At 72.2% G+C, this 54,969-nt stretch carries 53 protein-coding genes and 5 pseudogenes (1 of these 58 cut by a window edge); 22 read left to right on the top strand and 36 right to left on the bottom strand.

Going from position 1 to position 54,969, the window contains the following annotated elements:
• Window positions 1–693: 693 nt before the first annotated feature.
• The gene (locus tag STRAU_RS09690; protein ID WP_037658407.1) at window positions 694–1,896 is read right to left on the bottom strand and encodes a geranylgeranyl reductase family protein; all 1,203 of its coding nucleotides are present in this window, start codon (window positions 1,894–1,896) and stop codon (window positions 694–696) included.
• 161 nt (window positions 1,897–2,057) lie between these two features.
• On the opposite strand from STRAU_RS09690, the gene STRAU_RS09685 reads away from it, so the two are divergent.
• Window positions 2,058–3,413 carry a dipeptidase gene (locus STRAU_RS09685; RefSeq protein WP_016640097.1) on the top strand — a complete coding sequence of 452 codons (1,356 nt, stop codon included), beginning with the start codon at window positions 2,058–2,060 and terminating at the stop codon, window positions 3,411–3,413.
• Between the two features lie 456 nt (window positions 3,414–3,869).
• On the opposite strand, the gene STRAU_RS09680 is transcribed toward STRAU_RS09685, so the two are convergent.
• Window positions 3,870–4,205: a hypothetical protein gene (locus STRAU_RS09680; RefSeq protein WP_016640096.1), complete on the bottom strand. Its 336-nt coding sequence runs from the start codon at window positions 4,203–4,205 to the stop codon at window positions 3,870–3,872.
• A 28-nt stretch (window positions 4,206–4,233) separates the two neighbouring features.
• Here STRAU_RS09680 and STRAU_RS09675 point away from each other — a divergent pair, with 28 nt between their 5' ends.
• Window positions 4,234–4,515, top strand: a complete 282-nt coding sequence (locus tag STRAU_RS09675) for a helix-turn-helix domain-containing protein (protein ID WP_016640095.1) — start codon at window positions 4,234–4,236, stop codon at window positions 4,513–4,515.
• 1 nt (window position 4,516) lies between these two features.
• Here the strand turns inward: STRAU_RS09675 and STRAU_RS09670 are convergent.
• A pseudogene (locus tag STRAU_RS09670) lies at window positions 4,517–5,577 on the bottom strand (NUDIX hydrolase).
• A gap of 362 nt (window positions 5,578–5,939) precedes the next feature.
• Between STRAU_RS09670 and STRAU_RS09665 the strand changes: the two are divergent.
• On the top strand, window positions 5,940–6,272 hold the full coding sequence (locus STRAU_RS09665; protein WP_158692053.1) for an STAS domain-containing protein: 333 nt from the start codon (window positions 5,940–5,942) through the stop codon (window positions 6,270–6,272).
• A 117-nt stretch (window positions 6,273–6,389) separates the two neighbouring features.
• Window positions 6,390–6,557, top strand: a complete 168-nt coding sequence (locus STRAU_RS44900) for a hypothetical protein (RefSeq protein ID WP_472980050.1) — start codon at window positions 6,390–6,392, stop codon at window positions 6,555–6,557.
• A gap of 103 nt (window positions 6,558–6,660) precedes the next feature.
• On the opposite strand, the gene STRAU_RS42905 is transcribed toward STRAU_RS44900, so the two are convergent.
• The 5 genes from STRAU_RS42905 to STRAU_RS09640 form a co-directional block, all read right to left on the bottom strand.
• Window positions 6,661–7,914, bottom strand: coding sequence for a nucleotidyl transferase AbiEii/AbiGii toxin family protein (locus tag STRAU_RS42905; protein ID WP_016640091.1), 1,254 nt, complete (start codon window positions 7,912–7,914; stop codon window positions 6,661–6,663).
• Window positions 7,915–8,054: 140 nt separating this feature from the next.
• Complete coding sequence (locus STRAU_RS09655) at window positions 8,055–8,735, bottom strand: hypothetical protein (RefSeq protein ID WP_259299871.1); 681 nt, start codon at window positions 8,733–8,735, stop codon at window positions 8,055–8,057.
• A 47-nt stretch (window positions 8,736–8,782) separates the two neighbouring features.
• Window positions 8,783–9,712 carry a carbohydrate ABC transporter permease gene (locus STRAU_RS09650; protein WP_016640089.1) on the bottom strand — a complete coding sequence of 310 codons (930 nt, stop codon included), beginning with the start codon at window positions 9,710–9,712 and terminating at the stop codon, window positions 8,783–8,785.
• Window positions 9,709–10,623 (bottom strand): carbohydrate ABC transporter permease, encoded by a 915-nt coding sequence (locus tag STRAU_RS09645; protein ID WP_037658401.1) that lies wholly within the window; start codon window positions 10,621–10,623, stop codon window positions 9,709–9,711. The genes STRAU_RS09650 and STRAU_RS09645 overlap by 4 nt, the downstream gene beginning before the upstream one ends.
• 48 nt (window positions 10,624–10,671) lie before the next feature.
• The gene (locus tag STRAU_RS09640; protein ID WP_016640087.1) at window positions 10,672–11,931 is read right to left on the bottom strand and encodes an ABC transporter substrate-binding protein; all 1,260 of its coding nucleotides are present in this window, start codon (window positions 11,929–11,931) and stop codon (window positions 10,672–10,674) included.
• Window positions 11,932–12,198: 267 nt separating this feature from the next.
• Between STRAU_RS09640 and STRAU_RS09635 the strand changes: the two genes are divergently transcribed.
• Complete coding sequence (locus STRAU_RS09635; RefSeq protein ID WP_203227373.1) at window positions 12,199–14,256, top strand: NPCBM/NEW2 domain-containing protein; 2,058 nt, start codon at window positions 12,199–12,201, stop codon at window positions 14,254–14,256.
• Window positions 14,257–14,370: 114 nt separating this feature from the next.
• Here the strand turns inward: STRAU_RS09635 and STRAU_RS09630 are convergent, their stop codons facing one another.
• Window positions 14,371–15,072, bottom strand: a complete 702-nt coding sequence (locus tag STRAU_RS09630; protein ID WP_016640085.1) for a GNAT family N-acetyltransferase — start codon at window positions 15,070–15,072, stop codon at window positions 14,371–14,373.
• A gap of 121 nt (window positions 15,073–15,193) precedes the next feature.
• Window positions 15,194–16,198 (bottom strand): ROK family protein, encoded by a 1,005-nt coding sequence (locus STRAU_RS09625; protein WP_016640084.1) that lies wholly within the window; start codon window positions 16,196–16,198, stop codon window positions 15,194–15,196.
• Window positions 16,199–16,654: 456 nt separating this feature from the next.
• Between STRAU_RS09625 and STRAU_RS09620 the strand changes: the two genes are divergently transcribed.
• Window positions 16,655–17,641: a LacI family DNA-binding transcriptional regulator gene (locus STRAU_RS09620; RefSeq protein WP_078621100.1), complete on the top strand. Its 987-nt coding sequence runs from the start codon at window positions 16,655–16,657 to the stop codon at window positions 17,639–17,641.
• 44 nt (window positions 17,642–17,685) lie between these two features.
• Here STRAU_RS09620 and STRAU_RS09615 read toward each other — a convergent pair whose 3' ends face one another.
• The 4 genes from STRAU_RS09615 to STRAU_RS09600 form a co-directional block, all read right to left on the bottom strand.
• A complete protein-coding gene (locus tag STRAU_RS09615; protein WP_158692052.1) occupies window positions 17,686–19,194 on the bottom strand; it encodes an alpha/beta hydrolase in 1,509 nt (502 codons plus the stop codon).
• Window positions 19,195–19,400: 206 nt separating this feature from the next.
• Window positions 19,401–20,456 carry a GNAT family N-acetyltransferase gene (locus STRAU_RS09610; protein ID WP_016640081.1) on the bottom strand — a complete coding sequence of 352 codons (1,056 nt, stop codon included), beginning with the start codon at window positions 20,454–20,456 and terminating at the stop codon, window positions 19,401–19,403.
• A 148-nt stretch (window positions 20,457–20,604) separates the two neighbouring features.
• Window positions 20,605–22,380: a serine/threonine-protein kinase gene (locus tag STRAU_RS09605; RefSeq protein WP_016640080.1), complete on the bottom strand. Its 1,776-nt coding sequence runs from the start codon at window positions 22,378–22,380 to the stop codon at window positions 20,605–20,607.
• An 89-nt stretch (window positions 22,381–22,469) separates the two neighbouring features.
• Entirely contained in the window at window positions 22,470–23,768 is a 1,299-nt protein-coding gene (locus STRAU_RS09600; protein ID WP_016640079.1) for a DUF6986 family protein, read from the bottom strand.
• 250 nt (window positions 23,769–24,018) lie between these two features.
• Here STRAU_RS09600 and STRAU_RS09595 point away from each other — a divergent pair, with 250 nt between their 5' ends.
• Entirely contained in the window at window positions 24,019–24,924 is a 906-nt protein-coding gene (locus STRAU_RS09595) for an endonuclease/exonuclease/phosphatase family protein (RefSeq protein WP_016640078.1), read from the top strand.
• 96 nt (window positions 24,925–25,020) lie between these two features.
• On the opposite strand, the gene STRAU_RS09590 is transcribed toward STRAU_RS09595, so the two are convergent.
• From STRAU_RS09590 to STRAU_RS09575, 4 genes are all read right to left on the bottom strand, one after another.
• Complete coding sequence (locus STRAU_RS09590; protein WP_016640077.1) at window positions 25,021–25,983, bottom strand: electron transfer flavoprotein subunit alpha/FixB family protein; 963 nt, start codon at window positions 25,981–25,983, stop codon at window positions 25,021–25,023.
• Window positions 25,984–26,052: 69 nt separating this feature from the next.
• Window positions 26,053–26,850 (bottom strand): electron transfer flavoprotein subunit beta/FixA family protein, encoded by a 798-nt coding sequence (locus STRAU_RS09585; RefSeq protein ID WP_037658398.1) that lies wholly within the window; start codon window positions 26,848–26,850, stop codon window positions 26,053–26,055.
• Between the two features lie 230 nt (window positions 26,851–27,080).
• A complete protein-coding gene (locus STRAU_RS09580) occupies window positions 27,081–27,587 on the bottom strand; it encodes a flavin reductase family protein (protein WP_016640075.1) in 507 nt (168 codons plus the stop codon).
• Between the two features lie 271 nt (window positions 27,588–27,858).
• Window positions 27,859–28,194 (bottom strand): TlpA family protein disulfide reductase, encoded by a 336-nt coding sequence (locus STRAU_RS09575; RefSeq protein ID WP_052029019.1) that lies wholly within the window; start codon window positions 28,192–28,194, stop codon window positions 27,859–27,861.
• Between the two features lie 263 nt (window positions 28,195–28,457).
• On the opposite strand from STRAU_RS09575, the gene STRAU_RS09570 reads away from it, so the two are divergent.
• On the top strand, window positions 28,458–29,186 hold the full coding sequence (locus tag STRAU_RS09570; protein ID WP_016640073.1) for a lysophospholipid acyltransferase family protein: 729 nt from the start codon (window positions 28,458–28,460) through the stop codon (window positions 29,184–29,186).
• Between the two features lie 76 nt (window positions 29,187–29,262).
• Here STRAU_RS09570 and STRAU_RS09565 read toward each other — a convergent pair whose 3' ends face one another.
• The 4 genes from STRAU_RS09565 to STRAU_RS09550 all read right to left on the bottom strand — a co-directional run bounded on the left by STRAU_RS09565 (window position 29,263) and on the right by STRAU_RS09550 (window position 33,520).
• Window positions 29,263–29,952, bottom strand: coding sequence for a B3/B4 domain-containing protein (locus tag STRAU_RS09565; protein ID WP_016640072.1), 690 nt, complete (start codon window positions 29,950–29,952; stop codon window positions 29,263–29,265).
• Window positions 29,953–30,083: 131 nt separating this feature from the next.
• The gene (locus tag STRAU_RS09560) at window positions 30,084–32,327 is read right to left on the bottom strand and encodes a glycosyl hydrolase family 95 catalytic domain-containing protein (RefSeq protein WP_016640071.1); all 2,244 of its coding nucleotides are present in this window, start codon (window positions 32,325–32,327) and stop codon (window positions 30,084–30,086) included.
• 214 nt (window positions 32,328–32,541) lie between these two features.
• Complete coding sequence (locus tag STRAU_RS09555; protein WP_016640070.1) at window positions 32,542–33,144, bottom strand: transglutaminase domain-containing protein; 603 nt, start codon at window positions 33,142–33,144, stop codon at window positions 32,542–32,544.
• A 61-nt stretch (window positions 33,145–33,205) separates the two neighbouring features.
• Window positions 33,206–33,520 carry an imine reductase family protein gene (locus STRAU_RS09550; RefSeq protein ID WP_016640069.1) on the bottom strand — a complete coding sequence of 105 codons (315 nt, stop codon included), beginning with the start codon at window positions 33,518–33,520 and terminating at the stop codon, window positions 33,206–33,208.
• Window positions 33,521–33,529: 9 nt separating this feature from the next.
• Here STRAU_RS09550 and STRAU_RS40080 point away from each other — a divergent pair.
• Window positions 33,530–33,652, top strand: a pseudogene (locus STRAU_RS40080) (winged helix-turn-helix transcriptional regulator); the annotation flags it as partial.
• A 213-nt stretch (window positions 33,653–33,865) separates the two neighbouring features.
• On the opposite strand, the gene STRAU_RS09545 reads toward STRAU_RS40080, so the two are convergent.
• The 5 genes from STRAU_RS09545 to STRAU_RS09525 form a co-directional block, all read right to left on the bottom strand.
• Complete coding sequence (locus tag STRAU_RS09545) at window positions 33,866–34,936, bottom strand: threonine aldolase family protein (protein ID WP_016640068.1); 1,071 nt, start codon at window positions 34,934–34,936, stop codon at window positions 33,866–33,868.
• Window positions 34,933–35,673, bottom strand: a complete 741-nt coding sequence (locus STRAU_RS09540; RefSeq protein WP_037658396.1) for an SDR family NAD(P)-dependent oxidoreductase — start codon at window positions 35,671–35,673, stop codon at window positions 34,933–34,935. Before STRAU_RS09540 ends, STRAU_RS09545 begins: the two co-directional genes overlap by 4 nt.
• 29 nt (window positions 35,674–35,702) lie before the next feature.
• A complete protein-coding gene (locus tag STRAU_RS09535; RefSeq protein ID WP_016640066.1) occupies window positions 35,703–37,106 on the bottom strand; it encodes a DUF6421 family protein in 1,404 nt (467 codons plus the stop codon).
• An 81-nt stretch (window positions 37,107–37,187) separates the two neighbouring features.
• Complete coding sequence (locus STRAU_RS09530; RefSeq protein ID WP_158692051.1) at window positions 37,188–38,504, bottom strand: alpha/beta hydrolase; 1,317 nt, start codon at window positions 38,502–38,504, stop codon at window positions 37,188–37,190.
• Window position 38,505: 1 nt separating this feature from the next.
• Window positions 38,506–39,642 carry an LLM class flavin-dependent oxidoreductase gene (locus tag STRAU_RS09525; RefSeq protein WP_016640063.1) on the bottom strand — a complete coding sequence of 379 codons (1,137 nt, stop codon included), beginning with the start codon at window positions 39,640–39,642 and terminating at the stop codon, window positions 38,506–38,508.
• Window positions 39,643–40,038: 396 nt separating this feature from the next.
• On the opposite strand from STRAU_RS09525, the gene STRAU_RS09520 reads away from it, so the two are divergent.
• The 4 genes from STRAU_RS09520 (at window position 40,039) to STRAU_RS09510 (ending at window position 42,451) form a co-directional block, all read left to right on the top strand.
• On the top strand, window positions 40,039–40,758 hold the full coding sequence (locus STRAU_RS09520; RefSeq protein ID WP_016640064.1) for a lysophospholipid acyltransferase family protein: 720 nt from the start codon (window positions 40,039–40,041) through the stop codon (window positions 40,756–40,758).
• A 75-nt stretch (window positions 40,759–40,833) separates the two neighbouring features.
• A complete protein-coding gene (locus STRAU_RS09515) occupies window positions 40,834–41,433 on the top strand; it encodes a PadR family transcriptional regulator (protein ID WP_203227372.1) in 600 nt (199 codons plus the stop codon).
• 131 nt (window positions 41,434–41,564) lie between these two features.
• Window positions 41,565–41,690 (top strand): hypothetical protein, encoded by a 126-nt coding sequence (locus STRAU_RS43540; protein ID WP_016640061.1) that lies wholly within the window; start codon window positions 41,565–41,567, stop codon window positions 41,688–41,690.
• A gap of 77 nt (window positions 41,691–41,767) precedes the next feature.
• Complete coding sequence (locus STRAU_RS09510) at window positions 41,768–42,451, top strand: glycerophosphodiester phosphodiesterase (RefSeq protein ID WP_016640060.1); 684 nt, start codon at window positions 41,768–41,770, stop codon at window positions 42,449–42,451.
• A 48-nt stretch (window positions 42,452–42,499) separates the two neighbouring features.
• On the opposite strand, the gene STRAU_RS09505 is transcribed toward STRAU_RS09510, so the two are convergent.
• Window positions 42,500–43,060, bottom strand: coding sequence for a GNAT family N-acetyltransferase (locus tag STRAU_RS09505; protein WP_016640058.1), 561 nt, complete (start codon window positions 43,058–43,060; stop codon window positions 42,500–42,502).
• Window positions 43,061–43,144: 84 nt separating this feature from the next.
• On the opposite strand from STRAU_RS09505, the gene STRAU_RS09500 reads away from it, so the two are divergent.
• The 5 genes and pseudogenes from STRAU_RS09500 (at window position 43,145) to STRAU_RS09485 (ending at window position 46,858) form a co-directional block, all read left to right on the top strand.
• A complete protein-coding gene (locus STRAU_RS09500) occupies window positions 43,145–43,531 on the top strand; it encodes a VOC family protein (RefSeq protein ID WP_016640059.1) in 387 nt (128 codons plus the stop codon).
• A 122-nt stretch (window positions 43,532–43,653) separates the two neighbouring features.
• Window positions 43,654–44,220, top strand: coding sequence for a DUF5134 domain-containing protein (locus tag STRAU_RS09495; protein ID WP_016640057.1), 567 nt, complete (start codon window positions 43,654–43,656; stop codon window positions 44,218–44,220).
• A 138-nt stretch (window positions 44,221–44,358) separates the two neighbouring features.
• A complete protein-coding gene (locus tag STRAU_RS09490) occupies window positions 44,359–45,291 on the top strand; it encodes a M56 family metallopeptidase (RefSeq protein ID WP_016640056.1) in 933 nt (310 codons plus the stop codon).
• Between the two features lie 33 nt (window positions 45,292–45,324).
• Window positions 45,325–45,981: pseudogene (locus tag STRAU_RS40075) on the top strand (phosphatase PAP2 family protein); the annotation flags it as partial.
• A gap of 166 nt (window positions 45,982–46,147) precedes the next feature.
• A complete protein-coding gene (locus tag STRAU_RS09485) occupies window positions 46,148–46,858 on the top strand; it encodes an HAD family hydrolase (RefSeq protein ID WP_016640055.1) in 711 nt (236 codons plus the stop codon).
• A 26-nt stretch (window positions 46,859–46,884) separates the two neighbouring features.
• On the opposite strand, the gene STRAU_RS09480 is transcribed toward STRAU_RS09485, so the two are convergent.
• Window positions 46,885–47,130, bottom strand: a complete 246-nt coding sequence (locus STRAU_RS09480) for a DUF2630 family protein (RefSeq protein ID WP_016640054.1) — start codon at window positions 47,128–47,130, stop codon at window positions 46,885–46,887.
• A 228-nt stretch (window positions 47,131–47,358) separates the two neighbouring features.
• On the opposite strand from STRAU_RS09480, the gene STRAU_RS09475 reads away from it, so the two are divergent.
• Both STRAU_RS09475 and STRAU_RS09470 read left to right on the top strand, forming a co-directional pair.
• On the top strand, window positions 47,359–47,976 hold the full coding sequence (locus STRAU_RS09475) for a TetR/AcrR family transcriptional regulator (protein ID WP_037658394.1): 618 nt from the start codon (window positions 47,359–47,361) through the stop codon (window positions 47,974–47,976).
• A 112-nt stretch (window positions 47,977–48,088) separates the two neighbouring features.
• The gene (locus STRAU_RS09470) at window positions 48,089–48,706 is read left to right on the top strand and encodes a hypothetical protein (RefSeq protein ID WP_016640052.1); all 618 of its coding nucleotides are present in this window, start codon (window positions 48,089–48,091) and stop codon (window positions 48,704–48,706) included.
• Window positions 48,707–48,733: 27 nt separating this feature from the next.
• Here the strand turns inward: STRAU_RS09470 and STRAU_RS09465 are convergent, their stop codons facing one another.
• From STRAU_RS09465 to STRAU_RS44430, 3 genes are all read right to left on the bottom strand, one after another.
• Window positions 48,734–49,702, bottom strand: a complete 969-nt coding sequence (locus tag STRAU_RS09465) for a threo-3-hydroxy-L-aspartate ammonia-lyase (protein WP_016640051.1) — start codon at window positions 49,700–49,702, stop codon at window positions 48,734–48,736.
• Window positions 49,699–50,436 (bottom strand): helix-turn-helix transcriptional regulator, encoded by a 738-nt coding sequence (locus STRAU_RS09460; RefSeq protein WP_016640050.1) that lies wholly within the window; start codon window positions 50,434–50,436, stop codon window positions 49,699–49,701. Before STRAU_RS09460 ends, STRAU_RS09465 begins: the two co-directional genes overlap by 4 nt.
• Window positions 50,437–50,622: 186 nt before the next feature.
• Complete coding sequence (locus tag STRAU_RS44430; protein ID WP_158692050.1) at window positions 50,623–51,282, bottom strand: hypothetical protein; 660 nt, start codon at window positions 51,280–51,282, stop codon at window positions 50,623–50,625.
• A 284-nt stretch (window positions 51,283–51,566) separates the two neighbouring features.
• On the opposite strand from STRAU_RS44430, the gene STRAU_RS09450 reads away from it, so the two are divergent.
• Together STRAU_RS09450 and STRAU_RS09445 are read left to right on the top strand one after the other, a co-directional pair.
• Window positions 51,567–52,268, top strand: coding sequence for a FadR/GntR family transcriptional regulator (locus STRAU_RS09450; RefSeq protein ID WP_016640048.1), 702 nt, complete (start codon window positions 51,567–51,569; stop codon window positions 52,266–52,268).
• A gap of 54 nt (window positions 52,269–52,322) precedes the next feature.
• Window positions 52,323–53,660, top strand: coding sequence for a CynX/NimT family MFS transporter (locus STRAU_RS09445; protein WP_259299870.1), 1,338 nt, complete (start codon window positions 52,323–52,325; stop codon window positions 53,658–53,660).
• On the opposite strand, the gene STRAU_RS42330 is transcribed toward STRAU_RS09445, so the two are convergent.
• The 4 genes and pseudogenes from STRAU_RS42330 to STRAU_RS09435 form a co-directional block, all read right to left on the bottom strand.
• Window positions 53,629–53,796, bottom strand: coding sequence for a hypothetical protein (locus STRAU_RS42330; protein ID WP_016640046.1), 168 nt, complete (start codon window positions 53,794–53,796; stop codon window positions 53,629–53,631). The two genes, STRAU_RS09445 and STRAU_RS42330, sit on opposite strands and share 32 nt — an antisense overlap.
• Window positions 53,797–53,923: 127 nt before the next feature.
• Window positions 53,924–54,205: pseudogene (locus tag STRAU_RS44640) on the bottom strand (polyprenyl synthetase family protein); the annotation flags it as partial.
• 71 nt (window positions 54,206–54,276) lie between these two features.
• A pseudogene (locus STRAU_RS44635) lies at window positions 54,277–54,534 on the bottom strand (polyprenyl synthetase family protein); the annotation flags it as partial.
• A 340-nt stretch (window positions 54,535–54,874) separates the two neighbouring features.
• Window positions 54,875–54,969, bottom strand: partial view of a branched-chain amino acid ABC transporter substrate-binding protein gene (locus STRAU_RS09435; RefSeq protein ID WP_016640044.1) — the 3' portion only. 1,459 nt of this gene lie beyond the right edge of the window; the window shows 95 of its 1,554 coding nt (coding positions 1,460–1,554); its start codon lies off the right edge, out of view; it ends in the stop codon at window positions 54,875–54,877.

Raw genomic sequence — 54,969 nt, 5'->3', positions numbered from 1 at the left:
CACGCTAGACCGCGGCCCCGGTGACGGGCGTCCGCCAGGCGTGGCGATCAGGCGTACTCCCGGTGGAGTACGGGGCCCTCCCCCCAGGGGCGGGGTGTCCCGGCGGGCAGGCGGCAGGACCGGGGCAGTCCCGAGGGCGGCAGGACCCGATCACCCCGCAGACGGCAGGGCCGGGCGGCCCGGGGGGGGCGGCAGCACCGGGTGCCCCGAGGGACGGCAAGGGCCGGACCGTCCCACGGACGGACGGATCCGGACCGCCGCGCGGACGGCAGAGCCGGGCGGCTCTAGGGGCGGCGACACCGGGTGCCCCGAGGAACGGCAAGGGCCGGACCACCCCCCGGACGGAGCCGAATCGCCGCGCGGACGGCAGGGCCGGGCAGCCCGGAGGGCGGCGACACCGGGTGACCCGACGGACGGCAAGGGCCGGGCCCCCGGGACGGACCGGACCACCCCCCGGGACGGAGTCGGCGCCCACGGACGGAGCCGGACCGCCGCGAGGGCGGCAGGGTTCGGCGGCTCGGAGAGCGGCAGCACCGGACCTCCCGCCCACAGCTGAAAGCCAGTGCCCCCTCGGCAGCGGGCGGCGGTGGCCGGAGCCAACCGCTCCGGCCACCGGCCCGGCCGGTTCAGCTTCCGGTCGACCCGGGTCAGGTGGCGGGCGGGCCAACCCCGGCGCCGCGCGAGCCGGTTCGGCTAGCGGTCGAGGCGGCTCAGTGCCCGGCCCGCCAGCGGATGCGTCCGCACCAGCTCGGCCAGCGTCGTCGAACCGCGGGTGATCTTCGCGAACGCGTTCCACGCGGGGCGGAAGCTCGTGATCGCCGTGTGCAGCAGGCCGGGGCGGCGCTCGAAGACGCCGAGCATGCGGCGGCCGACGCTCATCTCGACGCCCAGGCCCGCCTTGATGGCGAACGCGTAGTTCAGGGCCTGGCGGCGCGCGTCCACCGCATCGTGCGCCTCGGCGATCCGCACCGCCCACTCCCCCGCGAGCCGCCCGGAACGCAGCGCGAACGAGATGCCCTCACGAGTCCACGGCTCGAGCAGCCCCGCCGCGTCACCGCACACCAGGACGCGCCCGCGCGACAGCGGCGAGTCGTCGCTGCGGCAGCGCGTGAGGTGGCCGGAGGAGATGCTCGGCTCGAAGCCCGCGAGGCCGAGGCGGGCGATGAAGTCCTCCAAATACCGCTTGGTGGCGGCGCCTTCACCGCGCGCGGAGATCACGCCGACGGTGAGGGTGTCGCCCTTGGGGAACACCCAGCCGTAACTGCCCGGCATCGGCCCCCAGTCGATGAGGACGCGGCCCGCCCAGTCCTCGGCGACGGTCTCGGGCACCGGGATCTCCGCCTCCAGGCCGAGGTCCACCTGGTCGAGCTTCACGCCGACGTGCGCCCCTATGCGGCTCGCGCTGCCGTCGGCGCCGATGACGGCTCGGGCCAGGACGGTCTCGCCGCCCTGGAGGACGACGGCGACCGTGCGCCGGTCGGGCACCGCGGGGCCGTGCTGCTCGACGCGCGTGACCGTGGCGCCGGTGCGCAGCTCGGCGCCCGCCTTCTGCGCGTGCTCGACGAGCTGCTGGTCGAACTCGGGGCGGTTGATGAGCCCGAACAGCATGCTTCGTGAGCGGCGGGTGCGGGCGAACTTGCCGTCGAGGGAGAACGTGACGGCGTGCACCCGGTCCTGGAAGGGCAGCTCGAAGCCCGGCGGCAGCGCGTCGCGCGAGGGGCCGATGATGCCGCCGCCGCACGTCTTGTACCGCGGCAGTTCGGCTTTCTCCAGGATCAGTACGCTGCGCCCGGCCACGGCTGCCGCATAGGCGGCCGAAGCGCCCGCGGGGCCCGCGCCGGCCACGACGACGTCCCACACCTGGCGCGCGTCGTCCGCTGAGTTCTCGCTGCTCACGTTGGTCTTCCGCTCCCGCTCCCGCTCTGTGGCCGCGCTCGCCGCGCTCTCTCCAGGCATCCTACGGCGCACGCTGCCGCGCACCTCCTGCGGGAGGATCACGGCGGCGTGGGAGGATCACCTGCACCCCGTACAACGTCGCACCCACGAGGAGCGTGCCCATGTCCCCGCATCCGATCGCCGAAACCGTCGCCTCTCTCATGCCGAGGGCGAAGGCGGAACTCACCGAACTGGTGGCGTTCAAGTCGGTGGCGGACTTCGAGCAGTATCCGAAGAGCGAGAGCGAGGCCGCCGCGAACTGGGTCGCCGACGCCCTGCGCGCGGAGGGCTTCCAGGACGTCGCGCTGCTCGACACCCCGGACGGCACCCAGTCGGTGTACGGCTACCTGCCCGGCCCCGAGGGCGCCCCGACGGTGCTCCTGTACGCGCACTACGACGTGCAGCCGCCGCTCGACGAGGCCGGCTGGGCCACACCTCCCTTCGAGCTGACGGAGCGCGACGGCCGCTGGTACGGGCGCGGCAGCGCCGACTGCAAGGGCGGCATCGTCATGCACCTGCTCGCGCTGCGCGCCCTCAAGGCGAACGGCGGCGTCCCGGTGCACGTCAAGGTGATCGCGGAGGGCTCGGAGGAGCAGGGCACGGGCGGCCTTGAGCGGTACGCGGAGGAGCACCCCGAGCTGCTGCGCGCCGACACGATCGTCGTCGGTGACGCGGGCAACTTCCGCGTCGGCCTGCCGACGGTGACCGCGACGCTGCGCGGCATGACCCTCGTACGCGTCCGGATCGACACCCTCGAAGGCAACCTGCACTCCGGGCAGTTCGGCGGCGCCGCGCCCGACGCGCTGGCGGCGCTGGTGCGGGTCCTGGACTCGCTGCGCGCCGAGGACGGCTCGACGACGATCGACGGCCTGGACGCCGACGGCACCTGGGAGGGCCTGCAGTACACGGAGGCCGACTTCCGCAGGGACGCCAAGGTCCTCGACGGCGTGGGGCTCATCGGCGAGGGCACGGTCTCCGACCGCATCTGGGCCCGCCCGGCCGTCACGGTGCTCGGCATCGACTGCCCGCCGGTGATCGGCGCGACGCCGTCCGTGCAGGCGGCCGCGCGGGCGCTGATCAGCCTGCGGGTGCCGCCGGGCGTGGACGCGGCCGACGCGACCAAGCTGCTCCGGGCCCACCTGGAGGCGCACACGCCGTGGGGCGCGCGCGTCACCACGGAGCAGATCGGCCAGGGCCAGGCGTTCCGCGCGGACACCACGAGCCCCGCCTACGAGGCGATGGCCGCGGCGCTCAGCGACGCCTACGACGGCGAGCGGATGCAGGCCGCCGGCATGGGCGGCTCGATCCCCCTGTGCAACACGCTGGCCGCCCTCTACCCGGACGCGGAGATCCTGCTGATCGGCCTGAGCGAGCCCGAGGCGCAGATCCACGCGGTCAACGAGAGCGTGTCCCCCGAGGAGCTGGAACGCCTTTCGGTGGCGGAGGCGCTGTTCCTGCAGCGGTACGCGACGAGCTGACCCGGTCGGGCGGCCCCGGGCCGCGCCTCTGCGCACGGCGGGCGGGCGCCAACGGCCCGCCCGCCGCGGCTTGTCGGCGATGACCGCCTCGGCCCGTTTCAGCGCGGCCGCCTGAATGCACGTCAGTTCGGCGAGCACGGCGCGGTCCTTCTCCGAGAGCGACCGCACGAGGTCGCGCCGCGCCGCAATGGCGGACGACGGAAGTCGGCTTTTCAGCGCGCATTCGCCGTCATCTGCGGCGACGTCACGTTCAAGTGCGCGGAATTCCAAATTCTGCGCGCGCTTCTTTGGTTCAGCTTTCTCATACTCCTCACTCAGCTCCTTACGGGCCACTTCGGGCGACGAATAGGGGTGCCCGAGTTCCCTCATACAGGAGCGCCAGCGGCCCAGCGCGGCGACGTATCCGGACTGCCGGGGAACGGCCGCGTCCAGGCGGCCGTTGACCGCCTGCGGCGTTTAGTACATGCGCGCCCAGGCGACGACGTCACCGGCGAGCTTCCCCCGCGCCTGCGCGTCGCAGCCCCGCTGTCCCGCCCGCACCGTTCCGGAGCCCGTCGCGACCTCCGTCCGCGCCTCGGGCGGGCCGGAGAAGGCCAGGTCGAAGCGGCGGCGCCGGTCCGCGTCGAGTTCGGTGTAGTACGGCGCGGGCGGCTGCCCGGACGACGGTGGCCGAGACCCGATGCCGTAGCCGTGCCGGCGTCGGCCGGGCAGGTCGACCAGCGCCTCCGCGTCGTCGAGCGCGGTCGGCAGCGGCGCCTTCCGCGCCGGGTACACGAAGCCGGCCCGCCGCATGCACCGATGCGTCAGCTCGTTCAGGGCCGTGTCCAAGGTCTGCTGGACCGCGGGCCAGCGCCCGGACCTGGTCGCCCTGCTCGGCCGCGCCCGCGCCCTGCTCCTGGAGGCCGCGGCGGACGGCACGTTCACCACCACCGAGCCGGCCCGGCACACCGGCCCGACCCCGTCCAACGCCAGCCGTCACCTCACCGCGCTGCGCCAGGCCGCGCTCGTCTCCAGCCGCCGCCACCGCAACACCACGCTGCACGCGGTCACCGCGCTCGGCACCTCGCTCCTGAACGGGCGGCAGCCGCTGCTGCCCGCCTGACTCAGCCGCCGACCGGCTCCCCGGCCTCCAGGTACAGCGCCGCGCCCCGCTCCCGCGCGCGCAGCGCCCAGCGCAGGCGCTCGTAGCGCACGGGCGGCAGCAGGCGGGCGGCCTCCTCCTCGGTGACGAAGCGCCAGCCGCGCAGTTCGGGTCCGGGCAGCAGCAGCCGCTGCGCGACGGAGCTGTCGAGGCGGCCGCCGTCGAAGAGCAGGCGCATGCCGCCGTACCCGGGCGGAACGGGCGGCTCCCAGTCGGCGACAAGGAGGCGGGGCGTCGTGGTGAGCCGGATGCCGGTCTCCTCGGCGACCTCGCGGACGCCCGCGCTCGGGGGACGCCCGCGCTCGCGGGGGACTCGCCCGGCTCCACCACGCCGCCGGGGAACTCCCAGCCCGCCTTGTACGTCGGGTCGACGAGCAGCACACGGTCCTGTTCGTCGAAGAGCAGCACCCCGGCGGCGAGCGTCTCGGCGGTGGGCTCGGGGGTCTGCACGATGTCGCAGACGGCGGCGGCCCCGGTGCGTACGGCCTCTGCGATGTGCTCGGCCGTCTCGGACGGGCTCAGGTGGCTGTTGTCCACGCGGTGGGCGTCCGCGCCGAGCCAGGCGGCGAGCGCGGCGTAGTACGGCTCGATGTGGTCGAACGACCACTGGCGGACGCGCAGTTCGCCGTCGGGGACGTCCGGGGGGACCTCGCGGCCCGCGATGCGCGCACGCAGGATCGTTTCGTCCGGAGCGAGCAGAACGTGCCGCACGGGTATGCGGCGAGCGGCGAGGCCGCCGAATATCTCGTCGCGGTACTCCTGGCGCAGCAGCGTCATCGGCACCACCAGCACGCCGCCGACCTCGGCGAGCAGCCCGGCCGCCGTGTCGACCACCAGGCGCCGCCAGATCGGCAGGTCCTGGAAGTCGCTCACCTCGGCGAGGTGCTTGGCCGGCAGCAGGTGCGGCAGCGCGCCGCCGATGACCTCAGGGTCGAAGAGCGTGCTGTTCGGGATCAGCTCGATCAGTTCTTGTGCGGTGCTGGTCTTGCCCGCACCGAACGTGCCGTTGATCCAGACGATCACGGTTCCCCCTCTTCTGTTGGCCCCCAGTGGCTTGCCCGCAACACGGTGCCACGGAAACCAGCCGCTGATGAGGGCTGCCGCCCTCACGCCGGAAGGTGCCCCATTATGTCAAGAGCCTTGCGGTAACTTCCCTCCATCGAGTGGCAGGGGTCCCTTGCGAATCGTTCCCGCACTGCGGGGCGGAGCCTTGCCCGATACGGTGATCCGCCAGGCACCCCGGCCCCTGGTGACCTCCTCGTTCCGGTTGCTTCACGGCAGCCGCCCCCGGCCTCGCGCACCGGCCGGGGCCCGCTCTGGGGGGATTAGTGCATCAGGACGAACTGAGCGAATTCGCTTGTGAGATCCCGGAATTACCACCCCGGGTGTACGAGATCGGGGACAACACCGTCGTGGAACTGCACGGCGATGTGGACCTCGTGGCGTTCCAGCGTGCGATCCCCGTCCTCGACCCGGTGGCGGCGGGCACCGCCCGCACCGTCGTGGTCGACCTGACCCGTGCGACGTTCCTCGACTGCTCGGGCCTGTCCCTCCTGATGCGGGCCCAGCGCCGCGTCAGCGCCAGGGGCGCCCGGCTGCGGGTGGTGTGCACGGACCCGATGTCGCTGCGCGTCATGGGCATCACCGGTCTCAAGACGACGCTCTCGCCGGTGGCGTCCGTACGGGAGGCGCTGGCGCGGCCCGAGCCGCAGTCCTGACGGGACCGGCGCCCGGTCCGGCCGCGTCGCTACCGCGAACCGCCGGCCCGCAGGGTCGGCGGCCCCCGGGAGCCGGTCGGCCGACCGGCCGGGGCGAATCGCGAGCCCCTCGGCTGTATGAAAGGGTGGAAACGCGCCGAAACCCGGTGTTTACCGGTGTTCCGGCGCTGTTCCGCCCGTGACCCGACCGGTGAGAGGAGCGCGGCCATGTCCTCGAAGCGACGCCGCAAGAAGAAGGCCCGCCGCAAGCACGCGGCCAACCACGGCAAGCGTCCGCAGTCCTGAGTCGGGCCCGGCGCGACGGGACTCCCTCCCGCCGCGCCGGGCACGGCGTGCCGGACTGCGGGCGCAGCCGGGGGTTCAAAGACAGGGTTTCAAAGACAGGCTCTCAGCCCAACGACTGCTCGAGCACCGCCCTGGCCGACTCGGGGTTCTCGCGCCACAGCCGCCACGCGTCCGTCACGGCGAGGACCCGCGTCATCGCGTCGTCCACACTCAGCGACGCACGCCCCACCGTCTCCCGCAGCACCACCACCGCGGCCACGAAGCCCTCCCGGCCGCTGTCCGACAGGTACGTGAGAGCACGTTCCGGATCCGCCTCGGCCCGCGCCCCGGCCGACTCGACCAACGGCTCCAGCCACCGGGCCCACCGCTCGTAGGACGTCTCCCCGGGGCGTACGGCCTCGGCGACGAGTGGTTCCAAGGCCCGCTCCAGCCGCGCCTCGTACGGCTGGGAACGCGGCTCCACCCATGCGTACTCCGCCGCGAAGTGCTCCCACTCCACGTACTGGCACAGTTCCCCCGCCCAGCCCGGGCCAGGTGGCCGCAGCCCGTCCTCGCCCGCGTGCACGAAGGCAGCGCGGACCGTCTCGTAGTCCAGCGGGGTGTGCTCGGCCAGCAGCACCGCGTCGTAGAGGTCCTTGCCCTGCGGATGCGTGTCGTTGGTCAGCCACAGCAGCTTCCAGGCCAGGGACAGGCCCGGCGAGGCGGCGAGCACGGTGCTGCCGGGGCCGTCGCCGAGCGGGCGCAGCCGGGTGTGTTCGGCCGGTACCGGCATCGTCTCGTTGAAGACCAGGTCGAGCTGGACCGTGCCGCCCGCCGTGCCCGCCGCCGTCCAGGGCAGCAGCATGCGCCGGCCGGGCACGCGGTCGTACGTCCAGATGTCCTCCACGACCGTCCCCGCCGCGTGGATCCGGACCGGGCCTCCGGCGCTCGCCGCCGCCGCGTCCCGTGCGACGTCCCCGAACAGCGTGGCCACGCGGGGATCGTCCAGGGACAGGTCCCGCGGTACGACGACGAAGTCCAGGTCGCCCGGGTCGCGCGCCGCGTCCCCGCACCACGTGGCCATCAACACGCTGCCGCGCAGCACCAGATGACCGGCCCAGGGCCCGCCGGCGATCGCGGCGAGCACGGTGTCGAGCGCCGTGCGCCGGGCGCGGTGCCAGGCCCGTGCCGCATCCGGGTGGTGGAAGCGGGGCTCGCCCGCGCGGTAGGCGTTCGCGAACTGCTTGAGGGCGGGGTCGAACACGGCGGGGTGCTCGATGCCCGCGGGGGCGGGCAGCAGGGTGCTCGGCAGGCTTCTGCGCCGCCGCGTCTCCGGGCCGGGCTCGGCGTGGGGGACGAGGGTGCCGCGGACCCACATCCCGGCCCACGCGGTGTCGTGGTCCGGCTGCGGGGGCCCCGGGGGCGAGGAAGTCGGGGGTGCGGGGGGTGTTGGAGGCGTGGGAGGTGTCGGGGGTACGGGGGGTGTCGGGGACGAGGGTGGTGTCGGGGGTGTCTGGGTCACTGTGCGGGCTCCGGGTCCATCCAGCCGTCGTCCAGGCCGAGGTTGGTGTCGTACAGCACGAACTCCCGCTCCACCTCCAGGACGGGGAGCGACGCCGCACGCAGGTCGGCGAGGAGGGCGGACAGGCGGGCTTCGGCGGTGGCGCGGCCCACGCCGCGGCAGCGCTGGGTGACGAACCGTTCCTCGCGCCCGTCCGCGCGGGTGCGCCGCGCGTTCCAGGAGACGTGCGCCGCGTGCGGGGCGCCCAGCGCCTCGAGGCCGCCCCGGTCGTGGCCGGCCGCGAGCAGCAGCTTCACATGGTGCTCGAAGTGCTGCGCGGGCCCGAGGCCCACCGCCGCCCGGTCGTCCTGCGGCACGCCGTCGGCCCAGGGCGCGGCCTCCGTCTTGACCCGCACCGCCCGGAAGCCGTCCCGGGCGAGCTCGGCCACGACACCGTCGGCGGCGGCCAGTTGCCCCGCGGCACTCCCCTTGCCGCGCAGGCCGAGCATCGGCTGCGAAGGCGTCGCACCGCGGGCGAGGACGATGTGCGCGAAGCCGATCCCCCGCGCGGCCGCCCACCGCGCGAGCCGGTCGGTCTCCCTCGGGCAGTCCACGGTGATGTGGGTCTCCAGCTCGCCGTGGACGTCCGGTATGCGCGGAGCGGCCACGCCCCCGTACTGATGTCGCTGATCGTGCATGCGCACAGCCTCGCAGCCCGCGCACGCGCGCGACCAGGCGATATCGCTCAGCCCTTGCTCGACCCCAAGGTCAGTCCCGCGATGAAGTGCCGTTGCAGCAGCAGGAAGACGAGGATCGTCGGCAGGGCCACCAGGACCGAACCCGCGGCCAGCAAGTTGTAGTCCGTGAAGAACTGACCGCGCAGGTTGTTGAGCGACGAGGTGATGGGGAGCTTGTCGGGGTTGGAGATGAAGATCAGGGCCCAGAGGAAGTCGTTGTAGATCCAGGTGAATTCGAGCGTGGCGAGCGCCGCGACGGCAGGGCGGCACAGCGGCAGCGTGATGCGCCAGAACTGCGTCCAGACGCCGGCGCCGTCGACGATCGCGGCCTCCAGGATCTCCTTCGGCAGGGTGCGCATGAAATTGGCCAGGACGAAGACGCAGAAACCGACTTGGAAGCCGACGTTGACGATGATCACGGCCCAGTACGAGTCGTAGAGGGTCATCGAGTCGGACATCCACCAGGGCAGGTCGATGTTCAGGAAGAGGACGTAGAGGGGTGTGACGAGAACCTGCGGCGGGAGCAGATTGCCCGCGGTGAAGAACATCAGCAGGGCCAGGCTGCCGCGGATGTTGACGCGGGCGACGGCGAACGCGACGAAGGCGGCCAGGAACAGCGTGACGATCACCGCGGGGACGGCGATGATCAGCGTATTCATGAAGTACTTGCCCATACCGGATTCGGTGTAGGCCGCGCGGTAATAGTCGAAGGACAGCTTCTTCGGGAAGGAGAAGTAGCCGTGCTGCGCCGTCTCCTCGTACGGCCGCAGGCTGGCGTAGACGGCGAGCAGCAGCGGCGCGAGGAAGGCCAGGGACACCGCGGACAGGAAGATGTGGGCGCCGTAGCGGCCCCGGCGCGGACGCCGGGGCGGGCCGGATTGCCGTGCGGGCCGCGCGGATTCACCGGCGGGGGCCGTGACCCGGATGTCGGCGGTCATTTCTCGCGCGCTCCTCTCAGCTCCTGGACCAGGAACGTCACGATGAATCCCAGCGAGACACCCAGCAGGACCACGGCGATGGCCGAGCCGAATCCGATGCGGCTCGCCTCGCCGATGATGTTGTCGGTGATGAGCACGGAGAGCAGTTCGAGGCCGTTGCGGCCCTTGTTCACCGCGTACACGATGTCGAAGGCGCGCAGTGCCTCGATCACGGTGATGACGCCGACGATGACGTTCACCGGGCGCAGCGTCGGCAGGGTGACGCGGAAGAACGTCTGGCGTTCGTTGGCGCCGTCGATGGCCGCAGCCTCCTTCAGGGCGGGATCGACGGATTTCAGTCCGGCCAGATAGAGGATCATGACGTAGCCGGTGTGCCGCCAGCTCGCGGCCAGCATCATCATCCACAGGTTGATGTCGGAGTCGCCGAGCCAGTCCACGGGATCGTTGCGGTCGTCGAGGATCGTGTTGACGACGCCCTGGTCGGTGCCGAGCAGGAGCTGCGCCATGAAGCCGACGACGGCGAGGGACAGCACGACCGGCATGTACAGCACGGACTGGTAGAACCTGCTGAACCGGATGCCGCGGTCGACGAGGACGGCGAGGAAGAGCCCGAAAGGCGTCGCGACCAGGCCGAGGAAGGCGATCCAGAGCAGATTGTGGCGGACGGCCGGCCAGAACGCGGGGTAGTCCTGGACGAGGTTCTCGTAGTTGTCGCCGCCCACCCACTTGATGTCGCCGATGCCGTCCCAGGACGTGAAGGACAGTCCGACGGAGGCCAGGGCCGGGCCCCAGACGATGACGATGTCCAGCAGAATGGGGATGCCAAGAAGCACGCCGAGCACGGCGGTGTCGCGGCGTGTGAAGCGCCGCGTCGCCCGTCTTCCGGCGCGCCGCGCGGTTTTCTGCGGCACGGAGTGCGTTCCTCCCGACTCGGTTCTCGGACGCGGAGAACTCTCGGCTCACGCGGAGAAGATGTCCTTCTTCTGCCGTTCGATCCTGTTGACGAGCCCGTCGACGTCCTTCGGGTTGTCGATGAAGTCCTGCAGCGCCTTGATCATCACGGTCTGCGCGAAGTCGGGGCGCGTGTCGCGGTCGAGGAACTGCGAGATCTGCTTGGCCTTGGAGACCAGTTCGGCGGACTTCTTCTGCAGCGGGCTGTACTTGCTGGTGTCGGCGCCGTCGTTGACCGCGACATTGTTGGGGTCGCCCTTGAGGTAGACGTCCTCGGCCTTCGCGGTGCCGAGCCAGGCGAGCAGATCCTTGGCGCCTTCGACGTTGCGGGACTTCTTGGCGATGAGGAATCCGTCGATGGGGGCCTCCACGGCGTCCTGGCCGAACTGCGGATCGATCTCCGGGAACGCGAAGAAGTCGATGTCGTCGCGCTCGTCCGCCGGAAACTGCTGGCCGGGGTGCGGCATCCCGAAGACGGCCATGCCGGTCTTGCGCTGCTGCAGTCCCTGCCCGGCCTCCTCCCAGGTCCGGCCGAGCGCGCCCTTCTGGTAGTACGGCATGAGTTCGCGCCACAGGTCGAAGACCTTTTTGACCTTCTGGTCGGTCCACGCCTCCTCGCCCGCCATCAGGCTCTTGTGGAAGTCGTATCCGTTGAGCCGCAGATTGATGTAGTCGAAGGTGCCCATGGCCGGCCAGCCGTCCTTGTCGCAGAAGGCGACCGGGGTGCCGTCCTTGCGCATCCTCTTGGCCAGCGCGATGAACTGGTCCCAGTTCTTGGCCTGTTCATAGCCCCGCTTCCGGAAGAGGCTCTTCCGGTGGAAGACGGCCCACGGATAGTAGTAGTACGGCACGAAGTACTGCTTGCCGTCGTGCGTCGACTGGTCCTTCAGCGCCCCCGAGAAGCCCTTGAAGTCCTTCCAGACGTCACTGATCTCGACCAGCAGGCCCTTCTCGGCGAAATACTGCATGCGGTAACCGGCGAACCACATGAACGCGTTGTCCGGTGAACCCTGGAGATAGCGCGTGATGTTCTGCTGGAATTCGTTGTGCTCTGTGGTGTTGACCTCGACGGTCTTGTCGCTCTCCTTCTCGTACGCGTCGAAGGCCGCCGCGAACGCCTTCTTGGGCACGGCGTCCGACGCGTTGGAGCCCACCGTCACTTCGTTCTTGTTGCCGCCGGGCCCGTCACCGCAGGCCGTGAGCAGCGCCGGGAGGGTCACCGCCCCGGCACCGACGGCCGTACCGCGCAGGAGGCTGCGCCGGGACATCGGATGTCCGGAGCCGCCGCGCGGGGCTTCCGGTCCATTGAACGATGACTGTGCCATGTCCCCCTCCTCGGGGTGCAACCGAACACAACCGAACGCGAGGATTGGATCTCACTCCCACGAGCCCACCCCGTCAAGGGTTCTGACGCCAGGTGCCCGAACCGTTACCGCTCCTCTTCCAACAGACTTCAACACGGCCTACCGTAAGCGCGCACGCGTGACACGTACATGAAGACATCCCATCTTCTGTGAGTACGGAGGAACGTAACGATGCGTCACCTTCCCACCCCGCCAACTCGCCGTAGAGTGGTCGGGTCACTCGCCGCGGTGCTGCTCTGCGCGGCCGGTCTCGCGGCCCCCGCCGTCGCCCGCGACACCCAGGACCCGGACACCGCCCGGACCACGGCAGTCGACGGCCCCCGGCTGCCCGACGGTCTCGCGCTCACCCCGCCGATGGGCTTCAACAACTGGAACGCCACGCACTGCCGCGCCGACTTCGACGAGTCCATGGTCAAGGGCATCGCCGACATCTTCGTCGCGAAGGGCCTCAAGGGCGCGGGGTACGAGTACGTCAACCTCGACGACTGCTGGGCCCTGCCGCAGCGCGACGCGAACGGCAAGCTGGTGCCCGACCCCAAGCGGTTCCCGGGCGGCATCAAGGCGGTCGCCGACTACGTCCACTCCAAGGGGCTCAAGCTCGGCATCTACACCAGCGCCGGGACGAAGACCTGCAACACGGCGGGCTTCCCGGGCGCGCTCGGCCACGAGCGCAGCGACGCCCAGCAGTTCGCCGACTGGGGCGTCGACTACCTCAAGTACGACAACTGCAATAACCAGGGCGTGGACGCGAAGAAGCGCTACATCGCCATGCGCGACGCGTTGAAGGCGGCGTCACAGACGACGGGCCGACCGATCGTCTACAGCATCTGCGAGTGGGGCGAGAACAAGCCCTGGGAGTGGGCCGCCGACGTCGGCCACCTGTGGCGCACCACCGGCGACATCAGCGACAACTGGGGCTCCATGTTGTCGATCATGAAGAAGAACCTGCCGCTCGCCCAGCACGCCGGTCCGGGGCGCTGGAACGACCCGGACATGCTGGAGGTCGGCAACGGCGGCATGACCGACACCGAGTACCGCACGCACTTCTCCATGTGGTCGATCATGGCCGCGCCGCTGCTCATCGGCTCCGACCTGCGCAAGGTCAGCCCCCAGACGTTCGACATCCTCGGCAACAAGGAAGTCATCGCCGTCGACCAGGACCCGCTGGGCAAGCAGGGCCGCGTCGTCTCGGCCGAGAGCGGGCGCTGGGTCGTCGCCAAGGAGATGAAGGACGGCAGCCGCGCCGTCGCGCTGTTCAACGAGACCGGCAGCGCGAAGACCATCTCCACCACCACGCGGGCCGTGGGCCTGCCCGCCGCCGACGGCTACACCCTGCGCGACCTGTGGAAGCACGAGAGCTACAACGTCGCGGACACCATCTCGGCGACCGTCCCCGCGCACGGCACCGTCCTGGTGCGCGTGACAGCCGACGACACCTGGCAGGACAAGCCGCCCGCCGTCGACGTCGGCGCAGGCCACGACCCGCTGGTGGAGGCCGGCAAGGCCGAGAAGGTCCTCACCAAGGTCACCAACCGCGGCAGCACCGACGCCCGCGACGTCCGTGTCGCGCTCACCGGCCCCTCCGGCTGGCGGGTGAAGGCGACCTCCCCGACCCGCGCCCCCGCGCTCCGCACGGGCGGGATCCTCGGTACGTCATGGCAGGTGACGGCGCCGCGCGACGCCAAGCCCGGCACATACACCCTCGGTCTGAAGGCGAGTCACCGCGCCCCCGGCGGCGGCCGCGTCCAGCTCGAACTGCCGCTGACGGCACAGGTCGTGGTGGCCCCGCCCGCGGGTGAATCCGCGCTCAGCGGCCTGCCGTGGCTGTCCGCCACCAACGGCTGGGGCCCCGCCGAGAAGGACACCAGCAACGGCGAGAGCGACGCGGGCGACGGCAACCCGATCACCATCGGCGGCAAGGTGTACGCCAAGGGGCTCGGCGTGCACGCGGAGAGCGGCGTCGAGTACTACGCGGGCGGCGCCTGCGAGAAGCTGACCGCGCAGGTCGGCGTCGACGACGAGAAGCTCCTCCAGGGCACGGTCGCCTTCCAGGTGTGGGCCGACGGCAAACTGGCCGCCTCGACCGGTGTCCTCACCAACGCCGATCCCGCGCGGGCCCTGTCGGCCGACGTGAGCGGCGCCGAGGTGGTCCGGCTCGTCGTCACGGACGGCGGCGACGGGATCGACTCGGACCACGCGGACTGGGCGGAGCCGGTGCTCGGCTGCTGAGCCGCGAACGCGCGCGCCCGCTGGCGCCCGGGCGCACGCGGGGCCCGGCCCTGCCCCCCGGGGTTCGGCCCGGCCCGCACATGTCGGCGGGACACGTGCGTGGGCAGGAGGAGGTCACGGGGTGCGGAATCCACGGAAGGTCACGGGCTTGCGGCTCTCGAATCCGAGCCGCTCGTAGAGGGCGATGGCGCCGGTGTTCGCCTCGGCCACGTGCAGGAACGGCCGCTCGCCCCGGGACAGAACGCGTTCGGTCAACGCGCGCACCAGGCGGGCGGCGTGGCCCTGGCCGCGTGCCTCAGGGGCCGTGCACACGGCGCTGATCTCGGTCCAGCCCGGGGGCCGCAGCCGCTCGCCCGCCATCGCCACCAGTCGGCCTTGCGCACGGATCCCCAGATAGGTGCCGAGTTCACAGGTGCGCGGCCAGAACGGCCCCGGTTCGGCCCGCGTCACGAGGTCGAGCATCTCGGGCACGTCGTCCGGCCCCAGTTCCACGATCGCGACGTCGGCCGCAGGATGCGGATCACCGGGCCGGCGCCCGTCGGGCCAGAGCATCTGCCGCCCTTCGAGTACGAAGACCGGCTGCCAGTCCGGCGGCGGGAGCGCCGGGCTGCTGAACATGTCGGCGAAACCGCCGCGGCCGAGCAGCCGCGCCAGATCGGACCAGTCCGCCGCCTCGGGCTCGGACGGTACCGCGCAGAAAGTCGCGACATCCGACAGGTACGTGGCCGCCCGCCCGGAACGGCGGGCCAGATGGGCGTGCTGCCCGTGCAGCGACTCGGCCACGGGGTTGTCGAGGACGGCGGCGTTACTGTTCACCCGCCTGATCCTTGCATCCCGGCGTCCCTCGGCGGCACGGGGGTCGGCGGCACGGCTCGCCTCCCGTGTACGTCCCTCGGCCGCGGGCTCCGGCCGAGCGCCGACCGTCGGCCGACCCGGCTCAACGATTGACGGCGGGCCGCAAGCGCCCGACCGTCGCGTCGGGATACGCCCGCAGCGCGGCCGCGGCGGCGCCCACGAGCCCCGCGTCCGTGCCCATCAGGGCAGGCGCCACGGTCAGCCGGCTGACGAAGGACAGCGTGGCGTAGTCCCGCAGGGCGCGGCGCAGCGGCGCGAACAGGACCTCCCCGGCCATCGCCACCCCCCCGCCGATCACCGCCCCGGCCATCGCCCCCCCCCCGCCGATCACCGCGATGTCGATCTCGACGAGCGTCGCCGTGGCGGCGATGCCCGCCGCGAGCGCCTGCGCGGCGCGCTCGAACGACGCGATGGCGACGGGGTCGCCCGCGCGGGCCGCGAGCGCCACGGCGGCCGCGGACGTGTCCCCGTCGGGGCCGGGGAGCCAGCCGGCCTCCAGGGCGCGCCGGGCGATGTTCGGGCCGCTCGCTATCCGCTCGACACAGCCGCGCGCCCCGCACGGGCACGGGTCGCCGTCGAGGTCCACGCTGATGTGGCCGATGTGGCCCGCGTTGCCGGTGGGGCCCGGGTGCAGCGCGCCGTCCAGGATCAGGCCGCCGCCGACGCCGGTGGACACCACCATGCACAGCGCGTTGTCGTGGCCGCGCGCGGCGCCCTGCCAGTGCTCGGCCGCCGTCATCGCCACGCCGTCGCCCACCAGCTCGACCGGTCGGCCACCGGCGGCGGCGCGGACCCGCTCGACGAGGGGGTAGCCGCGCCAGCCGGGCACGTTGACCGGGCTGACCGTGCCCGCGGAGGCGTCCACCGGGCCCGCGCTGCCGATGCCGACCGCGCGGACCTCACCCCAGGGCTCACCCGCCGTGAGCTCGCCGATCACCTCTTCGACCGCCCGCATCACGGTGTCGCCGTCCTCGCGCGCGGGCGTCGGCCGCTGGGCGCGCAGCAGGATCCGGCCCTGGCCGTCCACCAGGGCTCCGGCGATCTTGGTGCCGCCGATGTCGAGTGCGGCGACGAGGTCCGTGGGCATCAGTGTCAGATCTCCTGGTGAAAGGGCAGGCCGGAGAGTGCGGTGCACAGTCTCTCGTGCATCTGACAACGTTGTCCAGGCTCTATGCTCGACGCCACATGCCTGCGGCCGCGGTCTTCTGTCCGCTTGCCTGGTGGACGTCGGCTCAGTCCCGTACGGAGGGAGTCCTCGTACGGAGGGAGCCCCCGTACAGAGGGAGCCCCTCGTACGGAGGGAGTCTCCCGTACAGAGTTGGACGTTGGAAATATGAACTTCCTGGCCCCAACCGGCGTTCATTACGCAGACTGAGACCCGCAGACGCACAGCCCCGCAGATGGACCCGCCCCCAGTGGACGACAGACAGGACAGCGCACCGTGGCAGAGACCGCCCGCACCCCCGTCTCCCGCCCCCGCGCCGACGGGAGCCCTTCGGACGGCGCCGCGGACGCCAAGAGCCGTTACGGCAACCGGCCGACCATGAAGGACGTCGCCGCGCGTGCGGGCGTCGGCCTCAAGACGGTCTCGCGCGTGGTGAACGGCGAGCCCGGCGTCACGCCCGACACCGAGCGCCGCGTCCAGGAGGCCATCGACGCGCTGGGCTTCCGGCGCAACGACAGCGCGCGGGTGCTGCGCAAGGGCCGTACGGCGAGCATCGGCCTCGTCCTCGAGGATCTCGCCGACCCCTTCTACGGGCCGCTGAGCCGGGCCGTGGAGGAGGTGGCCCGCGCGCACGGGGCGCTGCTCATCAACGGTTCGAGCGCCGAGGATCCGGACCGCGAGCAGGAGTTGGTGCTCGCCCTGTGCGCGCGCCGGGTCGACGGTCTGGTGGTGATCCCCGCGGGCGACGACCACCGCTATCTGGAGCCCGAGATCGCCGCCGGTGTCGCCACGGTGTTCGTGGACCGGCCGCCGGGGCGGATCGACGCCGACGTGGTGCTCTCCGACAGTTTCGGAGGCGCGCGGGACGGCGTCGCACACCTCATCGCCCACGGTCACCGCCGCATCGGCTTCATCGGCGACCAGCCGCGGATCCACACCGCGATAGAGCGGCTGCGCGGCTATCGGGCGGCCATGGCCGAGGCGGACATAGACGTCGACGAGTCGTGGGTGTCGCTCGGCCCCACGGGCCCCGAACGGGTCCGCCACGCGACCGAGGCGATGCTGACCGGCCCCGCGCCGGTCACCGCCGTCTTCGCCGGCAACAACCGCGTGACGGTGACCGTGGTACGCGTCCTCGCCGCCCTCCCCCGCCCCGTCGCCCTCGTCGGCTTCGACGACATCGAACTGGCCGACCTGCTGAGCCCCGGCGTTACCGTGGTCGCGCAGGATGCGGCCCAGTTGGGCCGCACGGCGGCGGAGCGCCTGTTCCGCCAGCTCGACGGCGCCTCGGACGCGCCGGAACGCATCGAGCTGCCGACGCGGTTGATCACTCGGGGGTCGGGGGAGCTGGCGCCGGCGGACTGAGGGCGTCGGCCCCTGCGTGAGCTGCCGCTGGCTGCGTGACCACCTCACCCGGTCGGCTCGACTGCCGGGCAACTCGCGCCGCGGGCCGGGACCTTCAACGAGATCAGGTAGTCGTCGACGGTCTTCTGCGCGCAGGGACTGCTGGAGTACGTGCCGTGGCCCCAGCCCTGGTACGTGTGCAGGACCGCGTTGCGGCCGAGTTGGCCGGCGACATTGGTGGCCCAGTCGTAGCCAGTTGCCGGGTCGTGGAGCGAGTTGGTGAGCAGGATGGGCCGGCTGTTCCGCACCTTCAGCCGATGCTGCGGGTTGTCGGGCGCCGGGGCGCCCAGGCAGGCCGAGAGGGACATCAGGGCTCGGGGGTACTTCATGTCCGGCGCGATCTTGGCGACGCGGCGCAACTCCCGTGCGTAGTCCTCGTAGTCGCGGACCGGCAGGCTCCAGTCCTGGCAGAAGATCTCAAAGGGATTGGCCCCGAGGGCGGGCTCAGGCTTGCCCCCATCGCCCTCCGCGACCACCCGCTCCGTCCCGGCTTTGCTCTCGCTCAACTCCTGGAGGAACTTCGCCAGCCTCGCCCACTCGGGGTCGTACAGCCGCTTCATCACCAGGACGTTGAGGTCGAACGGGGCCAGCACCGTGCCGTTGTGCCACAGCTCCCCGCGCTCGGCCCGGTCCAACAGGTTCGCCCAGAGGGCCCGCACGTCCGAGCCGTGCAGGGCACAGCTCTTGGTCCGCCCGCACCACGCCACGAACTCGTCGAAGGAGTCCTGCAGCGTGGCGGCACTGGTGGCGAGGAACTTTCTCGTGCCCAGGCTGTGGTCCACCACTGACTCCAGAGCCAGGGCGCGGATCCGCTTCGGATACCGCTCCGCGTACTGCTCGCCGAGCAGCGTGCCGTACGAACTTCCGTGGAAGGTGAGGGACCGCTCGCCGAGTGCTGCCCTGATGGCGTCGAGGTCCTTCACCATGCTGAGGGTGTCGACGTGATCGAAGAGTCCTTTCTCGGTGTTCCTCCTGCAGTCCTCGCGCAGGTCCCGGTTGTACTTCACGGTGGCGTCGAACGCGGCCTGGCTCTTGATGACCGTCGGCGGGCGCCGGCCGAGTCGCTCTTGCGTGCAGCGGATCGGATTGCTGATTCCCACGCCGCGCGGGTCGAAGCTGACGATGTCGAACCGGCTGCGGAGGTTGTCGCTGAACCGGCGCATGTTGCCCTTGCCCACGATCCGCTCCACGCCCGAGTCCCCGGGCCCGCCCGGCCCGAACACCATGGCGCCGACGCGCGCACCGGGGTCGGTGGCCTTGCGCCGGGCGAGCCGGAGGTCGAATCTCTCCCCGTCCGGCTTGCCCCAGTCCACCGGCACCGAGAGCCCACCGCACTCCGCTGAGGCATCCTCCTCGCACGGCTTCCAGGCAATGTGCGAGCCCGCCCCCACGGGTCCCGGCGCCCGCGCCTCGCCCGCCTCTCCGCTCCCCCGTCCGCCCGGCGCCCCGGTCGCGGCCTCCGCGCCCGCGAAGCTGACCATCACGGCGAGCGAGGCACTCCAGGCGAGAGGCAACCGCCCTCCCCAACGGCGGCCGCGCCGCTGAACCGATCCATGAACGTCCACCACAGTGCCTGCCCCTTCGGCTTGTCCGAGGTCTCGATCTTCGCCTGCCGCAGGCACCACCCGACATCCGGCAAGACCCTGAATCACCCCGTAGGGGTTTGACCCCAACCAGCCCTGAACTCCCCTGAGTTGAGCAGCCGCATCAGGTTCGGGCCTCACCCGCCGCGGCCCGGCACCTCCTGCTTTCCGGGGGCGGGCAGGATGATCTCCCAGGTGTCCGCCGCGAAGTACGGCGCGAAGCCGTGGGAGGTGTACAGGCGCAGGGCGCCCGTCTCGTTCTCCGTGTCGACGCCGAGGCCGATGGTGTCGCGGCCCCGGGCGGCGTACACGGCGAAGGCGTGGCGCAGCAGGTGGCCCGCGATGCCCCGGCCGCGGAACCGCTCGCGGACGCCGAGGTTGCGGATCCAGGCCATGGCCTCGCGGTCGTCGCGGGTCAGTACGACGGCGACGTCGCCCTCGTCGGGCAGGGCGGCGATCCAGACGAGCGACCAGTCCACGCCCTGGCCCAGGTCGGCCAGCCACTGCTCGTGGCCGCGCCGCTGGTGGTCGTGGTGGGCGGCGAAGGTCTCCTCGACCAGGGCGTGGGCGCGCCGCCGGTCGGCCTCCGGCGCGCAGCCGCGCAGGGTCAGGCCGGGTGGCGGGGCGGGGGCGGGGTCGGCCGCCGGAGACAGCGGTCGGGTCAGGACGTTGTAGCGGCGGACGGCGTGCCAGCCGCGGCGGGCGAGGGTCGTCCTGTCCAGCGTCGGGCGGCTGTTGAGGGTGAGGTGGACGACGGCGCGCGTCACGCCGTTCTCGGCGGCGCGTTCGGCGGCGCGCCGCTCGATCGCGGCGAGCAGGCGTTCCCCGGCGTCCTGGTGGCCGGGCAGGACGTAGTGGTCGGCGTCGATACGCTCGCCGCCGGAGTCGTCCCAGAGCAGGCCGTACGCGACCAGCTGTCCGTGCCGGAACGCCAGCCACGAGTTGCGGCCGAGGTCGGCCTCGGGGTGCACCAGGTCGGTCTCGACGGTGCTCAAGTCGGTCTCGGGGTGCCCCACTTCCGCGATGTCGACCGCGTTGAGCAGACGGAAGATCTCGTCGGCGTCGGCGGGGGTCGCGGGGCGTACGGTCAGTTCGGGCGGAGGGGTGGCTTCGGGAGGAGCGGTCACTTCGTGCGGCGCGGTGGGTTCGGACGGCGCGGGCCGCTCGGCCGACTCGGTCGTCAACTCGTCCATCCGGACAGAGTCCGCGCCACGCCGCGAGCCGCGCAACCGGATTGTTCGCGGCGGCTCGGCGCCCCGCCACCGCGCTCAGCGGACCGGCATGCTCAACGCACGCCCAACGGACCTGCTCGCGCAGCACACTCTCAGCGGACCGGCACGCTCAGCACACCGGCAGCCCCGGCAGCGGCTTGTCGTTGTCCCCGCCCCGGATGTACACGTCGCTCACGAACACATTCGTGTTGCCGCTGTCGTCGTCCGTCTTGGCCCACCAGACGTTCGTCCACTCGCCGTGCGTCTCGCGGCGGCCCAGGTTCTGTTGGCAGAAGAAATAGTTGGTGCCGGCGTTGAGGACGCCCGCCTCGGCGCCCGCCGCCGTGTACGACTTGGCGGTCCGCCACACCGAGCAGTTGTACTTGCCGCCGCCCGCCGGGTGGCACACGGGCTCCTGGTCGTCGCCGGAGGAACCGCCGCCGGACGTACCGCCCTTGGGTGGCTTGGACGACTCCTTGGGGCGATCCGCGGACTCGTCCGAAGAGTCGGAGCCGGATCCTTCACCCTTGTCCGGCGCCCCGTCCCGCTCGGCACCCTTGTCGCCCTCGCCCTCGCTGCCCGCCTTGTCCGGCCGGGCGGCGTCCTTGGATGCCCTCGGCTTCTTGTCGCCCTGCTTCGAGGGCTTCGAGCCGTCCGAGGTGTCCATCGCGCCCCGGCTCGCGTCGGAGCCGGGCTCGGCCGTGCTCCCGGCCTCCCGCGCGTCCTTCGCCTGGTCCTTCTTGTCGTCCCCGCCGGACAGCGCGGCCACGGTCACGCCCGTCACCGCGAGGACCACGGCCACGGCCGCGGCGGCGAGCAGGGCCTTGCCCTTGCGCGATCGGCCTGCCGGGGCGGCGCGGCGACCGGAGGGTTCCGGTGCGGGCGTCGGTATGGGCTCCCCGGACGCGGGCGGCGGCCCGAACCCGGGCTCACGCTGCCCGCCCCCGCCGCCTGACGGAGGTGACTCCTCGTACCCGACAGGCCCGGTCGGCGCCCCGGCCCCGGCACCCGCACCAGCGCCTACGCCCGGCGGCACCGCCGACACGGCTTCCCCCGAAGCCACCTGCTCCAGCAGCCGCCGCGCCTCCTCCGCGTCCGGCCGGCCCCGCGGATCCTTCTCCATGAGCAGACGCAGGACGGGCATCAGCGGCCCCGCGCGGAGCGGCACCGGCAGGGGCTCGACCACGATGGCCGTGAGCGTGGACCACGTCGACGTGCGCCGGAACGGCGAGGCGCCCTCCACGGCCGCGTACAGCGTGGCGCCGAGCGCCCAGACGTCCGAGGCGGGTCCGGGCTCCTGGCCCTGGGCGCGCTCGGGCGCCAAGTAGTCCAGCGAGCCGACGAGTTCGCCGCTGCGCGTGAGGTGCGTGGCGGAGCCGTCGCCGGGGTCCTCCATGGTGGCGATGCCGAAGTCGGTGAGGACGACGCGGCCAGAGGTCTCAAGCAGGATGTTGCCGGGTTTCACGTCGCGGTGCAGGACGCCGGCGCGGTGGGCGGCGGCGAGGGCCTCCATGACCTTGCCGCCGACGGCGGCGGCCTCGCGCGGATCGAGGGTGCCGCGCTCGCGCAGCACGTCGTCCAGGGAGGGGCCGTCGACCAGCTCCATGACGATCAGCGGCCGGCCGTCGACCTCCGCCACGTCGTGCACGGCGACGACTCCGGGATGGCGCACGCGGGCGGCGGCGCGCGCCTCGCGCTGCATCCGCAGCCGCAGGTCTTCCAGCTCGGGACCACCGGCGTCCGTGTAGGTGCGCAGTTCCTTGACCGCGACCTCGCGGTGCAGCACCTCGTCGACCGCGCGCCACACGACGCCCATGCCGCCGCGCCCGAGCTGCGCGCGGACGCGGTAGCGCCCGGCGAGGAGCCTGCCGACCCCGTCCGGCTGTTCCTGTTCCCCCGAAGACACCGCTGCCCCGTCCCTGTGACGCCGTATTGCTAGAGCTGTGGCGTACAGAGTACGGGGCAGGAGTGACAGGCGGTGCGGGCCAGTACGGGCTACTTCGCCGACGGCGTGAGGTCCCCGCGGCGCGGACCCGCGTACACCTGGAGCCCGGCGAGCGTCAGCCCGGTCAGCCGGGTGACCTCCGCCGTGTCGAGCGCCCCGCAGTCGAGGCCGCGCAGCAGGTACCCGGCGAGCGCCTTCGCGGTGGCGGGCTCGTCCGCGATGTCGCCGCCGGTCCGGTTGGCGTAGGCGGCGAGGCGGGCGGCGGCCTGCTCGAAGCCTTCGCGGTAGAAGGCGAAGACGGCGGCGTAGCGCGTGGGGATGTGGCCGGGGTGCATGTCCCAGCCCTGGTAGTAGGCACGGGCCAGGGCGCGCCGGGTGAGGCCGTAGTGCAGCCGCCAGGCGTCGTGGACCTTCGCGGTGGGGCCGACGGGCAGCACGTTCGTGGAGCCGTCGGACACGCGCACGCCGGTGCCCGCGGCGGCGACCTGCATGACGGCCTTGGCGTGGTCGGCGGCGGGGTGGTCGCTGGCCTGGTAGGCGGCGGACACGCCGAGGCAGGCGCTGTAGTCGAAGGTGCCGTAGTGCAGGCCGGTCGCGCGGCCCTCGGCGGCGTCGATCATGCGGGCCACGGCGGCGGTGCCGTCGGCGGCGAGGATGGACTGGCTGGTCTCGATCTGGATCTCGAAGCCGATCCGGCCGGGGGCGAGGCCGCGGGCCTTCTCGAACTCCTCCAGGAGCCGCGCCATCGCGGTGACCTGCTCCGCGTACGTCACCTTGGGCAGCGTCAGGACGAGGCCGTCGGGCAGCCCGCCCGCCTCCATCAGGCCGGACAGGAAGACGTCGAGGGTGCGGATGCCGCGGTCGCGTACCGCCGCCTCCATGCACTTCATGCGGATGCCCATGTACGGGGCGGCCGTGCCGTTCGCGTACGCCTCGGCGATCAGGCGGGCCGCGCGGGCGGCGTGGGTGTCCTCGTCGGCGTCGGTGCGGCCGCCGTAGCCGTCCTCGAAGTCGACGCGCATGTCCTCCACGGGCTCGCGCTCCAGCTTGGCGCGCACGCGCGCGTAGACGGGCTCCGCGAGCTCGTCGGCGAGGCCGAGGACGGCGGCGAAGGAGGCGGCGTCGGGCGCGTGCTCGTCGAGCGCGGCGAGCGCCTGGGCGCCCCAGGTACGGATGGTGTCGGCGGCGAACAGCTCGCCGGGCACGTACACGGTGTGCACGGGCTGGCGGGTGCCGGGGTCTCCGGGGTAGCGGCGCTCCAGTTCCGCGTCGACCGGTGCGAGCGAGGCGCTGATGCCTTCGCTGACCGCACCTGCGAGGCTGGTCGCCACGTTCTCCTGCTGACCCATCCGTGCACCCTCCACTGTCGTCGTGAAGCCTTGCTCCCGTGGCGTTTCCGCTTACCGGAATCAAGAATCCGTATGGTGAAGTTATCCGTGTACCTTCCCGCTGGTCAACACCCTCTCGTATGCCGGTTTCCGCGTGTTCACGCGTGTCTCAGATGGTGCTTCCACACTCCGGTGGACGCACTCCAACCTGACCCGAGGCCCGTCCCGAGGCCGGATCGAGTCCTGACCGCGACCGATTGAAGGAGCCCGCGTGCCCACCGACCCCGAAGTGACCCGCCGCTCCGGCCTGCGGACGGCGGCGGCCACGGCCGCCGCCCTCACGGTGCCGCTGCTCGCGACCGCGATGGCCGCCTCCCCCGCCCGCGCGGTGGAGCGTCCGGGCCGCCGCCTGGAGGTGATGTCCTTCAACCTCCGCTACGCGAGCGCGACCCCGCCGAACACCTGGGCCGACCGGCGCCCGGTGACGCGGGAGCTGCTGCGGCGCGCGCGGCCGCACCTCGTGGGCACCCAGGAAGGGCTCTACCAGCAGGTCCAGGACATCGCCGAGGACCTGGGGCAGCACTACGCCTGGATCGGCACGGGCCGCGCCGGCGGCAGTCGCGACGAGTTCATGACGGTCTACTACGACACCCGCAGGCTGCTGCCCGTCGCGTACGACCACTTCTGGCTCTCGGACACGCCGGACGTGATCGCCTCCAACACCTGGGGCGGCGGCTCGATCCGCATGGTGACCTGGGTCCGCTTCCTGGACCGCCGCACGGACCGCGAGCTGTACTTCCTCAACACCCATCTGGACAACGCCAGTCAGTACGCGCGCACCCGCGCCGCGCACCTGATCTCCGACCGCGTCGCAGCCTTGGACCGGTCACTGCCGCTGCTCGTCACAGGTGACTTCAACGTCGCGGCGCACAAGAACCCGGTGTACGAGACGATGCTGAAGGCCGGACTCGTGGACACCTGGGACGCGGCGGACGAGCGCAGCAAGCAGTACGCGACCTTCCACGGCTACAAGCCGCTGGTGCCGGACGGCGACCGCATCGACTGGATCCTGGCGACGCCGGGCGCCCGGGTGCACACGGCGGCGATCAACACGTTCTCGCTCGGCGGGCAGTTCCCGAGCGACCATCTGCCGGTGCAGGCGAGCCTGACGCTGTGACGGCGGGCCCGGGCCGGGCGCGGTGACACGACGAGGCCCCCGTCTCCGCACGCGGCGGAATCGGGGGCCTCGGCCACTGAACGGGCTCCGCCGGGGTCAGCCCTTGCGGGACTTGACCTCTTCGGTGAGCTGCGGGACGACCTCGAAGAGGTCGCCGACCACGCCGTAGTCGACGAGGTCGAAGATCGGGGCCTCGGCGTCCTTGTTGATGGCCACGATGGTCTTCGAGGTCTGCATGCCGGCGCGGTGCTGGATCGCGCCGGAGATGCCGGAGGCGATGTAGAGCTGCGGCGACACGGACTTGCCGGTCTGGCCGACCTGGTTGGAGTGCGGGTACCAGCCGGCGTCGACGGCGGCGCGGGAGGCGCCGACCGCGGCACCGAGCGAGTCGGCGAGGCCCTCGATGATCGCGAAGTTCTCGGCACCGTTGACGCCGCGGCCGCCGGAGACCACGATCGCGGCCTCGGTCAGCTCGGGGCGGCCGGTCGACTCGCGCGGGGTGCGCGAGGTGACCTTGGTGCCGGTGGCCTGCGCGGAGAACGACACGGACAGGGCCTCGACCGCGCCCGCGGCCGGGGCGGCCTCGACCGGCGCCGAGTTGGGCTTCACGGTGATGACCGGGGTGCCCTTGGAGATGCGGGACTTGGTGGTGAACGCGGCCGCGAACACGGACTGCGTGGCCACCGGACCCTCGTCGCCGGCCTCCAGGTCGACGGCGTCGGTGATGATGCCGGACTCGATGCGGACCGCCAGGCGGGCCGCGATCTCCTTGCCCTCGGCGGACGACGGCACCAGGACGGCGGCCGGGGAGACGGCGTCGTACGCGGCCTGGAGGGCGTCCACCTTCGGTACGACCAGGTAGTCGGCGAACTCGGGGGCGTCGGCGGTGAGCACCTTCACCGCGCCGTGCTCGGCGAGCGTGGCGGCGGTGGCCTCGGCGCCGGAGCCGAGCGCGACGGCGACGGGCTCACCGATGCGGCGGGCCAGCGTGAGCAGCTCCAGGGTGGGCTTGCGGACGGCGCCGTCGACGTGGTCGACGTAGACGAGAACTTCAGCCATGGGACTTCAATCTCCTGCGATTACGAAGGAACGCCAATGAAGAGCGTGTGGTTGAGGGATGGCTGAAGCTCAGATGAACTTCTGGCCGGCGAGGAACTCGGCGAGCTGCTTGCCGCCCTCGCCCTCGTCCTTGACGATCGTGCCCGCGGTGCGCGCGGGACGCTCGGTGGCGGAGTCGACCTTCGTCCAGGCGCCCTCGAGGCCGACGGTCTCGGCGTCGATGTCCAGGTCGTCCAGGTCCAGCGACTGCACCGGCTTCTTCTTGGCGGCCATGATGCCCTTGAAGGACGGGTAGCGCGCCTCGCCCGACTGGTCCGTCACGGACACGACGGCCGGCAGGGACGCCTCCAGCTGCTCCGACGCGGTGTCGCCGTCACGGCGGCCCTTGACGACACCGCCCGCGCCGCCCTCGACGGAGACCTCGGACAGCAGCGTCACCTGCGGCACGCCCAGGCGCTCGGCGAGGATCGCGGGCAGCACGCCCATGGTGCCGTCGGTGGAGGCCATACCGGCGATGACGAGGTCGTAACCGGTCTCCTCGACGGCCTTGGCCAGGACCAGCGAGGTGCCCATGACGTCGGTGCCGTGCAGGTCGTCGTCCTCGACGTGGACGGCCTTGTCGGCGCCCATCGAAAGAGCCTTGCGCAGCGCGTCCTTGGCGTCCTCGGGGCCGACGGTGAGGACCGTGATCTCGGCGTCGTCGTCCGCCGCTTCCTTGATCTGCAGGGCCTGCTCGACCGCGTACTCGTCGAGCTCCGAGAGCAGACCGTCCACGTCGTCGCGGTCGACGGTCAGGTCCTCGGCGAAGTGCCGGTCGCCGGTGGCGTCGGGCACGTACTTCACACAGACAACGATCCTCAAGCTCACGCCGGCTCTCCTACACATCGTCATTACTGGGCTGCTGCCCCGGCATCGGGCCACTGCCTTCTTGCAGGCAGCATAGGCGCCTGAAGCGGCGGGTCCCGGTTGGGGCTGACCCCGCTCCAACCGGAATATTACTCATGAGTACACCCAGTACATTCCCTCTAAGCAAGCGCTTTGAACTGTGACCTTTGCAACGCTCCGTAATCGCGCGCACCACGCGTCATCGGGAACTCTCAGTCACGCAGCGCGTTGAAGCGTCCCTGGTGGTACAGCAGCGGGCGGCCCGCCCCCTCGGAGTCACCGGCGAGCACCTCGGCGAGCACCACCCGGTGGTCACCGGCGGGCACCCGCGCCACGATCCGGCACACCAGCCACGCGAGCACGCCGTCGAGCACGGGCACGCCGTGCGGCCCCTTGGACCAGCGCGTGGGCGCGCCGAAGCGGTCGGCGCCGCTGCGCGCGAAGGTGGTGGCGAGTTCGTGCTGGTGCTCGCCGAGGATGTGGACGCCGACGTGTTCGGCCCGGGAGATCACGGGCCAGCTGGAGGCCCCGGTGCCGATGCCGAAGGAGATCATCGGCGGTTCGGCGGAGACCGAGGTGAGCGAGGTGGCGGTGAAGCCGACGGGGTCCGCGTCCCGGGCGGTGATCACGGCGACTCCGGCGGCGTGTCGCCGGAAGACGGAGCGCAGCAGGTCGGGGCCGGCGAGCCGGGGAGCGGAGAGGTCGGGCGTGGCCGTCATGGAGTTGTGTCCTTCTGCCGGGGGTACGAGCGGGTCCGTGGCTGCTCAGCGGGACCGACAGCGCGCACTGGCATGGCGCGCGAGGTCCACGTGGACACGCTCGAAGAGAAGGAGCTCCGGAGGCATGTCAGCAGGCTGACGACAGGTGCCACGTACAGTCAAGTCCGTTCCGGGATATGAAAGATCCATCACGCCCTCATGGTCATGTCGGCCTTGGTCACGCCCTCAGCCGCGTCGCCCATGGTCACGCCCGCAGCCGTGTCGCCCATGGTCATATCGCCGCCCCCAGCGCCGCGATCACATCCGCCTTGCGCGGCTGTCCCGCCGCGCGGCGCACCTCGCGGCCCTCGGTGTCGAGGACGAGCACCGTCGGTGTCCTGTCGATGCGCAGGGCGCGTACGAGATCGAGGGCCCCCTCGGCGTCGATCTCCACGTGCGCCACACCGGGGACCAGGGCGGCGACGTCGGCGAGCACCCTGCGCGTGGCCCGGCACGGCTGGCAGAACGCGCTGGAGAACTGGACGAGCGTGGCCCTGTCGCCCAGCTCCGTGCCGAGTTCCGCCGCGCCGAGCCGCCCACCGGCCTCGCCCGAGCGCACTCCTGTCACGCGTGCCTCCCACCTTTCCCCGCCCCCACCGGAGGCTTCCTTCGCCCTCGTACCAAGGGCATCGCATACGTCTTTTCCTAGAGCACGCGCTCTTGCGGAAAGATTCCGACGTGACGAGAATCTCGCGCGATACGGGCACCATCGCTGGCCAGTCGCTCGTTCTTGGGGCACGATCTGGCGGAGCCGTAGACCCTACGGATCCGTAACTTAGCTTTCCGCCGAGGGCCCTCTCCCCCGGCAGAGACGAAGGGCCCTCCCCACCCATGGCAGAACTCGTCTACCGACCGGTCATCGGCGCCGCCAAGACCCTCTTCAAGGCGCTGGATCTGAAGATCGACTGCAAGGGGTCCGAGAACATTCCGCGCACGGGCGGGGCGGTCCTGGTGAGCAACCACATCAGCTACCTGGACTTCATCTTCGACGGCCTCGCGGCGCTGCCCCAGAAGCGCCTGGTGCGCTTCATGGCCAAGGAGTCGGTGTTCCGTCACAAGATCTCCGGCCCGCTGATGCGCGGCATGAAGCACATCCCGGTGGACCGCAACCAGGGCGAGACGGCCTACGCCCACGCGCTGGACTCGCTCCGCTCCGGAGAGATCATCGGCGTCTTCCCCGAGGCGACGATCTCGCAGTCGTTCACGCTGAAGTCGTTCAAGTCGGGCGCCGCGCGCATGGCGCAGGAGGCCGGCGTCCCGCTGATCCCGATGGCGCTGTGGGGCACGCAGCGGCTGTGGACGAAGGGCCACCCGCGCAACTTCAAGCGGCAGCACATCCCGATCACGATCCGCGTCGGCGAGCGCGTGGAGGCCCCCAAGGACCAGTACGCGGGCGCGATCACGCGGCGCCTGCGCGAGCGCTGCCAGGAGCTCCTGGAGGCCGCGCAGCGCGCCTACCCCGTGCGCCCCAAGGGCCCGGAGGACACCTGGTGGATGCCGGCCCACCTCGGGGGCACGGCCCCGACGCCGGCCGAGGTCCGCGCCGCCGAAGCGCTCTGACGCACCAAGGCCGCCCGGGGTTCGCCCGGGGCCGCCCCGGCTGTGCGGCCCCGGTGAGCCGGTGCCGGTCGGCCCGTCAGCCCGTCGGCCCGTGCACGGTGATCCGCGCCCCGGGGCTGACCTTCTCCAGGAGTTCGGCGAGTTCGGCGCCCGCCGCCGCCAGGCCCGCGTCCGGCCCCATGCCCTCGAGCAGGAAGATCGCGTTCACGGTCTCCTCCGTGAGGCGGGTGCGGGGGCCCTGCCGCCAGTTCCAGCGGCGGCAGGTGACGCCCTCCTCGTCCCGCCAGACGACCTCGCCCGGCTCCGGGTGCTCGACGACCGGCTCGCCCGCCGCCATCGTCACGAAGTCCTCGTCACCGGTGGCCCGCACCAGCCGCATGTCGCCCTTGATGCGGTCCAGGTCCTCGCCGCCGACGGGGATCAGGTGGGCCACGCTGATCGCGTTGTAGACGTCGACCAGCGCGTTGATCCTCGGCAGCCCGCCGTCCGCGAGCGCCCGCTTGGCCAGCGCCTCGGCGGAGTTGCGGGTGCGCGAGGGCTTGGCGCCGAAGGCCGTGTACGCGGCGCGCCAAGCCACCATGTGCGGGTCCTCGTGCGGGGCACGCCCGTCGAGGCGCGCGGCCAGGCGGCGGGCGGCGTCGTCGAGCAGGGCCGACGTGCCGTCGGTGCTGGGGCCGCCGGCGAGGTCGTACGCCTCGATGGCGACGTGGGTGAAGCCGGGCGCGAGCGTGCGCACCTCGTCGGACACGGTGAGGGTGAGCGTCATGGTCTGCCTTGGTTCGCGGGGATCGACGGAAGTACAGCATAGAGCACCGCCTAGTGCACCGTGCTGGACTTTCCCGGCTCTCCGTAGCGGCCCCGAGCTCCGGGCCCGAGCCCGCCCCGTACGGAGAACCCCTACGGCAGCCCCCACGCCGGTTCCGTGCCATTCGCCGGTACGTCGCGCGGGTGCGGCGACGGCCGGGATCCCTTGGGCGTGACCACTACAGCCTGCCCGCGCCGCAGCGGCACGCTGATGACGTCCCGTCCCGAGTACGGCAGCGGCCGTCCGCGTTCGTCGCGCACGTCGATCGCGCCCGCGATGCCGTGCCGCAGCCGCAGCGGTTCCCCGGCCTCGCTCTCCACCCGGATCCACTCCGTGCGCCCGCCGCGCCGCGAGGCGTCGACCAGGAACGCGCCCTGCGTGCGCACCCGCTGCAGACTGGCGTCCCGCCACGTCCCGGACACCGCGGGAAAGACCTTCACGACTCCCCCGTGGCTCTGCGTCAGCATGTCGAAGAGCGACTGCCCGGCGCTGATCGAGCTCTCCAGGGCGAAGTTCGAGCCCTCCCGGTACATGGTGTTGGGCGTCATCGCGCACTTGTCCGTGACGTTGCCGTCCAGGAAGAAACGCAGGTGGCGCAGCGCCTGTTCGGGCTTGCCGAAGAGCGTCTCCATGGAGGAGGCCGCCGCGTAGCTGTAGCCGTGCCAGCGCTCCTGCCTGCTCGTCCAGTGGTCGAAGGTGCGCCGGTCGAGCTTCTCCTGGAGCGGATAGAGCCACAGCAGATGCGAGAAGTGGCGGTGCGAGTCGGCGAGCGGCACTCCGGCGCCGATCATGACGCCGTCCTCGTTCTCGTGGTACGGCACGAGCCGGTCTCGGATGTCGCGCCACTGCTTCTCGTGCGGATCGCCGCTGCGCAGCCTGCGTACGGAGTCGAGCAGTGCGCCCACGCCCCACCGCAGGAGGGAGAGGTCGTAGGTGCAGTCGGCGGCGTTCGCGTACTCCGGCGAACGGGTCTCGGGCAGGTGGAGGCGGCCGTCCGAGCCCTCGGCGAGGTGGCGGGCGTAGTAGTTGACGGCCTTGGTGAGGACGGGGCGGATGACGTGCCGCAGGACGTCGTCGTCCATGTGGTGGCGGTAGGTGACCCAGGCGTTGTGCAGCGCCCAAGTGAGGTTGCCGGTGTGGTCGTTGGGGCTCAGGCCCGGGACGCCGACGTAGCGGGGCCCGGAGCGCAGTTTCCAGTCGCCGGGGTGGCACAGGGCGTAGGTCTCGCCGTCACGCAGCTCCGGCCGGACGTTGGACTCCAGGTTCTGGTGGAACTTCGCGAACGCCGGCGTGACGGCGTCGAGTTCACGGTGGTTGGAGCCGTTGGCGACCGGATACGTCACCTGGACGTTGGTGTTCCACCAGATGCTGGTCCAGTTGTTGCCGCTCTCCGGGAACCACGGCCCGAACACCGGGGTGACCGGCCCGTGGCTGCGCGTCGCGCAGGCCAGCTTGTAGAGCTGGATCCAGTAGAACCGCTGCACCTTCTTGTCGGGCACGGACACGAAGCTGCGCCGGTAGAAGGCGTGCCACCAGTCCCGGTGCCGGGCGATGGCCCGCGCGGGCGAGCCGTCGAGGGCGCGCCGCACCGTGCGTACGGCCTGCTCGCGCCCCGTGGACTCCGGGTGTCCGTACGCGATGGTGGCGGCGAGCAGCCGTTTCGTACCGGAGCGGACCTCGCGCCAGGCGGTGGTGTAGCCGCCACCCGCGTGCAGGGGCTGCTCGACGAAGCCAGGGCCGGTGGTGGGGTCCGGGTTAGCGGTGTAGTCGGGCGGGACGCGGGTGGTGCGGGTGGTGTGCGAGGGCAGCGCGGCGAAGCCCCAGGCGGCCGTCTCCTCACCGGCGCTCGGCCCCAACGAGGCGAGGAGCACGTCCTCGTGACTGAGGATCAGGACCGTGAACCGGGCACTTCCGCGCGCCGTGGTGACGGTCCCGGTCAGCTCGGCGTTGTCGAGGTCGAGCCGCCAGTCGACGCCGGTGATGGTGCCCGCGAAGGTCAGCGTCAAGTAGCCGACGCCCAGGCGGGAGTAGCCGATCGCGGCCTCCCACTGGCCGCGCTGGTCCTGTACGTGCGAATGGTTGATCATGACCCGCAGTACGTTGCCCTCGCCGGGCTTCGCGTACAGGTGCGCGGCGAGGAAGCCGTTACCGAGGAACGGCCCCTCCTGCCAACTGCCGGGCAGGCGCTTCCACACCATCGCGGCGTCGCGCAGCAGCGCGCCGTGCACGTCGTCCGGGGCCACGGCCGCCGGTCTGCCCCACGCGACGGCAGAGCCCGCCGCGACCAGGGCTCCTGAGGTGCTTGCGACGAACGCGCGCCGCGAGATCGGTGTCATGACGTCGGCCTTTCCAACGGGTGCGTGGGCAGGGCGAGTTGGGGCACGCCGCTGGCAGCATCCGGGGCGAGCCGGGGGCACGTCAAGGAATCGGACGAGAATAGGTCCGATGACTCGGCAATCCACTGACGTACCAGAGGGCTTGAGGGTGCAGAAGCCAGCCCTGCACCCTCACCACATCCGATGAATCGCCTACGCGGGCAGCCCTTCAGCCCTACCCCTCGGGCAGTTCGTCAGGCAGCGTCTTCCACAGATACGGCCGGTCCGGGGCCCGCCTGAAGACGTCCAGCAGCGCGGGGCTCGGCGCCGCGAACAGCGTCGGGTAGTCGACCTCACCGGCCGCCGTGTCCACGGGGAACGCCAGGCGCTCCCCGTCGAGGGAGAACCGCGCGTCCACGCCCGGCTTGTTGCCGCGGCAGTCCTGCCGGTGCCAGGCGCCGTCGAACCGGACGGCGACCAGGCCGTGGAGGACGAATCCGCTGCCGTCGTCGTGCACCAGCCGCTGATAGCAGAGCGCCGTGGGGATGTCCTCGGCGCGCAGCAGCGCGGCGAGCGCGTGCGCCTTGGCGTGACAGACGCCGGTGCCCTGCTCCAGGACGTCGGAGGCACGCCAGGTCACGCGCGTGTCGCCGGAGTCCGCCGAGTGCGGAATGGTGTCGCGGACGAACTCGAAGGCCGCGCGAGCGTATACGTATGAATCGGTGGCAGTCCTGGCCAGGCGGGCAGCAGTGTCCCGGACCAGCGGATGCGTGTGATCGATGGCTTCGTCAGCGGCAAGATAGGCTGAGAGATCTGAGGTGTTCTGGATCAGCTCCATGAGCGGCGAGCATAAGAAGGCGGCCGACTGACCGTCAATGACTTTTCGGTCGCACGCATATCTATGCGCCATCGCCATGGCGGAGGAGTTCGGCGACGTGCGCGTAGGAGTCGTCCGCGTACCCGGCCGCCATGCCCCGGAGGGCGATGTCGTGGGAGGCGTCGAGGACGTGGGACATGATGGCCGCCGCCGAGCGGAGGTTGGAGCCCTGGGCGAGGTAGCTGCCGGCGTCGACCTGCTCGGCGAAGGCGTCGATCACGTCGGGCAGGAGAGCGGCGACACCCTTGGCGTAGGGGGCCAGATCGGCGGCGGTGACACCCTCGGCCCTGGCGGGGGTACGGGGGACTCCGAGGTCGTGACGGTGACCGATCCGCACACGTGCGGGATGGGCGTGGCCGTCGGGGTGTTCGAAGGCAAGTGGAAGTCGTTCGCCATGTGGGCCCTCGCCGAGGGTCCGCGCCGTTTCGGCGAGACCAGGCGACTGGTCACCGGCATCAGCGAGAAGGTGCTGACCCAGCAGCCACCTGGCCGCGAGGCCGGGGGCGGTAACGGACAAGGGACTTGGCGCGCCTCCACCAGACTCCCCGGACGCCGGTTCTTGATCAAGTACGTACCTTCAGGTACGTGCCACGTCCCGGAGCGCCGTTCGCGGCGGCCCCGGAACGGCAAGACGCCCCGACGCCGTGGGGCGTCGGGGCGTCGGGGCGTCAGGGCGTCGGGGCTAGCGGGCCATCTCTTCCTTGAGCGCCGCCACGAAGGCGTCCACGTCGTCCTCGGTGGTGTCGAAGGCGCACATCCAGCGGACGTCGCCGGCGGCCTCGTCCCAGAAGTAGAACCGGAAGCGCTTCTGCAGGCGTTCGCTGACGTCGTGCGGAAGCCGCGCGAAGACGGCGTTGGCCTGCACGGGGTAGAGGATCTCCACGCCGTGCACCGCGCGGACGCCCTCGGCCAGGCGCTGCGCCATCTCGTTGGCGTGCCGGGCGTTGCGCAGCCACAGGTCCTTGGCGAGCAGCGCCTCCAACTGCACGGAGACGAACCGCATCTTCGAGGCGAGCTGCATGGACAGCTTGCGCAGATGCTTCATGTGCCGCACCGCGTCGTGGTTCAGGACGACCACGGCCTCGCCGAACAGCGCGCCGTTCTTGGTGCCGCCGAACGAGAGGATGTCGATGCCGACCGCGTTGGTGAACGTCCGCATCGGGACGTCCAGGGACGCGGCGGCGTTGGCTATCCGCGCGCCGTCGAGGTGCACCAGCATGCCGTGGCCGTGGGCGTGTTCGACGATGGCGCGGATCTCGTCCGGGGTGTAGACGGTGCCGAGTTCGGTGTTCTGGGCGAGCGAGACGACCTGCGGCATCGCGCGGTGCTCGTCCTCCCAGCCGAACGCCTGCCGGTCGATCAGCTCGGGCGTGAGCTTGCCGTCCGGCGTCGGCACGGTCAGCAGCTTGATGCCCGCCATCTTCTCGGGGGCACCGCCCTCGTCGACGTTGATGTGCGCGCTCTCCGCGCAGATCACCGCGCCCCAGCGGTCGGTGACCGCCTGCAGGGCGACGACGTTGGCGCCGGTGCCGTTGAAGACCGGGAATGCCTCCGCGCCCGCGCCGAAGTGGCCGCGGACCACCTGCTGGAGGTGTTCGGTGTACTCGTCCTCGCCGTAGGCGACCTGGTGGCCGCCGTTGGCGAGGGCGAGGGCGGCGAGGACCTCCGGGTGGGCGCCGGCGTAGTTGTCGCTGGCGAAGCCGCGGGTGTCCGGGTCGTGGAGCCGGCGCGCGTCGGTCTTGGGTGGGTTCACGGCTTCTCGGTCAGCCACAGACGGTTTCCGTTCACTTCCGGGGCGGGCCGCTCCCAGACTCCGGCGATGGCCTCGGCCAGCTCCTTGACATCGGTGAAGCCCGCGAACTTCGCGCTCGGCCGCTCCGCCCGCATCGCGTCGTGCACCAGCGCCTTCACCACCAGGATGGCAGCCGCCGAGCTCGGGCCTTCCTCGCCCCCGGCCTTGCGGAAGGCGTCGGCGAGCGCGAGCGTCCAGGCTTCGGCGGCGGCCTTGGCGGCCGCGTACGCCGCGTTGCCCGCCGTCGGCTTCGACGCGCCGGCGGCGCTGATCAGCAGATAGCGGCCGCGGTCGCTGCGCTGCAGTCCCTCCTGGAACGCCAGCGAGGTGTGCTGGACGGTGCGGATCAGGAGGTCTTCCAGTACGTCCCAGTCGCCGAGGTCGGTCTTGGCGAAGGAGGCGCTGCCGCGCCAGCCGCCGACGAGGTGCACCAGGCCGTCGATCCGGCCGAACTCCTTCTCCGTGCGGTCGGCCCAGGCGCGGGCCGCGTCCAGGTCGAGCAGGTCGACGGTGTCGCCGGTGACCGTGGCACCGCCGTGCGCGTACCGCGCCGCGTCCACCGCCTCCGCGAGGCGCGCGGCGTCGGCGTCGGACGCCACCACCGTGGCCCCGGCCTCCGCCAGCCTCAGCAGCGTCGCGCGGCCCGCGGGACCCGCGGCTCCGGCGACCGCGACTACGGCTCCGTCGAGTGCGGACATGGTCCTCGCCTCCTTGGTGGGGCCGCCGCTCACGCGGCGACCTTCTCGGCTCCCGAGCCCGCGGTGATCCCCTGAGTGGAGGCGATCACAGCCTTCAGCTTCTTGGAGAGCGCCTCATAGAACATGCTGAGCGGAAACTCGTCCGGAAGCACGTCGTCGACCAGTTTCCGCGGCGGCAGCGACGTGTCCAGGGCTTCGGGACCCTTGGCCCAGCGGGAGCCGGGGTGCGGGGAGAGATAGGTCGAGACGAGCTCGTACCCGGCGAGCCAGTGCACGAGCTTCGGGCGGTCGATGCCGTCCCGGTAGAGCTTCTCAATCTCGGCGCAGAGCTGGTTGGTGACCTGGGGCGCGCGCTCCCAGTCGATCTTCAGCTTGTTGTCGGTCCAGCGGACCACGTCGTGCTTGTGCAGATAGGCGAAGAGCAACTGGCCGCCCAGGCCGTCGTAGTTGCGGACGCGCTCACCGGTCACGGGGAAGCGGAACATCCGGTCGAAGAGCACCGCGTACTGCACGTCGCGGGCCTGCGCCACGCCGTCGGCCTCCAGCTTCACGGCCTCCTTGAAGGCCGTGAGGTCGCAGCGCAGCTCCTCCAGGCCGTACATCCAGAACGGCTGCCGCTGCTTGATCATGAAGGGGTCGAACGGCAGGTCGCCGTGGCTGTGGGTGCGGTCGTGGACCATGTCCCACAGGACGAATGCCTCCTGGCAGCGGTCCTGGTCGTCGAGCATGTCGCGGACGTCGGCGGGCAGCGCGATGCCCAGGATGTCGACGGCGGCCTCGGTGACGCGGCGGAAGCGGGCCGCCTCGCGGTCGCAGAAGATGCCGCCCCAGGTGAAGCGCTCGGGGGCCTCGCGCACGGCGATGGTCTCGGGGAACAGCACCGCCGAGTTGGTGTCGTAACCGGCGGTGAAGTCCTCGAAGGTGATGCCGCAGAACAGCGGGTTGTCGTAGCGCGTGCGCTCCAGTTCGGCGAGCCACTCGGGCCACACCATGCGCAGGACGACCGCTTCGAAGTTGCGGTCCGGGTTGCCGTTCTGCGTGTACATCGGGAAGACCACGAGGTGCTGCAGGCCGTCCTCGCGGCGGGACGCCGGGTGGAAGGCGAGCAGCGCGTCCAGGAAGTCCGGCACCCCGAAGCCGCCGTCCGCCCAGCGGCGCAGGTCGGCCACCAGGGCCTTGTGATACGCCTCGTCGTGCGGGAGCAGCGGGCTGAGCGCCTCGACGCCGGATATGACGCGGCCGACGGCCTGCTCGGCGGCGGCCCGCGTCGGGGCGCCCTCGCGCTCGAAGTCGATCGAGCCGTCCTTGGACTGCCAGGGCCTGATCTGCTCGACGGCACTCTTGAGTTCCGGCCAGGCAGGGTGGTCCACCACTCGTCCGTCACGGAAGGCGTCCATGCCTTCCCTCACCGGCTGCACAAGAATTTCCGTCATGACCCATCCTCCACGGGAGAACCTCGCGTATGGACACCGTATGTGTGCGGGGTTCTCCGTCACAAGAGGAGATCCGGGAAATTATCCTGCCCCACCCCCTGCCGGGCCGCTGTTTTTCCTGCCGTCCATCGTCGAGGCGATCGCTTCTATCACGGATTCCTGTGCGGTACGGGCGTCCGCGAGGAGCGGCGGGAAGCCGAGGAACCCGTGGAACATGGCCGGGAAGTGGCGTTCGGTGACGGCGACCCCGGCGTCCCGCAGCCGCGCCGCGTAGGCCCGCCCCTCGTCGCGCAGGGGGTCGAAGCCCGCGGTGACGACGTGGGCGGGCGGTAGCCCGGCGAGGTCGGCCAGGAGCGGGGATACGCGCGGGTCCGCGGGGTCGCCACCGGCCCGCAGATACGCGCCCAGGTACTGCTCGCGGAACCAGCGGCAGTGGGCGGCCGTGAGGAAGCTGTCGCGGGGCTCGGCGCCCGTGGGGTCGTCGGCGTCGACGTCCTCACCGCCCGTGCGGCGGGTGCGCTCGCGGGCGTCCACCGACGGATAGATCAGCACCTGCAGGGCGATGTCCGGGCCGTCGTGGTCACGCGCCCGGAGCGCGGACACGGTCGCGAGGTTCCCGCCCGCGCTGTCGCCCGCTACTACCAACGGCCCCTGTGCGCCGCCGAGTTCCGCGCGATGGCCGGCCGCCCAGGCGACGGCCGCGTACGCGTCCTCGACGGCTGCCGGGAAGGGGTGCTCCGGGGCGAGCCGGTAGTCGACGGAGACCACGGCGGCCCGCGCCCCGCGGCACAGGCCGCGCGCGGTCGCGTCGTACGTGTCCAGGTCGCAGAGGCTCCAGCCGCCGCCGTGGAAGAAGACGACGGTGGGCCGGGGCCCGGGCGGAGGCCCCGCCTCCGGCTCGCCCGCGGCCTCGGGCAGATAGACCCGCACCGGCAGCTCCGGCGCCCCCGCGGGCCCCGGGATCACCCGGTCCACGACCGAGCCGACCTGCGGCACCGCAAACGGCGAGGCGGGCGCGGCGGCCAGCACGCGGCGCGCCTCGGCGGCGTCGGTGACGGCACCCCCGATGTCGGGGAAGAACGCGGCGAGCGCGTCGAGGAGGGGACGAGCCTCGGGGGCGAGCCCGGGGGCGGTTTCCGCGCGGCCGGGGCCTTGCGGGGCGGGGCGCGGGTCGGCGCGTGGGGCGGAGCTTGGGCCGGTGCCCTGCCCGGAGCCTGGGCCGGTGTCCGGGTCGGAGCCCGGGCCGGTGCCCGGGCGGGCGCGTGGGGCGGTGCCCGGCTCGGAGCGTGAGGCGGCGCCCGGATCGCAGCGTGGGCCAGTGTCCGGGGCAGAGCCCGGGCCCGTGTCCGGGTCGGAGCCCGGGCCAGTTCGTGGGCCCGTGTGCGGGTCGGAGTGCATCTCAGGCCGCCTCCCTGCCCCGCGGGCGGAAGTGCGGGATGACCTTCTCGCCCCACTGCCGCAGCGTCTCCAGGCACGCCTCCTGCGGCACCGTGCCCATCTGGACGAGGCACATGACCTCGTCGGCCCCTGCGGCCCGCAGCCGCTCGGCGTAGGCGATGGCGTCGTCCGCCGTGCCGTACGCGTGGTCGGCGTGGAACACCGCCGTGGACGCCGGGCGCACCGGGATGTCCTGCTCGCTCAAACGCGCCACCACCTGCTCGGCGGCGGTGCGCAGCTCGGCCGCCTCGTCCGCGCCCTCGACCACCGCTTCGTCGGGCAGACCGGCACCGCCGTACCAGTGCGCGATGGACTGCGCGAAGAACCGCTGGCCGCGCAGGCCCACGCGCCGCGCGGCCTCCCGGTCGTCGAGGACGATGGTCGGGCACAGCACGGAGAAGTGGTCGTTGACGACGCTGGAGACGAAGCGGTCCGGCGTCCGCGCGGCGATGGCCTCGTCGTACGCCCGCCGCATCCCGGCGATCGACTCGGGCCCGGCGAAGCCCATCACCAGGGCGCCGACGCCCAGTTGCGCTGCCTGCGTCAGCGTCTCGGTCCTGCTGCACGCCAGGAACAGCGGCGGGTGCGGGGCCTGGGCGGGGCGCGGCAGGATCGGGTGCGGGCCGATGTCGAGCAGCTCGCCGTGGTGTTCCAGCTCGTCCCGCTCCCAGGCTCTGCCGACGATGCGCAGGGCCTCCTCGACCTCCTGCGCCGTACGGTCCCGGTCGACACCGCACAGCGAGGTCTCCTGCGCCGTGCCGCCGCGCCCCGCCCCCAGGTCCAGCCGGCCGCCGGAGAGCAGGTCGAGCATCGCGGCCCGCTCGGCGACCCGCGCCCGGTGGTTGAACCGGAACGGCATGCAGACGACGCCGTGCCCGACGCGGATGGTGCGGGTGCGCGCGGCCACCCAGGTGAGGAAGACCTCCGGCGCGCTCATGTGCGCGTACCACTTCAGGGAGTGGTGCTCGACCGCCCAGACACGGTCGAACCCCATCTCCTCGGCCAGGACGGCCTGTTCGACGCAGTCGTGGATGAGCTGATGCTCGCGGTCCACCGTGGGGTCGGCGAGCTGGGCCTCGAAGATGACGGAGAACTGCATGTTGCCTCCAGGAAGTTGAACAGGGGGCGGTACCTCCGGGACGTTCAGGTTGTTTCAAACAGTCATGTGACTAGCCGTCAGATCTTGAAGAGGCAAGAGGTGTGCGGAGGCGCGACGCACGGGGTACAGGAACAGCCACCGCGAAGTGCCCCCACACCGGCGGATCACGCCAGGCGCGGCGAGGGCGCCGTATACAGAACCGGCCGGGTCGCGGACAACGCCGCGCGCGAGGGCAGGACTTCACGCCCGACCGATGACCACCCCGACACAACTCCCCTCAATTCAAGCCTCCTTCTCATAGGGCGCACCCTGGCCGATTACGCGTTCTCCCTAGCGCTCCGGAAGGGCATTAGCGTTCCCCGACGCGGGGGGCCGTCAAGGAGGGGACTCACAGGCATGTTCTACCGCTTGTTCAAGTGCGTCGTGCTGGTCCCGCTGCTGCGGTGGCTGTTCCGGCCGCGCATCGAGGGGCTCCAGCATGTGCCGGACACGGGCGCGGCGATCATCGCGGGCAACCACCAGTCGTTCTGCGACCAGTTCCTGCTGGGCGTGACGCTGCGGCGACGCATCCGCTTCCTCGCCAAGGCCGAGTACTTCACCGGCAAAGGGCTCCGGGGGCGCCTGGCAGCGGCGTTCTTCCGGGGCATCGGCGCCATCCCCGTGGACCGGTCGGGCAACGGGGCCGGTCAGGCCGGGGTCGAGTCGGGCCTGGCGGTCCTGGACGGGGGCGGTCTGCTCGGGATCTTCCCGGAGGGGACGCGTTCGCACGACGGCCGGCTCTACAAGGGCAAGGTGGGCGTCGCGGCGATGGCGCTGCGCTCGGGCGCGCCCGTGATCCCGTGCGCGATGATCGGCACGTTCGAGGCGCAGCCCGCGGGGCGCAGGGTACCGAGCCTGGTGCCGATCACGCTGCGCTTCGGCAAGCCGCTGGACTTCTCCCGCTACGCGGACATGCGGGACCAGCGCGCCGCGCTGCGGGCCGTCACCGACGAGATCATGTACGCGATCCTGACGCTGTCCGGCCAGGAGTACGTGGACCAGTACGCCATGGACGCGAAGGCGGAGGCACGGACGAAGGCACTCTCGGAGCGCGCGACGGCCCCGCAGACGCGGTGACCCGGCGGCGGCGTCCGCAGCCGCCCGCGGGCGGAGTCTTGCGCGTACACCGGCCCGTTCACTTCAATGCGGCACATGGCAGCCCCGCTCCCCGTCCCGTCGCCCGAGCCCGCACCGCTGCCGCCGACCGCGTGGGCCGTGCTCGGGCTGCTGTCCTTCCCGGGTGAGCGGACCGGGTACGAGCTGAAGAAGTGGGCCAGTTCCTCGCTGCGCCACTTCTACTGGTCCCCCGCCATCAGCCAGATCTACGCCGAGCTGCGCCGCCTGGAGACCCTGGGCTACGCCACTTCGCGCCGCTCGGGCCCGGAGGAACCGCGTACGCGACGGGCGTACGCCATCACCGACACGGGCCGGACGGCGCTCGCGGCCTGGGCGGCGGGCGGCCACGACGCGGGCCCGCCGGTGCTCAAGCATCCGCTGCTGCTTCGGGTCTGGCTCGGCCACCTCACCGAACCGGCCCGGCTGCGGGCCCTGGTGGCCGAGCACATCGCGCACACCAGGGGCGAGTTGGCCGAGGTCGCCGCCGCGCTCGAGCACGCGGAGGGCGTCGAGGCATGGGCCCATCCGCAGATCGCGCTGCGCTGGAGCGCCCGGCACCTGGAGGCGGAGCTGGAGCTGGCCGAGGCGCTGCTCGCGGATCTGGCGCGGCTGGACGCCCGCCCGGAGGAGCCGTAGGAGGCGGGCGCGGGCCCTGGTCAACACCAGGACGACGCGCCCACCCACGGGTGAGACCACTCGCGATCACGGGCTCCGCGGCGGTAGGACGGGCCGGGTCAGCCCGCTCCGCCGAGAGAGGCCGCGAACCCGTGAGCACCCGTGCCGTACTTGTCGCCGCCCTCATCACCGGACTCGTCCTGGGCATCGTCGGCACCAGATCGGACGACTCCATTCCGTCGCGCAGGGACGGTCCCATCGCGGAGGCGGGCGATTAGGCTGCGACCTTGCCGCGTGGGTCCTGAGCCGCCGAACCGCGCGGAGCCGAGCCGCCGTCGACGGAAGCGAGTGAACCTTGAACTTCCTCACCATCGGTCATCGCGGTGTCATGGGTGTCGAACCCGAGAACACCCTGCGTTCGTTCGTCGCCGCCCAGGCCGCGGGCCTGGACATCATCGAACTCGACCTGCACCTCAGCAAGGACGGCGCCCTCGTCGTCATGCACGACGCCGATGTCGGCCGCACCACCGACGGCCGGGGACCCATCGCCGAGAAGACGCTGGCCGAGCTGCGCGAACTCGACGCGGGCAAGGGCGAGCGCATCCCCGTCTTCGAAGAGGTCGTGGACGCCGTGAAGGCGCCGCTGCAGGCCGAGATCAAGGATGTGGCGGCCGCCCGGGCGCTCGCCGAGGTGATGATCGCGCGTGACCTGACCGGCCGGGTGGAGGTCCTCTCCTTCCACGACGAGGCGATCGCGGAGATCGCCCGCCTGGTGCCGGGCGTACGCACCGCGCTCGTCGCCAGCCGCTACGGCACGGACGTCGTGCAGCGCGCCACCGCCGTGGGCGCCACCACCCTCGTACTGAGCATCCGGCGCCTGACGCTGGAGATCGTGGAGCACGCGCGCAAGGCCGACCTGCGGATCATCGGCTGGGTCGTGAACACCCAGGACGATCTGCGCCTGGTGCGCGCGCTGCAGTTGGACGGCGCGACGACGGACTACCCGGAGATCAAGCGCACGGGCCGCTTCACCGCCTGAGGCCCCGCGTCGCCGCCGACCGAGATGCCGTGCCCGGGCATGCGCCGGTCAGGCGGTCCCGATCTCCTTGACCAGGAGCTCGAACTGCAGGTCGTCGCGCTGCGGAATGCCGAAGCGCTCGTCGCCGTACGGGAAGGGGGTCATCTTTCCCGTACGGCGGTAGCCGCGCCGCTCGTACCAGGCGATGAGTTCCTCACGTACGGAGATCACGGTCATGTGCATCTCGCGCACGCCCCACGCCTCGTGCGCGGTCCGCTCCGCCTCCGTCATGATGACCTTGCCGAGGCCCGCGCCCTGGAGCGCCGGGCTGACGGCGAACATCCCGAAGTAGGCGTGCTCGCCCCGGTGTTCCAGCTGGCAGCAGGCGACCACGGCCCCCTCCCGCTCGACGGCGAGCAGCTTGCTCGCGGGCGACGCGATGACCGCCACGACGCCTTCGGGGTCGGTCCGCTGCCCCTCGAGGATGTCCGCCTCGGTGGTCCACCCGGCACGGCTGTCGTCACCGCGGTACGCCGACTCGATGAGCGCGACGAGCGCGTCGACGTCGGCCTCGGTGGCGTCCCGGAAGGTCAGGTCGCCGTGGGTGCTGGGGCGCGGGGCGGTGTGCATGGGCGCGGGTCTCCGATCTCCGGGGCTGCGACGGGTGCGGCGGGCGCACCCGCCGAGGGTAACCCGGCACTAAGGTGCGGCCGCATGGTGCACGTACTGAGCAGCAGAATCCTCCTCCGCCCCACGGACCCCGAGCGTTCCCGCGCGTTCTACGGCCGCGATCTGGGTCTGGCCGTGTACCGCGAGTTCGGCACGGGCCCCGAACGCGGCACCGTCTACTTCCTCGGCGGCGGCTTCCTGGAGGTCTCCGGCCGCGCCGAGGCGCCGCCGTCCCCCGCGGTGCGGCTGTGGCTCCAGGTCGCGGACGTGGCGGCCGCCCACGAGGAACTGGCGGGCCGGGGCGTCGAGATCCTGCGTCCGCCGGTCAAGGAGCCGTGGGGCCTGGTCGAGATGTGGATCGCGGACCCGGACGGCACCCGCATCGCGGTGGTGGAGGTACCGGCGGACCATCCGCTGCGGTATCGCCCCTGAGGCGCCGGGCACCGCCCCGCACCTCCGGTACGCGCCTGCCGTACCTCTGTGCGCTCCCGTACGCCGCCCCGCCGCCGGGCATCGACCCGTCGACGGTGTGGCGTCGGTCGAGGAGGTGCTCGGTGCACGGACCGGGGTCGGCGAGTTGGCTGCTGGTGGCGCTCTGCGCGGGGAGCGGGGCGTACTGCCTGCTGCGGATGCGCAGCGGGGTCGAGGAGCAGCGGCGTACGGCGGGGGGCGAGGCGCTGATGGGGTTCGGGATGGCGGTGATGGCCCTGCCTGCCGCGGTGCTCGACCCGCCGCGCGGCGCGTGGCTGGGGTACGCGGCGGTGTTCGCCGCGGCCGGGTTGCGGGTGGCCTGGGCGGCGCGGCGCGGGCAGCGTCATCTGCACCATGTCGTGGGCGCGCTGGCCATGGTGTACATGTCGGTGGCGATGGTCGCGGCGCCGGGCGGGCACGGGGCGCACGGCGGTGCGGGGGTGCCGGTGGTGACGGGGGTGCTGTTGCTGTACTTCGCCGGGCACGTGCTGCTGTCGGGCGCGCGGCTTGCGCCGGTGGGCGCGGTGGCGGGCGCGGGCGACGTCGCGTCCGTGAACGGAGTCGCGGGGTGGGCCGACCGGCCGGAGCTGGCGCTGGTGTGCCGGCTCTCGATGAGCATGGGGATGCTGGCGATGCTGCTCGCGCTGTGACGCCCGGGGCACCGGTGAACCCCGGAGACGCCGGGAGACGCCGAGAGGTCCCGGATGCCCACGGAATCCGTCGTGGCGTACATCACTTGCGGCGGCTGCCCATATCGCCGCGTGACGCGCCCCTCATAGGGTTGACCCATGATGGTCCCCGTCGCGCTGATGCTGCTGGGCGCGCTGACCGCCGTCGTCGCCCCCAGGATGCTCGCGAGGGCCGACTGGGTGGAGCGCGAACCGGTGGTCGCGCTGTGGGCCTGGCAGTGCGTGGTGGCCGGAGTCCTGCTGTGCTGCGCGCTGTCGATGACGTTCAGCGCGGCGTCCGCCTGGCAGGCGGTGCGCGGACACCTCTTCGCGCCCGCGCCCCGCGACGTCGTGGAGGCGTACGCTCTCGGCCCCACCCCGTGGGCCACCGTGACGGCGGTGGCGCTCGCGTGCGGCGGCGCCTGGACCGCCGCGATGCTCACCCGCGAGATCGCCCGCGCCCGTACCAGGCGCGCCAAGCGCCGCGCCGAACTCGTCGTACGGGCACCGCTGTTGCCCGGTGAGGAGCCCGGCGCCGACCGGCTCGTCGTCCTGGAGGGCGAGCGGCCCGACGCCTGGTGGCTGCCCGGCGCCGCACCCCAACTGGTCATCACCACCGCTGCGTTGCGCCGCCTGAAGGGACGTCAGCTCGATGCGGTGCTCGCCCACGAGCAGGGCCACGCGCAGGCCCGGCACGACTGGCTGCTGCACTGCTCGGGCGCGCTCGCCGCGGGTTTCCCGCAGGTCCCGGTGTTCGCCGCGTTCCGCGCCGAGATGCACCGGCTCGTGGAGCTGGCCGCCGACGACGTGGCCTCGCGCCGCTTCGGGCGGCTCACCATCGCGCTCGCCCTCGTGGAACTCAACGAGCACCGGGGCGTGTTCGGGCCCTGCCCGAGCACGCACGCGCATGTCCCGCAGCGCGTGCACCGGCTCCTGTCGGCCCGCCCGCGGCTCACCGCCGGGCGCCGGCTGCGGCTGACGGCGGCCGCGGCGCTCGTGCCGGTGGTGCCGCTGCTCATCGCGTTCGTACCGGCACTCCGCGCGCTCGGTTAGGTGCCGTCGCCCTCCATCGGTCAGGATCACCGCATGGATTCCGCACCGCCCCGAGCAACCCCCCGCACTCCCGGCTCCGCGCGTACTGCCCTCTTCCTCGCCGTCCCGACCGTGCTGCTGATCGTCCTCGTCGCCGCCGAGTGGCGACCGCTGCTCGATGTGGACGGCGACCTCGCACGGACCACGCACCGCTGGGCGGTGGCACACGCGGATCTGACGCAGACCGCCCGCATCCTGACGGACTGGGTGTGGGACCCGTGGACGATGCGGGCGCTGTGCACCGTCGTCGTGCTGTGGCTGGTGGCCCGGCGCGCGTGGTGGCTCGCGGGCTGGCTCGCGGCCACGTGTCTGGTGGGCACGCTGGTGCAGCAGGGGCTCAAGGCCGCGGTGGGGCGGGAGCGGCCGGCGTGGCCGGACCCGGTGGACTCCGCGCACTACGCGGCGTTCCCTTCGGGGCACGCGATGACGGCGGCCGTGGTGTGCGGGCTGCTGCTGTGGCTGCTGCGGGTGTACGGCGTGGGGGGCCTGGCGTGGCGGGCAGGGCTCGCCGTGGCCGCGGTGTCCGTGCTCGGCGTGGGCTTCACCCGGGTGTGGCTCGGGGTGCACTGGTCGTCGGACGTCGTCGGGGGCTGGCTGCTTGGCGCGCTGACGGTGGCACTGGCCGTGGCGGCGTACGAGCGTTTCGTGCCCGAGGAGCAGCGGCCGGGTGGCTCCGGCGGCGGAGAGCAGCGGCGGGGCGACTCCGGCGGAGCCCGGCGACTCCGGCGGAGCCCGCGAGCCACGTCCGGGCGACTCGGCCCGTCGCCGACCCGGGCCTTCTTGACCCCCGCTCGCCCGGTCCCGGAGGATCGCACGCATGGCGATCAAGGGCGTGCTCTTCGATTTCTCCGGGACGCTGTTCCGCGTCGAGTCCACCGCTTCCTGGCTGCGCGGCACGCTCGCCGCGAGCGGGCTCACCCTGCCGGCGGACGAGGCGGCGCGGCTCGCGGACGCGCTGGACCGTGCGGGTGCGCTGCCGGGCGGCTCACCGACGGTCGACGTGCCGGACCATCTCACCGAACTGTGGGGGCAGCGCGACGAGAGCGCGGAACTCCACCGGGCGGCCTACACGGGTCTCGCCCGTACGGTGCCGCTGCCCGAACCGCGGCTCTACGACGCGCTGTACGAGCGCCACAAGGCTCCTGAGGCGTGGCGGCCGTACGACGACGCGCCGGAGGTGCTGCGGGAGCTGCGGGTGCTCGGCGTACGCGTGGGGGTCGTCAGCAACATCGGCTGGGACCTGCGGCCGGTCTTCCGCTTCCACGGCCTGGACCCTTATGTCGACGTGTACGCCCTGTCGTACGAGCACGCCGTGCAGAAGCCGGACGCACGGCTCTTCGCGCACGCCTGTGACGGGCTCGGGGTCGCGCCGCAGGACACGCTGATGGTGGGCGACGACCGGCGGGCGGACGGGGGCGCGGCGGCGTTGGGCTGCGCGGTGCACTTCGTGGACCATCTGCCGGTGGAGCGGCGGCCCGAGGCTCTGCGGGCCGTGCTGGGGCTCGTCGGCGGTGCGGGGGCGCCCTGAGCGTCCGGGGCACCGCCCTGAGGACCTCAGGACTGATAGCCCTCGACCTGTGCCGCCGGCCGTGCCCTCACCGTGTCGGGGTCGCCGCCGAACTCGGCCTTCGCGCGCCGCCTGCGCAGCAGGTCCCAGCACTGGTCGAGTTCGCGTTCCAGGACGCCGAGGCGGGCCCGTTCCGTCGCCTCGTCGATCGCTCCGGACGCGAGCGATTCCCGCAGGGTCTTCTCGGCGTCGACCATCTCACTGATCCGCGCCAGAATCTGCTGTTGGTCCATGTCCAAGCGCCTCCTCGGCCCCCGGCCCACTCTAGGGCGTGTCCGGTGGGTCGGCGCGGCGTCGCGTCCACGGCCGCCCCAGGGCGTGTCCGACCCATCGGACACGCCCAAGGGCAGGCAACACTCCCCCGCGGTGTTGCCTGCCCGAGGCGGCACCGGCCCATGACGGCCAGGGCCGGGACACCCTGAGTATATTGGCTCTGAGCCAGTCAACGCAGGAGTTACAGGATGTCCCCGCGTAGCCCATCGGTCAATGAAGAGTTGCGCCGACGTTCCCGCGAGCGGCTGCTGCAGGCGACGGTGGACCTGGTGGGCGAGCGCGGTTACGAGGCGACGACGCTCGCGGACATCGCCGACCGGGCGGGCTCCGCCCGCGGCCTCGTGTCGTACTACTTCCCGGGAAAGCGCCAGCTCCTGCAGTCGGCGGTGCACCGCCTGATGCACATGACGCTGCAGGCCGCGCTGGAGCGGGAGCCGCGCACGGAGGACGGCGAAGAGCTGCTCGCCCGCGCCATCGACGCGATCCTGGGCCTGGCGCGCGACCGGCCCGTGCTGATGCGCACGCACATGGCGGGCATCCTGCAGGCCGAGGGGTTCGTGCAGTGCCCGGAGCAGCAGCGGCTGGCCTTCCTGCTGCGCGAGTCGGTGGCCCGGCACGGGTCGCCGGAGGCCGAGACGGACTACCGGATGCTGCGCGCCCTGCTGATGGGCGCGGTCTTCGCGCTGCTCATCCCGGGCGCGCCGATGCCGTTCGACGTGCTGCGGGCCGAGCTCTTCCAGCGGTACGACCTGGACTGGAAGCTCGGCGTCCCGCCGAGCGCGGAGCCGCCCGAAGGGCCGTTCTAGAGAGAGCGTCCGTTCTGGAAACTGGAAAGGGGTGCGGGTGAACCGCGTACGGACGATTCAGGAGCCACGACCAGGGGTGGGGCCGGGAGACGGTTCCGGGTCGGAGCCCGGGGTGCCCGACCTTGTCTGGTACGCCGCCTACGGCTCCAACACGCTCCTGGGCCGCCTCATGCACTACATCGCGGGCGGGCGGCCGCCCGGCGCGGCGCGGGGCTGCCCGGGCTGCCGGGACCGGCGTCCGCCGCGGGCCTCGGTTCCCCTGGAGCTCCAGGGGCTGGTGTACTTCGCGACCGAGTCCGCGCTCTGGTCGGGCGGCCGGGCGTTCTACGACCCCGAGGCGCGGGGGCGGGTGTACACGCGCGCCCATCTGGTGACGGCCGAGCAGTTCGGCGACATCGCGGCGCAGGAGATGTACGGCGAGCCCGGGGCCGTCCCCGATCTGGGGCCGGCGCTGCGGCACGGCCGGGCCCGGATCGGGGACGGGCGCTACGAGACGCTGGTGTGCCCGGGGACGCTCGACGGCCTTCCGGTGCTCACCTTCACCGCGCCGTGGGCGTGGGAGGACGTCGACCTCAACGCCCCGTCCGGCGGCTATCTGCGCCAGCTGGCGACCGGGCTCCTGGAGACGGCGGCGTGGGACGAGGCCGCCGTGAGCGCCTACCTCGCGGCGTGCCCGGGTGCCGCGGGGACGTGGACGGCCGAGCGCGTGGCGGGGCTGCTGCGGGGCTGAGCCGCCGTCGCGTCGCCCCGGAAGCGGTCAGCCGCCGCAGAGTTCCGCGAACCTCCGGGCGTCGACGTTGCCGCCCGAGAGGATGATGCCGACGCGCGGCAGGACCCGGTCCACGCGTCCGCTCAGCGCGGCCGCCAGGGCCGTGGCGCCGCTGGGCTCGACGACGGTCTTCAGGCGTTCGAAGGCGAACCGCATCGCGTCCCGGATGTCGTCGTCGGAGACGAGGGCGATGTCGTCGACGAGCCGCCGGTTGACGGAGAACGTCAACTCGCCCGGGATCTCGGCGGCTTGGCCGTCGGCGATGGTGCGCGGCACGGGGATCGTCACCCGGTGCCCGGCCGCCAGCGACCGCTTGGTGTCGTCACCCGCCTCCGGCTCGACGCCGACGACGCGGATGTCACCGTTCAGGCCCTTCGCGGCGGTGGCACTGCCCGCGATCAGTCCGCCGCCGCCGACCGGTACGAGCAGCAGGCCCAACTCGCCGACCTCTTCTATGAGTTCGAGAGCGGCCGTGCCCTGGCCCGCGATGACGTGCGGGTGCTCGTACGGCGGGATCAGGGCGAGGCCGCGCTCGTCGGCGAGGGCCTTGCCGATGGCTTCGCGGTCGCCGGTGTAGCGGTCGTACGTGACGATCTCGGCGCCGTAGCCCTCGGCGGCCGCGCGCTTGGAGTGCGGGGTGTCCTCGGGCATGACGATGACGGCGCTGCTGCCCAGCTCGCGGGCGGCGAGGGCGACGGCCTGGGCGTGGTTGCCGGAGGAGAACGACGCGATGCCCTTGGCCAGTTGCCCGGGTGAGAGCCGGGAGACGGCGTTGTAGGCGCCGCGGAACTTGAAGGCACCGATGCGCTGGAGGTTCTCGCACTTCAGGAAGACCTCCGCGCCCACCCGGGCGTCCAGGGTGCGCGAGCGCAGCACGGGCGTGCGGTGGGCCACGCCCTTCAGCCGGGCGGCGGCGTCGCGGACGTCGTCGAGGGTGACCGGGGGTGTGCTCGTCATGCGGATGCTCCCTGTGAGGTGTCGGGCCCGCCCGCCGGGTCGTCCTGGGCGCGGGCTCTGGCGAGGTAGTTGTAGGCGGAGGCGCGGGAGATGCCGAGGCGGGCCGCCACCTGCGGGACCGCGCGCCGGACCGCGAAGACGCCGCGCTCGTCGAGCCCGCGGAACAGCTCGACGCGTTCGGCGCGGTCGAGCTCGCCCCAGGGGCGGCTGCGCTCGAGCTGGTAGGCGTCGACGACGGAACGCACCACGGCGTCGATGACGTCGGCGGAGTCGCCGAAGGTGGTCGTCGGCACCTCCGCCGGAGCCGTCACCCCGGCGAGTTCACCGATCAGCGAGCCGACCTGCTGCACGGCGGTGATGTCGAGGTTCACGCACAGCGCCCCGAACACCGCGCCGCCGCTGTCGCGCAGCAGCATCGTGGACGACTTGACCAGCTTGCCGTCCTGCGTACGGGTCAGATAGTTCAGCTCGTCGGCGGCCTCGTCGCCGCGCGCGAGCATGCCCATCCCGATCTCGCTCATCGCGCCGCCGACGCCGCGTCCCGTGACGGCCCCGGCGATCGACACGACGGACCGCTCCGGCCGCCGGTAGTCGTGCACGACCACCTCGCACAGCGAGCCGAAGGTGGCGGCGATGCCGTCGGCGACGGGCCCCAGCGCGGCGAGGATCGCGTCACGCTCGGCATCGCGCCGCGCGTCCCGGCCGCCGTCCGTCTGCCCGTCCTCGGCGCTCATGTCGGTCCTCGTACTCCCACTCGGCCCTGCGGTGCGGGTGCTCTGGACACAACGTACACGCCTTGGACGAAAAATCCAGCCCCGGAGAGTTCACTGAGCGCGGCCGCCGACGCCGCAAGGGCCCCCGTTCCTCCGGGTGGGAGGAGCGGGGGCCCTGTTCCGTGAGGAGGACGGGGGCGTCGGACGTCAGCGCACGGTCACCTTGAAGACCGGCGACAGCGTCGCGCCGCTCTTCATGCGGAGCTCGTTCGCGCCCTTGAGGCCGAGCTTCACGCGCATCGCGTACGTGCCGGACTTGTTGACGGTGGTGGACGCGGGCAACGTCTTCCACGTACCGCGCTGCTTCTGCTGGAGACCCACCTTGCTGCCGGCCTTGATGCCGGTCGCCTTGCCGCTGACGCGCAGCTCCTGCCAGGCGCGCACGGAGGTCGAGGACGACTTGGCGGTCAGCGCGGGCTTCACCTTGGCGGTGGGGCTGTGCTTCTGGGTGCCGAGGCTCTTGCCGGTCTTGACGTCCCAGATCGCGTACGGCGTGCCGCCGCCCTGCGTCTTGCTGTAGAGCTTCTTGCCGTCGGAGCTCAGGTGCAGGTAGATGCCCTTGTCGATGGTCTGGCCGGGCTTGAGGGCCTTGCCGTTGTAGTACGGCTTGCCGCCCTTGACCGGGACGGTGACACCGGCACCGATGTCGATCTTGACCGGCTTGGGGGCGGCGGTCACCGCGGCGGCGCGGACGGGGGCCGGGGTGCTCGCCAGCGCGGCAGCGGCCGGGGCCAGCAGCGCCGCACCGGCGACGACGGAGATGGTGGCGGTACGAAGGGTGCTGCGGCGGTGAGTGGTGTGGCGCATGGTGGCGGTGTTCCCCTTCACAGTACGGATGTCTCTTTATGCCCTCTGCCGTCCGGCGAGCGCTGAATCAACCTATTCGCCCGTCATTACGGGTTTCCCGAGATCATGTAACGGGGCCCCATAGATCACTTCACGGGCATGCCTCCCCCGCCCGCACCGGCACGGCAACATCCCGGCCCCGAATTAGCCCGTTCATGCCCTCACTTCGTTTGACACCTCGAAACATGGGGTGTTCCCATGTCTGTCCTCGATCTGAACGATCCGGCAGAGAGGCCACCGAACCGATGCCGCTGCGCAGCACCGCACGCACCAACCTCGTCGATCTGGTCATCTCCCAGATGGAGAGCCTGATCTCCGACGGCGAGTGGGAGGTCGGCACCAAGATCCCGGCCGAGCCGCTGCTCGTGGAACAGCTCGCCGTGGGCCGCAACACCGTGCGCGAGGCGGTCCGCGCCCTGGTGCACACCGGCATGCTGGAGCCGCGCCAGGGCGACGGGACGTATGTCCGGGCCAACAGCGACTTCGGCGCGGCCGTGCAGCGGCGGGTGCGCAAGGCGAGCGTTCTGGAGGCGTACGAGGTGCGCGCCTCGCTGGAGCGCGACGCGGCCCGGTACGCGGCCGAGCGCCGCACGCCGGAGGACCTGGCCGCGCTGCGCACCGCGCTCGCCGTGCGTGCCCGGGCCTGGGAGGACGGCGACACGGACGCCTTCATCGACGCGGACATGGCCTTCCACCGCACCGTCGCCGCCGCGGCCCACAACACCGTCCTCGCCGAGCTGTACGGACACCTCAGCGACGCGATGCGCGCCACGCTCCAGTCCGTGCTCGGCGCCGCCGTCCCCGACGCCGTACGCCATCAGATCGACGCCCACAGCGCGATCGTCGACGCCATCGAGGCGCGTGACGCGACGGCCGCCGAGGCCGCGGTGCTCGCCCATCTCGCCGAGGGCATGGCCGCGCTGCGCGAGCAGCCACCGGCCGACTGAGGCCCCCCCCCCGCCTCGTACACGTACCACCGAAGCAACCTCCGGGAGAGAGTCATGAGCAGCCAAGGGCACGCCGCCCCGGCCACCGTGGAGCGGGAGGACGACGACCCCATGGCGGACCGCGCGTCGAACGGCCGGCCGGACGGCCCGCCCGGCGTCACCGGGCGGCACGCGCTCTGGCTCGGGCTCGGCGTCGTCCTGCTCGCCCTCAACCTGCGTCCCGCCCTGGTCGCGGTCTCCCCGCTCGCCGACACCATCCGCGACGACAGCGGTATGTCGGCGGCCGCCACCAGCCTGCTGACCGCACTGCCGCTGCTGTGCTTCGGGCTGCTCGCGCCCGTCGCGCCGCGCCTGGGCCGCCGCTTCGGCACCGAGCGGTCGCTGCTCGCCACCATGGCGCTGATCTGCGCGGGCACGGCGCTGCGGACGCTGGACTCGGTCCTCGCGCTGTTCGCGGGCACCGTCGTGATCGGCGCGGGCATCGCCGTCGCCAACGTGCTGCTCCCGGGCCTGATCAAGCGGGACTTCCCGGCGCGGGCCGGGCTGATGACGGGCCTGTACTCGATGTCGCTGTTCGGCGGCGCCGCGCTCGCCGCGGGCGTCACGCTGCCCGTGCAGGAGGCGTCCGGCATGAACTGGCGGACGACGCTGGCCTGTTGGGGCGCGCTGGCGGTGGTGGCGTTCGTGGTGTGGCTGCCCCAGCTCCGCTCGCGTACGCGGGTGGGCGCGGCGGCGGCCCGGCAGGCGGCGCATCCGGTACGCGGCCTGTGGCGTTCGCCGCTGGCCTGGCAGGTCACCGCATACATGGGGCTGCAGTCCCTCAACTACTACGCGGCGGCGGCCTGGCTGCCGACGCTGCTCCAGGACTCCGGCATGAGCCCGGGCGACGCGGGCTGGATGCTGTCCTTCTCCTCCCTGCTCGGCATCGCGGGTTCGTTCGTGGCGCCGGTGATCGTGGGCAGGCGGGTGCGCTCGGGCACCCTCGCCGTGCTCGGCGCGGTGCTGTGCGCGATCGGGTACGCCGGGGTGCTCGCCGCGCCGGTCGGCGGCGCCTATGTATGGATGAGTCTGCTCGGGCTCGGCCAGGGCGCGGCGATCAGCCTCGCGCTGCTGTTCATCGTGCAGCGCGCGCCGGACGCCCGGCACGTCGCCCAGTTGTCCAGCATGGCCCAGTGCTTCGGCTACATCCTCGCCGCCACCGGCCCCGCCGTCCTCGGCGCCGTCCACGACGCCTCCCACAACTGGACGGTGCCGCTGGTGGTCCTGCTCGTACTGCTCGTGCCGCAGGTCGCGGTGGGCCTCGGGGCCGCCCGCAACCGGCATGTGGCGGGTACTCCGGCCGGGAGCGGCGGCCGCACGGTCAGGCGTGGCGGGCCGTCAGCGCGGTCGTGAGGTCGGCGAGGCCCCGGCGGGCGGCGGGGTCGAGGTCGAGCGGGTCGAGGAGGTCCCAGGCGGCGGCGATCCTGCGGTCGGCCTCGGCCAGGGTCCAGGCACGCCCGCCCGCTTCCTCGACGAGGCCGGTGACCATGGCGACCTGGTGCTCCGTCAGGTCGCCGGGAGTGGCGTACAGCCGGGAGAGGCGGGTGCGCCGCCGCCGCCGAGCCGGCCTGGAGTGCCGCGACGACCGGGGCGATCTTCTTGCGGGCGCGCAGGTCGGAGCCGACGGGCTTGCCGGTCACGGCCGGGTCGCCCCAGATCCCCAGGACGTCGTCGATGAGCTGGAAGGCGACACCGAGATGGTCGCCGAAGCGCCCGAAGCGGTCGAGCCAGGCCGGAGGCGCCGCACCGGGCGGTGCCCCGTGCGCGGCCCCGTGCGCGGCCCCGAGCCGGCAGGCGCAGCCGAGCAGCGCCCCGGTCTTGCCGCCGAGCATCGCCAGGCACTCCTCGACGCCGACCTCCCGCTCCCGTTCGAAGCACAGGTCGTCGCCCTGCCCCATGGCCAGCCTGCGCAGGGTGCGGGCGAGGTCCGCCATCGAGGGGCGGTCGCCGGGCGCCGCCGGTCGGCGAGCACCTCGAAGCCGAGGGCGATCAGCGCGTCACCGGCGAGGAGGGCGCGGGGCACGCCGAAGCGGACCCATACCGTCGGCCGGTGCCTGCGGACGCGGTCGCCGTCCATGATGTCGTCGTGGATCAGCAAGGCGTTGTGCAGCAGCTCGATCGTCTCGGCGACGAAGCGGTCCAGGTTCGCGATGAGCTTGCGCAGCTTCAGGTGGCTCGGCGTGGGCCAGTGCAGCGGCGGGAAGGGGAAGCGGAAGAAGTCCCCCATGATGTGGTTGGCGTACGTGAAGTCGTTCTCGATGGCCTCGGTGGTGGGGCCGACGTCGGCGCCGAACAGATTCCGCGTCACGATGCGCAGCGCGATGTGCCCGACGTCCGGTACGACCGCCGCCACGTCGCCGTCGCGGTACCGCTGCTTCCACCGGCCGAGCATGGCCGCGGTCTCCTCGGTCATGGTGTCGGCGAAGGCGGAGATCTTCGGGCGGTGGAACCGGCCGCGTGATTCACCGCAGGCGCGTTCCTGCGTGGGATGCGATTCTTTTCGGCCCGCCCTGACGGGAGTCCGACAAGCCGGAGGGGCGGTACGCCGGGCTCCCTCGCCCGTCTTTTCACGCGTCGCGCTCGACGGACTTCCACTCGCCGTCCTCGACCCGGTACAGCGCGAGCTCCGCATTGGTCGCGTCGCCGTACTTGTCGAAGGAGA

The sequence above is a fragment of the Streptomyces aurantiacus JA 4570 genome, assembly GCF_000414115.1.
GTDB lineage: Bacteria > Actinomycetota > Actinomycetes > Streptomycetales > Streptomycetaceae > Streptomyces > Streptomyces aurantiacus_A.
Note: the sequence above shows the minus strand (reverse complement) of the source record. Positions and strands in the feature narration are given on the sequence as shown.

What these genes read in the sequence shown, in the direction of transcription:
- STRAU_RS09560 (WP_016640071.1), bottom strand. Translation starts at nt 32,327, where the DNA reads ATGACACCGATCTCGCGGCGCGCGTTCGTCGCAAGCACCTCAGGAGCC.
- STRAU_RS09480 (WP_016640054.1), bottom strand. Translation starts at nt 47,130, where the DNA reads ATGGACCAACAGCAGATTCTGGCGCGGATCAGTGAGATGGTCGACGCC.
- STRAU_RS09580 (WP_016640075.1), bottom strand. Translation starts at nt 27,587, where the DNA reads ATGACGGCCACGCCCGACCTCTCCGCTCCCCGGCTCGCCGGCCCCGAC.
- STRAU_RS09450 (WP_016640048.1), top strand. Translation starts at nt 51,567, where the DNA reads ATGCCGCTGCGCAGCACCGCACGCACCAACCTCGTCGATCTGGTCATC.
- STRAU_RS09680 (WP_016640096.1), bottom strand. Translation starts at nt 4,205, where the DNA reads ATGCGGCGGGCCGGCTTCGTGTACCCGGCGCGGAAGGCGCCGCTGCCG.
- STRAU_RS09465 (WP_016640051.1), bottom strand. Translation starts at nt 49,702, where the DNA reads ATGACGAGCACACCCCCGGTCACCCTCGACGACGTCCGCGACGCCGCC.
- STRAU_RS09530 (WP_158692051.1), bottom strand. Translation starts at nt 38,504, where the DNA reads ATGCACTCCGACCCGCACACGGGCCCACGAACTGGCCCGGGCTCCGAC.
- STRAU_RS09685 (WP_016640097.1), top strand. Translation starts at nt 2,058, where the DNA reads ATGTCCCCGCATCCGATCGCCGAAACCGTCGCCTCTCTCATGCCGAGG.
- STRAU_RS09555 (WP_016640070.1), bottom strand. Translation starts at nt 33,144, where the DNA reads ATGGAGCTGATCCAGAACACCTCAGATCTCTCAGCCTATCTTGCCGCT.
- STRAU_RS09570 (WP_016640073.1), top strand. Translation starts at nt 28,458, where the DNA reads ATGGCAGAACTCGTCTACCGACCGGTCATCGGCGCCGCCAAGACCCTC.
- STRAU_RS42905 (WP_016640091.1), bottom strand. Translation starts at nt 7,914, where the DNA reads ATGTGGGTCCGCGGCACCCTCGTCCCCCACGCCGAGCCCGGCCCGGAG.
- STRAU_RS09655 (WP_259299871.1), bottom strand. Translation starts at nt 8,735, where the DNA reads ATGCACGATCAGCGACATCAGTACGGGGGCGTGGCCGCTCCGCGCATA.
- STRAU_RS09515 (WP_203227372.1), top strand. Translation starts at nt 40,834, where the DNA reads ATGGCAGCCCCGCTCCCCGTCCCGTCGCCCGAGCCCGCACCGCTGCCG.
- STRAU_RS09600 (WP_016640079.1), bottom strand. Translation starts at nt 23,768, where the DNA reads ATGGGTCAGCAGGAGAACGTGGCGACCAGCCTCGCAGGTGCGGTCAGC.
- STRAU_RS42330 (WP_016640046.1), bottom strand. Translation starts at nt 53,796, where the DNA reads ATGGTCACCGGCCTCGTCGAGGAAGCGGGCGGGCGTGCCTGGACCCTG.
- STRAU_RS09475 (WP_037658394.1), top strand. Translation starts at nt 47,359, where the DNA reads ATGTCCCCGCGTAGCCCATCGGTCAATGAAGAGTTGCGCCGACGTTCC.
- STRAU_RS09490 (WP_016640056.1), top strand. Translation starts at nt 44,359, where the DNA reads ATGATGGTCCCCGTCGCGCTGATGCTGCTGGGCGCGCTGACCGCCGTC.
- STRAU_RS09565 (WP_016640072.1), bottom strand. Translation starts at nt 29,952, where the DNA reads ATGACGCTCACCCTCACCGTGTCCGACGAGGTGCGCACGCTCGCGCCC.
- STRAU_RS44430 (WP_158692050.1), bottom strand. Translation starts at nt 51,282, where the DNA reads ATGCGCCACACCACTCACCGCCGCAGCACCCTTCGTACCGCCACCATC.
- STRAU_RS44900 (WP_472980050.1), top strand. Translation starts at nt 6,390, where the DNA reads ATGAAAGGGTGGAAACGCGCCGAAACCCGGTGTTTACCGGTGTTCCGG.
- STRAU_RS09525 (WP_016640063.1), bottom strand. Translation starts at nt 39,642, where the DNA reads ATGCAGTTCTCCGTCATCTTCGAGGCCCAGCTCGCCGACCCCACGGTG.
- STRAU_RS09620 (WP_078621100.1), top strand. Translation starts at nt 16,655, where the DNA reads ATGAAGGACGTCGCCGCGCGTGCGGGCGTCGGCCTCAAGACGGTCTCG.
- STRAU_RS09520 (WP_016640064.1), top strand. Translation starts at nt 40,039, where the DNA reads ATGTTCTACCGCTTGTTCAAGTGCGTCGTGCTGGTCCCGCTGCTGCGG.
- STRAU_RS09590 (WP_016640077.1), bottom strand. Translation starts at nt 25,983, where the DNA reads ATGGCTGAAGTTCTCGTCTACGTCGACCACGTCGACGGCGCCGTCCGC.
- STRAU_RS09445 (WP_259299870.1), top strand. Translation starts at nt 52,323, where the DNA reads ATGAGCAGCCAAGGGCACGCCGCCCCGGCCACCGTGGAGCGGGAGGAC.
- STRAU_RS09625 (WP_016640084.1), bottom strand. Translation starts at nt 16,198, where the DNA reads ATGCCCACGGACCTCGTCGCCGCACTCGACATCGGCGGCACCAAGATC.
- STRAU_RS09540 (WP_037658396.1), bottom strand. Translation starts at nt 35,673, where the DNA reads ATGTCCGCACTCGACGGAGCCGTAGTCGCGGTCGCCGGAGCCGCGGGT.
- STRAU_RS09650 (WP_016640089.1), bottom strand. Translation starts at nt 9,712, where the DNA reads ATGACCGCCGACATCCGGGTCACGGCCCCCGCCGGTGAATCCGCGCGG.
- STRAU_RS09460 (WP_016640050.1), bottom strand. Translation starts at nt 50,436, where the DNA reads ATGAGCGCCGAGGACGGGCAGACGGACGGCGGCCGGGACGCGCGGCGC.
- STRAU_RS09635 (WP_203227373.1), top strand. Translation starts at nt 12,199, where the DNA reads ATGCGTCACCTTCCCACCCCGCCAACTCGCCGTAGAGTGGTCGGGTCA.
- STRAU_RS09640 (WP_016640087.1), bottom strand. Translation starts at nt 11,931, where the DNA reads ATGTCCCGGCGCAGCCTCCTGCGCGGTACGGCCGTCGGTGCCGGGGCG.
- STRAU_RS09485 (WP_016640055.1), top strand. Translation starts at nt 46,148, where the DNA reads ATGGCGATCAAGGGCGTGCTCTTCGATTTCTCCGGGACGCTGTTCCGC.
- STRAU_RS09505 (WP_016640058.1), bottom strand. Translation starts at nt 43,060, where the DNA reads ATGCACACCGCCCCGCGCCCCAGCACCCACGGCGACCTGACCTTCCGG.
- STRAU_RS09535 (WP_016640066.1), bottom strand. Translation starts at nt 37,106, where the DNA reads ATGACGGAAATTCTTGTGCAGCCGGTGAGGGAAGGCATGGACGCCTTC.
- STRAU_RS09610 (WP_016640081.1), bottom strand. Translation starts at nt 20,456, where the DNA reads ATGGACGAGTTGACGACCGAGTCGGCCGAGCGGCCCGCGCCGTCCGAA.
- STRAU_RS09500 (WP_016640059.1), top strand. Translation starts at nt 43,145, where the DNA reads ATGGTGCACGTACTGAGCAGCAGAATCCTCCTCCGCCCCACGGACCCC.